This is a genomic window from Citromicrobium sp. JLT1363, assembly GCF_000186705.1.
GTDB lineage: Bacteria > Pseudomonadota > Alphaproteobacteria > Sphingomonadales > Sphingomonadaceae > Alteriqipengyuania.
In genome coordinates this window covers 168,527-224,457 of the sequence record NZ_AEUE01000004.1, presented here as the reverse complement: position 1 = coordinate 224,457, position 55,931 = coordinate 168,527, and the positions used below count along the sequence as shown (strand labels likewise).

Below are 55,931 nucleotides of genomic sequence, written 5' to 3'. Positions count from 1 at the left end.
GGTCAGGCTGCGATAGTCGATGTCCTGATAGGCATCCTGCCCCAGCCGCAGGTAGGCGGCGTGGCCCTGGAAGACGCGCCAGAGATCGCCATCCTCACCCGCACCATATTCGCCGCACAGGCTGGCGGGCGGTTCGTCCTGAGGCTGGCGGGCACGCTCCGCCTTGCTGACATCGACAATATAGCCATCCGCCACCCTGTCCGACTTGCGGGCCGCGCAGCTCTTGGCGACCTGCCCCTGCAGGCCGTAAAGCGCGCGTGCCGTCACATCGGCGGCCGGGCTGTTTTTGAAGCGGGTGAACACGTCCGCGTAGGGCGCCGGTTCCTCCAGCTTGCCGAAGGCGCTGCCATCTTCGGCATAGGCGGTCTCGATCAGTTCGAGCTGGGCCATATGCGCCCCCGCCCCGCCATAGAGCCGCGAGACCCGGTCGCTGCACTCGGCGGCGCGATAGAGCACCATCATTCCGGAAAGCCACGCTTCGCCGAGCGCCCATTCGCAGGAATCCGCAGCAAGCTGAGGTTCGGGCCCATCGGCCACTTCGATCAGCGCATTGGCCGCGCTTTCGCACAGGCCGCTGAGCGGCAGGCGCAGGCCGTCGTCCCGGCACGGTGCAATCGGCCCCTCGGTATTCTCGGCGTAGCGCAGTCCCATCTCGTAGCATTGATCGAGCGCGCGCAGCAGGATCTCGCCGGTGCCGACCGGGAAGGTCATCCGCACCGCGTCCTCGCCCGTGCGATTGCCGGGATTCTCGATCTCGAAGGTGATCTCGTCCGCGCTGTAGATATCGCTGAACGGGCTATCGCCGTTCAGATCCTCCATACTGGCATAGGCGCTCAGCCAGTCGTCGTCCGGAAAGGCCGGGTCCTTGATGAATCGCCCCATGCCCTCGGCTGCAATCGGGGTTTCGGTGTGGAACCAGTAGGTCAGCGGATATTCGCCGTTCTCACCGAAGCTGGCGCGGTCGAAACCGTTCACGCCGAAAGCGTATCCATCCGCCCCGCGTTCGATGCGGATTGCATCGTAGGACCCGGGCAGATTGGCGACCGCCGCACAGGTGAGCGCGCCGTCGAACGCCTCGGTACTGGTCTGGTACAAGGTCCAGGCGCCGTATCTTGCATAAGGGACCGAACCGTCGGTCAGCACGGGCTGCACGGCGTCGGCTGCCTGGGCACTGCAGGCGGTCGCCGCCAGTGCTGCGCCCATGGCCATCGCTGCCGGGATTGATCTGATTTGCATGGGAATTCTCCTTAGAAAGGGAGGTACTGCGGCGATCAGAATTTCTTGCCGTAGGCGCACACCTTGGTCAGATCGCCGGTCCAGCACGCATCCCTGGTGTTCGCACGGGTGAGGATGCCCATGTCCTGCCAGTTGCCATCGCCATCGCGGAATCGCCCGAAACCGTCGGTGCGCGTATCGGCCTCGACGTAGATTTCCTCGAACTGCGAGCTCATCGGATAGCCGTCCGCCCGCGCGACGCCGAAGCTTGCCCCGCCCGGCGAGTCGAACTTGCAGGGCCCGCTATAGGTGTAGCCTTCGATCATGACCTCGCAATTGGCGTTCACCCCGTTGGCGAGCTCGTCTGCGGTCGGCATGCGATACTTGCCGTTACCCTTGGCCTGCACCTTCGGCGTGCTGGTGGCCGCTGCCTTCTGCACCTCTGGTGCCGGGGTGGAACCGGCGGCCTTCTCGGGCGCGCCCGATGCAGCCATCTCGGCCTTCATGGCCGCGGTTTCCGCCTTCGCGGCGGCGGCTTCGGCCTTCGCGGTCGCCAGTTCTCCGCTGTCGTCGGAGGAGGAATCGCCGCAGGCGGCAAGCGCCAGGGCAAAGGACATCGCACACACTCGTTTCTTCATCGGTCGCTCCAGTTCATGGTGATCGTGGTTTCCGCGCCAGCGGCTGCGCAGGTTCTTCTCCGCCGTCATTCGACCGGGACCCAGGTGCCGCTGCGGTCCTTGGCGAGCAGGGTGAAAGAGCCGGGATCGATCTGCCACACGTCCTGCCCCAGCTGGAAAAACCAGCTATGGCCCTGGAACACGCGCCAGAATGCAGATTCGTCTTCGCTGAGTCCGAAGGGGCCGCAGGCAGCCCGCGGCTCGTCGGGCGGCGCCTGTGCCGCCTGGGCCGCGCCTACATCCACCACCAGCGCATCGGTCGGCCAGTAATCGATCCTGGCGTTGCGCACGGTGCATGCCTTGCTCTCGCGCGGATCGTCGATCGCATCGCGGGCAATCCGCAGGATAGTGGCGGTCCTGTCGCTTGCGTCGAGACCGGCGACGCGAACCAGCACCTCTCCCTTCAGCGCATTTTCCGGATCGCCGTAGGCTGCCGTATCATAGGAAAGCTCTGCCATTGGCGGGCCATCGGAAAAGGCCAGCCTGGTGGTCTTGTCGCCGCATTGCGTCGCCCGGTAGAGCAGCACGGCCTCATCGAAGCGGGTTTCCTGCACGCTCCATTCGCATCCCTGCGGCGCCTTTGGCGCTTCCCCGCCCGTAACATCGAGGTAGCTGGCCGCGCGTTCGGCACACAGGCCGGTGATCGCCAGCCGATCGCCCTGTGCCGGGCATTGGACCGATGCCTGTGCGGTGGCCGCCGGTGACGGATCGTCGCCAGCACGCTCCCCGCAAGCAGGAAGGAGGAACGCGGGAGGCAGGATGATCGCAATCCAGTACCGCACCCCGTGTCCCCTCCCGTCCAAGCAGTCTGGAGAGTAAGGCGACCGGCGGCGAACGGAACTGGTAGGTCTACTAGTCGGCCTGCCGGGCTGTTGCGGGCAAGCCGTTGCTAGAGGTCGAACTCGTCGATCAGCTGCTCCCGCACCGCGATGGCTGCGGCCTCTGCGCGGTTCGATACGCCCAGCTTGGCCAGAATTGCGCCGACGTGATAATTCGCCGTCGAGACCGAGAAGCCGAGGTACCTGGCTATCTCCGGATTGGTGAAGCCCTTGGCCAGCAGCGCGAGAACCCGCCGCTGCTGCCCCGTGATCGCGCCCGAGAGATTTGAGGGAGCCTGCGCGGGGGCCGTGCCGAGGGGCCGTTCGATCACCCCTCCCTGCACCACCTTGCGGATGGCGTCGGTCAGCTCTTCGAAGGTCACGGACTTGGGCAGATGCGCCGATGCACCGCTGGCGACCATGCTGGCGACCATGTGATCCTCGGCAAAGGTGCTGAGGCCGATAATTCGGATGTCGGGGTGGGCGCGGTGGATGCTCTGGGTTGCCGCCATTCCGCCCATGCCGGGCATGCGCAGATCCATCAGCACTATGTCCGGCGACAGGCTGGCGCACAGTTCCAGCGCGGCCTCGCCGCTGTCCGCCTCGCCGACCAGCTCGATCTCGGGAGCACTCGCCAGCAGCTGCGCAATACCCTTGCGCACCATCAGGTGGTCGTCGACGACCAGCACCCGGATTGTCTCGCTCATGCCGCTATCGCACCCAGATCATGGTGACCCGGCAACCCTTGCCCGGCGCAGTTTCTATTTCAAGCGTCGCGCCGATCGTCTCCGCGCGGTCGCGCATGATCGAAAGGCCCAGCCGTTCGCGCCGGTCGCCCCTGGCCGGATCGAAACCGCGTCCATCGTCGCTCACGCTCAGCAGGGCGCGATCCTCCAGCGCATCGAAGACCAGCGCGACCTCGTCCACCCCGCTGTGCTTAAGCACGTTGTTCAGCGCTTCCTGCGCCACGCGGTAGAACATGGCGAACACCTCTGGCGGCAACGCAGCAGCCTCGTTCAGCTCGCAATCGATCTTCAGCGCATGCAGCCGCTCGAAGCTGTGCACCAGTTCGCCAAGCCGGTGGGTGAGCGACCATTGCGCGTCATCCTCGCGCAGCTCGGTCAGCAGCTGGCGCATCTCGCGCAGGGCATGGCGGTTGAGCCTTGCGACCTGTTCCGCCGCTTCGCGGTCGGGCCCGGCGAGGTTCTGGAGCCGTGTCGGCAGGGCGCTGGCGTGGAGCGTTGCCGAAGCCAGCGTCTGCGCCACCGCATCGTGCAGGTCCGCCGAAAGGCGGGCGCGCTCTTCCAGCTTGGTGGTCTGGATCGTCATGTCGGCGATCTCCGCCACGCGGTCGGCCACGCGGTCTTCGAGCCGGCGCGTCAGGGCGGTCTGCTCGCGCACCAGCGCGTTGAACGCTTCGATCAGGTAGCCGATCTCGTCCCGGTAGGAGGCCGGCACCTGGACATCGCTCTCCCCTTCGCGGAAGCGCCGCATGCCCCGCAGCAGGCGGTCGAGCGGCGCGAGCAGAAAGCTGCGGAACACGATCGGCAGGCCGATCAGCGTGGCAAGCGCCGCGAGCGCGATGAACGGAACGAAGGGCGCGTATAGCCGGTCGAGATGGGCGAGGAAGGTGCGGTAATGGTCCTGCAGCAGCGCCTGCCCCGCGCGCATATCGGTGCCCGGGGTAATCCCCGTCAGCCATGGCGCATCGAGCGGGCGAAACATCGCAAATTGGGGCGCAGTCGGCACGTCGAGGAACTGCACCTCGATGCGCCCGTCGGCATGCAGGACGGTCTGCACCTGATAGCAGCGGCGCACATCCTCCGGCCCGCAGCGGTCGCGCCGGGTCACCACCAGCCTTTCGTCGCTGGCGAAGGCCGTGATCTGCGTGCCCCCGGATGGCGTATCCACCAGCAGCGGGTAGATCGCAGGCTGGACGCCGCTTTCGAACGCCGCATCGACCGGCCTTGGCATCCTGTCGAAGGCAATCGTGCCCAACCGGTCGATGAAAACGCGCCGGTACTCGCGTCCATAGAAGGGAAAATCGAAGGGCAGCGTCACCGCCCCGCCCTGCGGGTTCAGGGCAGGTCCGCGCACTCTTTCAGGCAGAAAGGCGGACGGCTGGCCAGCATAGCCACCCTCCGGCCCGCGCGGAACGAACAGCACCGCTTCGCCCGACGCGGCCAGATCGGGCGCGCGGAACTGCCTTTCGTAGGCTGGCGCGATCACCCAGCTTGCCCCGGTCAACGCCGCCAGAAGCACCGCCAGCCCGATCGCGGTCAGCCTGAACAGGAAGGTGGTGCGTTCGGGAAGATACCCCACCAGCACCAGCGTCAGGCCGACCAGCTGGACCAGCGCCATCCAGCAGATCAGGATATCTATCGAATAGAGCGCAGTTCTGCTGCCTTCGGGTACGAGCAGGGTCGCTGTATGGATGATCGGCAGGATGGTGAGGATCAGGAACGCGCGCGAGACCTGCCCCTCTCGCGAAGGGCCGGGCCGCCACGGCAGGGCCAACAGGGCGCGCACCCTTCGCCAGCCGGACGCCGACAGCCCATCGGCCTGTGCAGCGGCCAGCTGGCGCCAGAAGACGATTGCGGACCAAAGGATGCACAGGTGCATCCACCCGGCGATCCATTGCGGCCGCCACCACGCCTCGCGCATGACGATGGCAATGTCGGCACGCACCGCAATCGCGGTCTCGGCCACGATCAGGGCGAAAAGCACCGCCATGATCAGCATCATTTCGCGCCGGGTGCCGGGGAGAGGCCTGGGGAAGAGGTATCCCAGAAGCACCAGCGCAACCGGCGCGATGCTGCCGAAAGGGCGCGCCCAGGGCATGGCCAGCGTGGTCCACGCGTCGAGCCGGGACCAAGGCATCGCGTAGCTCAGCCAGCCGCCGGCAGTCAGTACGCGCAGCAAGGTGGTGCAGAATACCGGCACCAGCGAGAGCATGAGGATGGCGAGTATCCAGGTCGGCGCGTGGAACCGGCCCTGCCGGGAATCGCGCGTGGCCCTGCGCACCAGATAGGCCGCCAGCACCAGCGCAAGCAGCAGCTGGCTCAGGTAGCTGAGAGCCGCCGGGTTCCAGAACAGCGAAGCGTCTGGCGCGCTGGCAGTGCTCCATTCCATGTTCCGGTTCGCCGCCCCGCGATTGCCCCCGGGCAAGGTCTACCGCGAAACCGCGTTTGCACAAGAAGGCGCCGGGCGATCTGTCCCGCAAGCGGGAAAGCGCTACCGCTCGTACTGCCGGATGACCTCCAGGAAGGCGTCGCCATAGGCCTCCAGCTTCTTCGCCCCGATACCGGGCAGCTCGCCCAGCAGGGCGAGTGTCTGCGGCCGCAGCCCGGCCATGTCCCGCAACACGGAATCATGGAAGATGACGTAGGGCGGGACCTGATTTTCCTTCGCCAGATCGCGCCGCAATGCGCGCAGCGCATCGAACAGCGGATCGCCCACGGGGTTGAGTGCCTGGCCCGATCCGGCCCGGCTGCCCCGCTTTCCGCCTGTCCGCTTGGGCGGGATCACCAGATCGAGCGGCTCCTCGCCCTTGAGGAACCCGCGCGCCTCCGGTCCCAGCATCATCCCGCCATGCTCGGTCGGCAGCAGCGCGCCGCGCACCAGCAGCGCGCGGTGGACCGGCTTGAGCAGCGCGGCTTCCTCCCCCTCGACGATCCCGAACACCGACAGCTTGTCGTGCCCCTGTGCTCGGCTGCGTTCGCTCGACTGGCCGGTGAGGATGCTCTCGACATAGCCCGCGCCGTACATCTGCCGCGTGCGCGCCACGGCGGAAAGGTATTTCTGCGCCACGACCGTAGCGTCGACCGACTTGGGCGGATTGAGGCAGTTGTCGCAATTGCCGCAGGTCTCGGGCGGGTCCTCGCCGAAATGGCGCAGCAGGATCGCGCGGCGGCAGCCGGCGGTCTCGACCAGCGCGCCGAGCGCCGCGAGCCGCGTGCGTTCGCCCTGCTGGCGCGCCTCGCCGACCTCTGCGATCCGCATTCGCGCCCTTGCGAAATCATCCGCGCCCCAGAACAGATGCGCCGCCGACGGGTCGCCGTCGCGCCCCGCCCTGCCCGTTTCCTGGTAGTAGGACTCGATCGACTTCGGCAGCCCCGCATGGGCAACGAAGCGAACGTCCGGCTTGTCGATCCCCATGCCGAAGGCGACCGTGGCGCAGATTACCATGTTCTCGCTCGCCACGAATGCCGCCTGGTTGGCGGCGCGCACTTCGGGCGGCAGGCCCGCATGATAGCAGCGCACTTCGCGCGTCCCGTCGGACAGGGACTCCGCCAGCCTCTCGGTCGCGGCGCGGGTCTGCGCGTAGACGATCCCGGGACCGGGGTTTTCGGCGAGCAGGCGGCGCAGCTGCTGAGTCAGCGAATCGCGCGGGCGGATCGTGTAACGAATGTTCGGACGGTCGAACCCGGCGACGATCAGACCCTCCGGCGCGATGCCAAGCTGGGTCAGGATGTCGGACCGGGTGTGTGCATCCGCCGTCGCAGTCAGCGCGAGGCGCGGCACATCGGCGAACTGGTCCATCAGCGGGCGCAGAAGGCGGTAGTCGGGCCTGAAGTCGTGCCCCCATTCGGACACGCAATGCGCCTCGTCGATCGCGAACAGCGATATGCGGCATTGCGAGAGCAGATCGCGGAAATGGCTCTGGCTCGCGCGTTCGGGCGCGACATACAGCAGATCGAGCTCGCCCGCGCGAAGGCGCTGGACCGTCTCGGCGCGGTTCTCGTCCGCGCTGGTCAGCGTGGCGGCGCGGATGCCGTTGGCGCTCGCGCTGCGCAGCTGGTCGTGCATCAGCGCAATCAGCGGGCTGATGACGACGCATGTGCCCTCCAGCAGCGTCGCGGGCAGCTGGTAGGTCAGCGATTTGCCCGCCCCCGTGGGCATCACCGCCAGCGTAGACTGTCCCGCCATCACCCGGTCGACGACCTGGGCTTGAACGCCCCGGAACGAGCGGAAGCCGAAGACTTCATGCAGCTTGTCCAGCAATTGCGGGGACTCGGCGGCAGGCAGGCCTGAGGTACGCGTTTGGGCGGTCATGCCGGCGGCCATGCCAGATCGAACGGGGCCAGAGAAGCGCCCGCCCCGCGACAATGCCGACTTGATTTCGCGCAATGCCAGCGCGCCGCACCCTCGCTAGCGCCGCCCGAAACAGGCGATGCAAGGACACAGCAATGCGCGATTTCGATATCATCGTGGTGGGGGCCGGCCCCGCAGGGCTTGCCTTTGCCCGTGCGCTGGAAGGCAGCGGGCTGAATATCGCACTGGTCGAGCGTCAGCCTTCAGACGTGCTGGCTTTGCCGCCGGTCGACGGGCGGGAAATCGCGCTCACCCATCGATCGGTTGCCACGCTGGAGCGGCTCGGCGCGTGGGGCAGGATCGCGCCCGACCAGATCTTCGCGCTGCGCGCCGCGCGGGTCTATAATGGCCAATCCCCCCTCGCGCTCGGCTTCGATACCGACGGCGGCCCGGAAGACCGGCTGGGATGCCTCGTCTCCAACCATCTGATCCGCCAGAGCCTGTTCGCGGCGATGGAAGGGCAGGATGGCGTCACCCTGCTGGCGAGCACCGGGGTCGAGCATGTCCATGCCGACAGGGCGGGCGCGCGTGTGACGCTGGCCGACGGACGCACCCTGACCGCGCGGTTGCTCGTCGCCGCCGATTCGCGCTTTTCCGCAGTCCGCGAACAGCTGGGCATTTCTGCGGAGATCAACCGGCTGGGCAAGTCGATGCTGGTCGCGCGGCTTTCGCATGAGCGGCCCAATCACGGCCTGGCGACCGAGTGGTTCGGCCACGGGCAGACCATCGCCATGCTGCCGCTGGGCGAGCACCAGTCGTCCGCCGTGCTCACCCTTGAGAGCGCAACGATCGATCGGATCGCGGCCTACCCGCCCGAAGTGCTCGCGGCGGAGATCGAAGACCGCTTCGAGCGCCGCCTTGGCACCATGCGCTTCGTGTCCGGCCCGCACGTCTATCCGCTGGCGACCACCTATGCCCGGCACTTCGCCAGTGACGGCGCGGCGCTGATCGGGGATGCGGCGGTGGGGATGCATCCGGTCACCGCGCATGGTTTCAACCTGGGCCTGCAATCGGCGGCAACGCTCGCCGGGCTGGTGCGCGATGCCGCGCAGAAGCACCGTTCGATCGCCTCGCCGCTCTTGCTGCGACGCTACGAGGCACGCCATCGGCTCGCCACGCGTCCGCTTTACAGTGGCACCAACCTTCTGGTGCACCTATATACGGCGGAGAGCCCGCGCGCCCATGTCGCGCGGCGGGCCGCGCTGGGGGCAGCTGCGCGCATTGGCCCCCTCAACACCGCCATAACCCGATTGCTGCTGCGCCACTGATCATGGCAAGTATCCACCTCACCACGCAAAAGAGCGAAGACACAATGCTGCTAGCGCCCGCCCCCGGACAAGAGGACAAGGAGATGCTGCGTCAGGCTGCCATGCTGACGCGCGACCTGCATACGCCCAACCCGGCGATGTACTGGGGCGATTGCTTCGGTTCGGCGGCGATCGGCTATGCCGCGCTGCTCGGCGCGATTGCGAGCGGCAATGCATGGCTCACCGCCGCGCTCGTGCTGGTCTCGATCCTGACGCTCTATCGCGCAGCGCTGTTCATCCACGAGATCACCCATCTTGACCACCGCAGGCTGCCCGGCTTCCGCCTGGCGTGGAACATCGGGGTGGGCGCGCCGCTGATGCTGCCCTCGTTCCTCTACGAGGGCATTCACGCGGTTCACCACTCACGCGCGCATTACGGTACGGAGCGCGATCCCGAATATCTGCCGCTCGCGCACATGCGCCCGTGGACGCTGCCGCTGTTCACGATCGCCGCGGTGGCGATGCCCGCGCTGATGTTCCTGCGCTTCGGAATTCTCGGGCCGCTTTCTTGGGTGATCCCGCCGCTGCGGCGCGTGCTCGTGGAGCGGTTCTCCGCGCTCGAGGTGAACCCCGCCTATCACCGCCCCGCGCCAGAGGGCGACTTCGCGCGCCGCTGGAAGGTGCAGGAGGCCGCGGCCAGCGTGGTCGCCGTCACTATCCTGGCGACCACCGCACTGGGCATTCTGCCACTGCGCGCCTTTGCGCTGTATTGCGCGGTTGTCGCCGGTGTTGCGCTGCTCAACCAGACGCGCACGCTGGTCGCCCACCTGTGGGAGAATGATGGCGGGCAATTGTCGCTGACCGACCAGTATCGTGACAGCACCAACGTGCCCGCCGCCTTCCCTGGCGTATTGTGGGCCCCGGTGGGTCTGCGTTTCCACGCGCTGCACCACCTGCTGCCCCGCCTGCCCTACCACTCACTGGCCGAGGCGCACCGCCGGCTGAGCGCCGCTCTGCCGGAGCCTTCGGCCTATCCGCAGGCGAACTACGGTTCCCTGTCGACACTGCTCCAGCGGCTCGGACAGGCCACGCTCCGCCGCCACTAGGGTCGCGGCCCTCTCCTTTCGCGCAATTTCGGCGCAATTCCCGATCCCTTCGATTCAGGTCTTTGGGACCGTGAGAAAGTGCTGCTAGGAGCGCGCGCATGCTTACCATCGACGGTGTCACAGTGCGGCTGGGCGGGCGGCCCATTCTCGAACGCGCGAGCGCGACCGTGCCGGTGGGCGCGCGCGTCGGCCTGATCGGGCGCAATGGCGCAGGCAAGTCCACGCTGATGAAGGCGCTGATCGGGGAAATCGAGCCCGACGACGGCGAAGTGACAAAACCCTCGCGCTCGCGCATCGGATACATCGCACAGGAAGCGCCCAGCGGCGATCTGACGCCCGAAGAGGTCGTGCTGGCCTCCGCGACCGAGCGCGCGGCGCTGCTCGAGGAACTGGAGACCTGCACCGACATGGACCGGATGGGCGACGTGCACGATCGCCTGCTGGCCATCGATGCCTACAGTGCCCCGGCCCGCGCGGCGAAAATCCTGAACGGGCTGGGTTTCGACGAGGAGATGCAGCAGCGCCCAGTGGACAGCTTCTCCGGCGGGTGGAAGATGCGGATCGCGCTTGGCGCGCTGCTGTTCTCTGAACCCGACATCCTGCTGCTGGACGAGCCGTCCAACCACCTCGATCTGGAAGCCACCCTGTGGCTCGAGAACTTCCTCAAATCCTATCCCGCCACGCTGGTCGTGATCAGCCACGAACGCGACCTGCTGAACAAGGTGGTCGATCACATCCTGCACCTGCAGGGCGGCCAGCTGACCCTCTACCCCGGCGGGTACGACGCGTTCGAGAAGCAGCGCGCCGAACGCGCGGCGCAGCTGGCAGCGGCAAAGGCTTCGCAGGATGCGCAGCGGGCGCGCTTGCAGGACTACGTCGCACGCAACAGCGCCCGTGCGTCGACCGCCAAGCAGGCGCAATCGCGCGCCAAGATGCTCGCCAAGATGCAGCCCATCGCGGCGCTGATGGAGGACCCCAGCCTCAGCTTCGATTTCCCCGACCCGGAGGAAATGAAGTCGCCGATGATCACGCTCGAACAGGCGGCGGTCGGCTATGGCGAAGCGCCGCCGATCCTCAAGCGGCTGAACTTCCGTATCGAAGCCGACGATCGCATCGCGCTGCTGGGCCGCAACGGGAACGGCAAGACCACGCTGGCGCGGCTGCTGGCATCGCAGCTCGACGCCGCCGAAGGCGATGTGAACGCGCCGGGACGGCTGAAAGTGGGCTATTTCACGCAGTACCAGGTGGAAGAACTGGCGGGCGAGGATACGCCGCTGGACCTGATGAACCGCGCGATGGAAGGCGCGGCGCAGAGCGCGGTGCGCGCCCAGCTGGGGCGGTTCGGGTTCTCCGGCCCGCGCGCGCAGCAGCGGGTGGACAAGCTTTCCGGCGGGGAACGCGCGCGGCTGGCGCTGGCGCTGATCACGCGCGACGCGCCGCATCTGCTGATCCTCGACGAACCCACCAACCATCTCGACGTCGATGCGCGTGAGGCGCTGATCCAGGCGATCAACGACTATTCGGGCGCGGTCATTCTCATCAGCCACGACCGACACATGGTCGAACTGACGGCAGACCGGCTGATCCTGGTCGATGGCGGGACCGCGCGCGAATATGCCGGGAGCATGCAGGATTACATCGACCTGGTTCTCGGCCGCAATCAGCCCAGGAAGGAGCGTGGCGACAGCGCCCCGAAGGTTCGCGGATCACGTGCAGCGAACAGCGAGGGTAAGGCGCGTTTCGCAAAGTCGGAACTGAGCAAGGCGGAAAAGGCGGTCGAGCGACTGACAGCCGATGTGGCCAGGCTCGACGGATTGATCGTCGAGCGCAGCGGGCAGCAGACAGGGCAGGACAGCGCATCGGCCATGCAGGACCTGCTCAGGAAACGTGCCGATGCCGCCGACAGCCTGGCCGAAGCCGAAGAGGCATGGCTCGCCGCCGGCGCAGCCCTCGAAGAGATCGAACAGGGTTAGCGCGCGCCTGCGGACTGGCTTCGCGTCCCGCTCCATGGGCGCGGTAATCGTGCGTCGCCGAGCGGTCCCCTCAAGCGTGCTCGGGCCAATAGAGGCGCATGGGATTGGCAACGAGCAGCTTTTGTCGAAGCTCTGCGGTTGGTGCGATCCGGGGGATCATGTCGACGATGTGGCCATCGTCCGGAATCTCGTCGGCCATGTTCGGGTGCGGCCAGTCCGTCCCCCACAGGCACCGGTCGGGGTAGTCTGCCACCAGCGGCGCAACCGCCCGCGCAAAGGCATCCCACGGGTCGCCTCCACCGCCCGCCTTGATCGCGTCCAGCCGATCCGGGCAGGTCGGCTTGATGTGGATGTCCTCGCGGCTGTCCAGCAGATTTCGCAGCGCGCGAAGGTCCGCCCCGTCCGGCCCTTGCGAGACATTCGGCCTGCCCAGATGATCGATCACCACCGGCACGGGGATCGCATCGATGAAGGGGCGCAGTTCTGCGAGTATGTCCGCCTCGAAATAGATCACCACGTGCCAGTGCGCAGGAAGGCGGCGCGACAGGGCGAGGAAGCGATCCCGCGGGGCGTTGTCCACCAGACGCTTCAGGAAGTTGAAGCGGACCGCGCGCATCCCGCCGGCGTGCAGCGCCGCCAGCTCATCCCCGGAGATATCCGGATCCACCACCGCCACACCGCGAGCCTTCCCGTCGGATCGGGCGATGGCATCCAGCGTCGCCGAATTGTCCGTGCCGTGGCAGCTGGCCTGGACGATCACATTGCGCGAGAAGCCGAGATGATCGCGCAAGGCGAACAGCGCCTCCGGCCCTGCATCTGCGGGGTGATACTTGGCCTGCGGGCTGAAGGGGAACCGCTCCGCCGGTCCGAAAACGTGGCAGTGCGCGTCCACCGCGCCGGGCGGCGGAACGAAGTGCGGCTTCGATGGCGACGCGTGCCAGCTTGCTGTCCGATCAGGCGAAGACATGACCGTCCATCAGCTTGCGCGCGGTGCGGAGCAGCGCGCTCGATACGACCTCGCCGGCTTCGTCCACTTCCATCACGCAGCTCGTCTCTCCGCTTGCATGTTCGATGGCGAGGGTCTTTCGTGTGCCGGTCGGCACGTCTGCAACATCGGCGGCGACCGATCCTTCGACCAGGCACGCGGTAGCCGTGGTGACGGCACCCAGCACGCCGATACTCGCATGCGCACGGTGCGGGATGAACACCCGCGCGGCGCAACAGCCGCCACCGCGCGGCGGGGCCACCAGCGTCATCTTGGGTACGGTTTTGGACGACACATCGCCCAAGTTCATCATCGGTCCGGCGGCAAGACGGATCGTCTCTATTTTCTCGCGCATTCCCGCCAGCGCATCGCTCTCCAGCTCCTCGCGGCTCTCGTACCCGGTTGCGCCGACATCCTGCGCCCTGATGACCACGCACGGCATGCCGTTGTCGATCAGCGTGCACTCGACGCCGTCGATCGTGTCGCGGGCATTGCCGGTGGGGAGCAGCGCACCGCAGGTCGACCCGGCGGTGTCGCGAAACTCTATCGGCACCGGCGCATGCGTGCCGGGCACCCCGTCGATCGCCGCATCGCCGTCATAGCTGACCTGCCCGCCCGGCGTGGAGACCGTGGCCACCGCGATCTGTTCCGTATTGCGCATGAAGATGGTGACGCGGGTCTCTTCCCCCATCGGCTGCACCAGGCCGCGCTCGATTGCGAAGGGGCCGACCCCGGCCAGGATGTTGCCGCAGTTCTGCTGATCGGAGACGAGCGCCTCCTCGACCGCGACCTGAAGAAACAGGTATTCGACATCCACGCCATCCCGTTGCGACGGGCTGACGATGGCGACCTTGCTGGTCAGCGGATCGGCGCCCCCCATCCCGTCGATCTGGCGCGCGTCGGGGCTTCCCATGATGCGCAGCAGCGCGTGGTCGCGGTCATGGGCGTCCGTCGGCAGGTCGCTTTCCAAGAAGTACCCGCCCTTCGAGGTTCCGCCGCGCATCCACATGCAGCGCACGCCGTCAGACATAGCGCAGGCCCTGCTGCTCCAGCCGCTCGCGCATCTCGTACATGTCGAGCCCGAGCTCGCCTCCCGCCAGCCGTTGCCGCTTCTCTTCCTCGTTGGCTTCGCGAGCGCGCGCCTTTTGCAGCACCTCTTCCGCCTCGCCCCGTTTCACGACGCACACTCCGTCATCATCGGCCACGATGATATCGCCCGCCTCGATATGCGCGGCCCCGCACACGACCGGCACGTTCACATCACCCAGCGTGTTCTTGACCGTCCCTTGCGCGAAGACCGCCTTGGACCAGACCGGAAATTTCATCTCCTTGAGGTCGCGCACGTCGCGCACGCCCGCGTCGATGACGAGGCCACGGCATCCCCTCGCCTGCGCGCTGGTGGCCAGAAGATCGCCGAAATAGCCGTCGATGCACGGGCTCGTGGGCGCGAGCACCAGGATGTCGCCCGCCTGCAACTGCTCGATGGCGACATGGACCATCCAGTTGTCGCCCGGCGGCGCGCTGATCGTGACCGCGCTGCCGGCAATGCGCGCGCCCGCATAGATCGGGCGGATATCGTGGGCGAGCAGCCCCTTGCGGCCCTGCGCCTCGTGCACCGTGGCAACGCCGCACTCGGCAAGCCCGTCAATCACGTCTGCACCGGCACGCTCGATATTCTGGACGACGATGGGCATTTGCAACTTCTCCTTCGCCAGCAGGACCTGGGAAGAATCCGTCCGGTGCGCCAATGCGAACGCTTGGCCGGCCATAAGAAAATGCAAACCACGCTCTTCGACCTTCGGCGTCTCTCCACCCTGCAACGGCGTTTGCTGTTGCATAAGTTTTTGATAGCAGGAACGGGATGGAGAAGCATGCCCCCAACATCCGGCGCCTCGCTGCATTCGCGGCAACCGTGCGCTGCGGGAGCGTGACTGCGGCCGCGAATGCCATCGCGCTGACCCAGCCAGCCCTGACGCAGGCCATCGCCCGGCTGGAAGAACAGGTCGGATGCAAGCTTTTCGAGCGAGAACCTGCCGGGATGCGGCCCACGCAGCCGGCGCTGCTGCTCGCTGAGCGGGCCGAGCGCGCGCTGGATCTGATCGGATCGCCGCGTGTCACCGCAACGCAGATCAATGCCTTCCTCGCCCTCGCCCGCACAGGCAGCTACGCAGGGGCTGCAGAGGTCTCGGGCCTGTCGCCTGCCTCGCTCCACCGCGCTGCGAGAGACCTGTCGATAGCGCTTGGCGAGACCCTGGTGGAGCGCAGGGGCCGACACCTCTCGCTCACCCGCAAAGGCAGGCGGCGCGCCCGCAATTTCGGGCTGGCCATGGCGGAACTGCGCAACGGCTTCGAAGAAGTCGCGGACTGGCTCGGGCGATCGGGCAGCCGCATCGTGGTCGGCGCCATGCCGCTGTCCCGCGCACAGTGGCTCCCCTGGGCGATCGTCGCGTTCGCACGCCAGCGTCCCGGCACGCAGATTGCGGTGATCGAAGGCAGTTTCGCCGAGCTTTCGGGGCGCCTGCGCGATGGCGATATCGACCTTCTGCTCGGCGCGATGCGCGACCCGCCGGCGGACGATCTGGATCAGCATAGTGTCTTCGTCGATCGCCCCATGATCGCGATGCGAAGCGGGCATCCGCTGGCCGGGGAGAAGGTGCTGCGGCCCGACACCCTGCGCCAGTACGGCTGGGTCCTTCCGGCGAAGGGCACACCGCTGCGCGCCCACTGGGAGGACATGCTGGGCAGCACCAGACAATCGCCACCGTCGGTAGCCATCGAGTGCGGATCGGTATTGGCGGCGCGCGAATTGCTGCTCGACACGGACATGTTGTCGATCCTGTCTCCCGCACAGATCCGGATCGAGCTGCGCAGTGGCGCGCTCGCCTGCAAGCCGCCGCCCCAGCCGATTGCGCGCAGTATCGGGATAACGACGCGCAAGGGCTGGCACCCCACACCGGCCCAGCGCGACATGGTCGAGATTCTTCAGGGATTCGATCCGCACAATTCGTAGAAGTTTATGGGCTGCCCGCCCTATCCATTTGCCGCAGGTTCGATCGCGCCGCAGGCGGGTCCGGTCATGCCCACGCAATTCACCCTTATCGGTTTCGGGGAAGCTGGCTCCACCTTCGCTCGCGCGGGGGCGTGGGGCGGCGACGCCCGCGCCCACGATGTCGATCCGCACCGGATGCCCGCCATGGAGCAGAGCGGGGTGACGCCCTGCCGCGAACCGCAAGACGCACTTGCCGGAAGCGACCTCGTGCTTTCCCTCGTCACTGCAGGCCAGGCGCTGGCGGCAGCGAAGGAGGCGTGCGCTTCGATCGAAACCGACGCCATCTTCTGCGACATGAACTCGGTGGCACCGCAGACCAAGCGCGAGGCAGGAAAGGCAATTCAGCAGGCGGGCGGGCGATATGTCGATGTGGCGGTTCTGGCCCCCGTCGATCCCGCGGGCTTGAACGTGCCGCTGCTCCTTTCGGGGGAGGATGGCGCGCAGGCCTCGGACCGGCTCGCACGGATTGGCTTCACCAATATCCGCGTCGTGGGAGACCGGATCGGACAAGCCTCCGCCATCAAGATGATCCGTTCGGTCATGGTGAAGGGTCTGGAAGCGTTGTCGGATGAGATGATCGCTGCTGCGCAGGCAGCGGGCGTCGCGGAAGAGGTGCTCGCCTCGCTCGACGCTAGCTGGCGCGAGGAGAGCTGGCGCGATCGGGTCGCCTACAATCTGGAACGGATGGAAACGCACGGCATCCGCCGCGCAGAAGAGATGGAGCAAGCGGTGCTGACCCTGCGCGATCTGGGGGTCTATCCGCTGATGACGCAGGCCACGATCGTTCGTCAGCGCGCGGCCGCCCACAGGAGCGATGAAGAAGGAAACGCCCGATGACGATGGTGATCGACTGCCACGGCCACTACACCACCGCCCCGCCGCAGCACGACGAATGGCGCACCGCGCAGCTGGCCGCCTATGAATCGGGCACGACGCCCCCACCCTACCCCGATATCTCGGACGACGAGATCCGCGCGACGATCGAGGAAAACCAGCTCAAACTGATCGAGGAGCGCGGCGCCGACCTCACCATCTTCTCGCCCAGGGCCAGCCGGATGGCGCATCACCAGGGGGACCAGGACGTATCGGAAGCATGGTCCCAGAAATGCAACGATCTGATCTACCGCGTCACGCAGCTGTTCCCCGGCACCTTCGCGGGCGTGTGCATGCTGCCGCAGAGCCCCCGGAGCGGGCTCGAGGCGAGCGTCAGGGAATTGCGGCGCTGTATCGAGGAACTCGGCATGGTCGGCTGCAACCTCAACCCCGATCCGGGCGGCGGGCATTTCGAGCATCCGCCACTGACGGACGAATACTGGTTCCCGATCTACGAAGCGATGAGCGAGCTGGACGTGCCCGCGATGATTCACGTCTCGGGCAGCTGCAACCCCGCGATGCACGCCACCGGTGGGTTCTACCTTGCGGCCGATACGGTGGCCTTCATGCAGCTGATGGAAGGCGATCTGTTTGCGCGCTTCCCCAAGCTGCGCTTCATCATCCCGCATGGCGGCGGCGCCGTGCCGTTCCACTGGGGGCGCTATCGCGGGCTGGCGGACATGCTGAAGAAGCCGAGCCTCGACGATTACATCATGAACAACGTGTTCTTCGACACCTGCGTCTACCACCAGCCGGGCATCGACCTGCTGGCCAAGGTGATCGACAGCAAGAACATCCTGTTCGGCAGCGAGATGGTGGGCGCGGTGCGCGGCATCGACCCGCGGACCGGGCACTATTTCGACGATACCAAACGCTATGTCGACGCACTCGACATCGACGAGGATGAACGCCACGCGATCTTCGAAGGCAATGCACGGCGGGTCTTCCCCCGCCTCGACGCCATGCTTTCGGCACGCGGGCTCTGATCGGAATTACGGAGACGAAGATGACAGGAATTGCACTGGTCGGCGCCGGCGCGTTCGGCGAAAAGCACCTCGACGGGCTCACGCGGATCGATGGCGCTCAGATCGTCTCGGTCATCTCGCGCGAGGCCGAAAAGGCGGCGGAGATTGCAGCGAAATACGGCGCGCGGCATTCCGGCACCGAACTGGAGGACGCGCTGGCGCTGGACGATGTCGACGCGGTCATCCTGTGCACTCCCACGCAGCTGCACGCGCGGCAGGCCATCGCCTGCATGGACGCGGGCAAGCATGTCGAGGTGGAAATCCCGGTCGCCGACAGCTGGGCGGACGCGCAGGCGGTGATGGCGAAGCAGAAGGAAACCGGCCTCGTGTGCATGGTCGGCCACACCCGCCGCTTCAACCCGAGCCACCAGTGGGTAAAAAACCGCATCGATGCCGGCGAATTCACGATTCAGGCAATGGACGTCCAGACCTTCTTCTTCCGGCGCGAGAACACCAATGCGAAGGGCGAACCGCGCAGCTGGACGGACCACCTGCTGTGGCATCACTCCGCGCATACGATCGACATTTTCCAGTACATGACCGGGGCGAAGGTGGTTCAGGCGAACATCCTGCAGGGTCCGAAACACCCGAAGCTGGGGATCGCCATGGACCAGTCGATCCAGATGAAGACCGACCAGGGCCAGATCCTCACGCTCGCGCTGTCATTCAACAATGACGGTCCGCTGGGCACATTCTTCCGCTATATCGGCGATACCGGTACCTATATTGCCCGCTACGACGATCTGGTAGACGGGCGGGAAGAACCGATCGATGTCAGCGAGGTCGATATCAGCATGAACGGTATCGAATTGCAGGACCGCGAGTTCCTTGCCGCGATCCACGAGGGGCGCGAGCCCAATTCCTCCATCGCTTCCGTGCTCGATTGCTACCGCGTGATCGGGGAGCTGGCGCAGAGCCTCGAAGCGCAGGATGGATGGTCCTGATGCGGCGGGAGCTTGACGGGCGAGAGGTGCACCCCATCGGGCTGGGCTGCATGAATCTTTCATGGGCCTATGGCGACCCGCCCCCGCACGAGGACAAGGTCCGCCTGCTGAACGCGGCCCTGGACGCGGGCTACGATCATCTCGATACGGCCAATATCTACGGCGCGGGCAGGAACGAGGAACTGCTGGGCGAAGCGGTGATGCACCGGCGCAGCGAGTTCCTGCTGGCGAGCAAGACGGGCATCGTCGTGGATGGGCAGCGCCGGGGGATCGACTGTTCTCCCGACGCCATCGCGGCCTCCATCGACGCCAGCCTCGGCCGGTTGCAAACCGACCATATCGACCTGCTCTACATGCACCGCTTCGATCCCAAGGTGCCCATCGCAGACAGTGTCGGCGCGCTGCAGCGTGCGATCGAGGCGGGCAAGATCGGCGCCTATGGCGTATCCGAATGGTCGTCTGCCCATATCCGCGAGGCGCATGGCGTGTATCCCATGGCTGCGGTGCAGACCGAATTTTCGCTCTGGACGCGCAATGTCGAACTGGGCGTGCTGGAGACCACCAAGGAGCTGGGCATTGCCCTCGTGGCATTCTCCCCGGTCGCGCGTGGCGCGCTGGGCGGTGAGTTGAAGGATACCGCCACGCTTGGCGAAAAGGACCTGCGCCGCAACATGCCGCGCTTCGATGCCGAGAACTGGCCTGACAATCTGGAACTGCTGAACCGGTTCGACGCGCTTGCGAAGGATGCGGGGGTAACGCCCGCGCAGCTCGCGCTCGCCTGGGTCCTGTCACATGGCGAGCATATCCACGCGATCCCCGGCACCACCAGCATGGATCACATGCAGCAGAATTTTGCGGCGCCATCGCAGGATATTGGTGCAGACGTGCTGCGGCAGGCCGGTGAACTCATCAACCAGCACAGCGTCAGCGGCCACCGCTATCCAGAGATCATGCGCAACACGATCGATACCGAGGATTTCGCCTAGGCCGGATCAGACGGGCAGGCCCACGTAGTTTTCGGCGATGGCCGTCTGCGCAGCACGGCTCGATGCGATGTAGTCCAGCTCCGCCAGCTGCATCCTGCGTTCGAACGGGCCGCCGGACGGATCGCGGTGCATGAGCCGCGTCAGCGACCAGCTGAAACGCTCCGCCTTCCAGACCCTGGACAGCGCTTTTTGCGAATAGGCGGCGACCGCATCGTCACAGTTGCGCAAGAAGAACGCGGTCAATGCCTCGGCAGCGTAGTGCACGTCGCTGGCCGCCAGATTGAGGCCCTTGGCCCCGGTTGGCGGCACGATATGGGCCGCATCTCCGCAAAGCAGCAGACTGCCATACCGCATCGGTTCGAAGACGAAGCTGCGCAAGGGGGCGATGCTCTTTTCGATGCTCGGTCCGCGCGCAATTCCGGCAGCCGCTTCCGGCCCAAGACGCAGGGCCAGTTCGTCCCACACGCGATCGTCCGGCCAGTTGGCAACGTCCTCGCCCGCTGGCACGTCGATGTAATAGCGGCTGCGCGTCTCGCTCCGCATGGACGCCAGTGCGAAGCCCCTTTCGTGACTGGCATAGATCAGTTCGTGATGGCAGGGCGGCACATCGGCAAGGATGCCAAGCCAGCCGAAGGGGTAGACCCTTTCGAAGCCCTTTCCGGCATTTGCCGGTATCGCCTTTCGGCTCGGCCCGTGAAACCCATCGCATCCCACGATAAAGCGGCAATCCACCCGCTGCTGCGCGCCATTCGCATCGGTCCACGTCACATGCGGCGCGTCGCCTTCCATCCCGTGCAGCGCAACCTCGCGCGCGCCGTATTCGATCTCCAGCCCGCGCTCTTCCGCGGCCTGCATGAGGTCGCGGGTCAGCTCGGTCTGGCCATAGACCATCACCCGGCTGCCGGTCAGGTCGGCAAGGTCGATGCGTATCAGCCGCTCTCCGTCGGCCAGCTGAAAACCATCATGCCACAGCCCCTCGGCTTTCAGCCTTGCGTCGAGGCCAAGTCGCTCCATCAGCGACACCGTGATCGTTTCGAGCACGCCTGCGCGAATGCGACCGAGGATGTAATCCGGGCTCTGCCGATCGAGCACCAGGCAATCGACCCCCTCAGCCCTCAGCAGATGGCCGAGAAGCAGCCCGGCCGGCCCCGCGCCGATAATGCAGACCTGCACGCGCCTCATGGCCGAACCGGTGCTTTCGGAGGGCTCCGCAGCACGAAGATCGCCCCGGCCGCCACCAGCGACCCGACGCCCATCATCAGCGCGACCAGCGGCAGGCCGAAGCCACCGACGAACAGGAAACCCGCCACAGCCGGGCCGGCCGCCGCGCCGCCCCTGCCCAGCCCGATGACCAGCCCGGTGCCGCCCGCGCGAAGGTGTGCCGGGTAGGACGCCGCAACCAGCGCGTAGAGGCCCACCACCCCGGCATTGGCGAAGAAACCGACCAGGGCGGCAGCGGTCTTCAGCTCGCCCAGCCCGGTCGCGTTCATGCCGAACCAGACAAGCGCGAGGAAGCTGAACGCGAACACGCCGATCAGCAGGCCGCGCAGCGGAAGCCTGGTGGTGAGATAGCTGAACAGAAGCGACCCCGTCACCCCGCCGATATTCGCCCACACCAGCACGCTACCCGCGCTCGCAGGCTCGTACCCCAGATCCACCACGATCTTCGGGATCCACTTCAGAACGAAGTAGAACATCAGCATGTGGAAGAAGTACGCGATCACGAGCAGCGTGGTGATGCGCCGCATGGCACCCCGAAAGAGGCCCGAGCTGTCACCCGTCTCATCCCGAGCGATCGGCACCACGGTGTCCAGCGCGGCGTGGCCGAGCCGCTTCATCGTGCGGTTGATCTTCGCCAGCGCGCGATCGGGAGAATTGCGACGCAGGATGATCTCCGGCGATTCCGGCACCAGCAGCATGATCGCGGGAAGGAAGGCGATGGTCATGCCCGCACCCAGCCAGAAGATGTCGCGCCAGGTTCCCTCGACCAGCAGGCTGCTGGCGATGGACCCGCCGACGATGGCACCGAAAGGATAGCCCGCCGCCATCAGCGCGACCGCTCCGGCCCGGTATTTGAGCGACGAGACTTCGGCGACCACGGCGTTGTTGCAGGCAAGCATGCCGCCGATTCCGATGCCGGTAACAAGGCGGATGCATGCCAGCATGACGACGCCGGTGGATAATGCAGCCGCGCTCATCCCCGCAGCCATCACCAGCAGGCTGCCGATCATGATCGGCACGCGACCCACCCGGTCCGCCGCCCAGCCCAGCGCGATGGAGCCCAGCGCCATGCCGACCAGTTCTATCGACAGGATGATGCCCAGCGCTGCCCGGTCGACCCCCCATTCGGCGGCGATGCCCGGCGAGGCGAAACTGATGGAGAGGACGTCGAATCCGTCGAGTCCGTTGAGGAGTACACATAGCAGGACGATCAGCATCTGCCGCCATGTCATCGCATCCTGCTCGATCACCGAGCGGGCGTCGCGCGGGTCTGCGTGCATTCCGGTCTCCTCATCCACACACGGCGAAGTGCGCGTTTTCGCGCCACTTTTTCCGAGACGGGGCATTGCCGCCGCGATCCGCCCAGTCTGCGCGATCAAAGCAATAATTGCCGCCCCGCCAATCCATTGATGGGATTTGTATGTCAGGACAAAAACATACGATTAGACCAATCCGTAAAAACCCGGCAGCCTGATCTCACGAAGGTCAAAAATGACCCCTGGGGAGGATACTAAGATGAAGAACCGTGTTCTGACGAGCACTGCCATGGCGCTTGCGATGTTGGCTATGCCCGCCCACGCGCAAACAGCGGACGAAACGCAAACCGACGCAACGGGCGAGGATGCGACCACCGCCCAGCAGCAGCCCCGCGGCGGCCTCAACGAAATTATCGTCACTGCACAGCGTCGCGAGGAAACGCTGCAGGACGCAGCTATTCCGATCAATGCGGCGAGCGGCGAAGAGCTGACGCGCTCCGGGGTGGCCGACGTGACGCAGCTCAACAAGGTTGCCCCCGCGCTATACGTGCCCGAAGCAGGTGGCGCGAACGTCGGCTATTTCGTGCGCGGCGTCGGCAATTTCGCCAATAACGGCTACACGAACCCGGCCGTGGCCTTCAATCTGGACGGCGTCTATATCGGCCGCCCCTCGTCCACCGTCGCATCCTTCCTTGACGTGAATCGAGTGGAAGTGCTCAAGGGGCCCCAGGGCACTCTTTACGGTCGCAATGCGACCGGCGGTGCCGTCAACGTCATTCCCAACATTCCGCGCCTCGGTGTGACCGAGGGCAGCGTTTCCGCGCAATACGGCAATTACGACGCGCTGGAGTTCAACGGTGTCGTGAACGTCCCTCTGGGCGACAGCGCTGCAGCGAGGTTTGCCGGAGCATGGACAGACCGGGACGGATACTATTCCGACGGGACGGGTGCAGCGGAAAATCTGGCCCTGCGCGGGCAAGTCCTGTTCGATCTGTCGCCGGATATCGATCTGCGCCTGTCCGCCGACTATTCGACTTCGAAAGGTACCGGGCCCGGTCTGGATGTGGACGGCGTCTACACCTTCTCGCCGTTTACGCCCAATGCCACGGTGCCGAACTGGCAGTTCGTGCCTTCTCCTGCGAACGTGAGCGAGCCCTTCACCGGCCTGTTCGCTCCGCAGACGCTCGACTTCATCGAGAACAATGCGACGGCCGCGCCGCTGTATTCGCCGGTAACCGGTTATGCCTATCCGTTCCGGGATGACGAGTACTGGGGCGTGAACGCGGAATTCAACGCCGATCTTGGTTTCGCCGACCTGGTGATCATCCCCGCATACCGCCAATCGAGACTCGACAATCTGTTCAACGGCGCGCCTTTCAAGGCGGGTATCAACCAGGACATGGCGGAACAGTTCAGCGTCGAAGGTCGGCTTTCGGGCTATGCCGGTCCGCTGGAATGGCTCGTGGGTGCCTACTACTTCGACGAGAATGTGGAAGGCGTGAATTCGTACAACCAGTTCTCGACCGTATCGCTGCAGGAGTTCGACACATCGACCGAATCCTCCGCTATCTTCGCACGCGGAAGCTTCAGCGTGACGGACGATTTCCGGATTGTCGGCGGTATCCGCTACACGGACGAGAACAGGTCGATCGATGCCCTGTCGGTTGCGATCGCCGGGGTGTGCCTGATCCAGCCCGTGGCCGGCCCGCCAAGCTGCCCCCAGGTCCCGACGATACCGGTCGGCCTCACGCTTGAGGATACCATTTCCCAGCTCGATCCTGCGCTGTTCCCCGCAGGCTCGCCGCTGACCCGCCCGTCCCCCTACGGAACCTTCCCGTACGGCCCCTTCGGCCCAACGGGACCGCAGGCACTGCTGATCGTCACTCCGACGCAGATCGATCGGACCGCGAGCGACGACCAGGTCACCTGGCGCGCCGCACTGGAATACGACGTCACGCCGGATAACCTGCTCTACGCCAGCTTCGAAACGGGCTTTCGCGCAGGCGGCTTCAACCTGACCTTCGGGCAGGAAGAATATGATCCTGAATATATCGACGCCTACACGATCGGCGCCAAGAACAGCTTCTTCGACAACCGCCTGCAGGTGAACCTCGAAGCGTTCTACTGGGATTATACCGGCCAGCAGCTGGCCGCTCTGGGCGTTGACGATCGGGGCAACAACTCGTTCTACACCCGCAACGTCGGGGAATCCTCGATCAAGGGCTTCGAAGTCGATTTCCAGGCGCTGGTGACACAGAGCACCGTCCTGCGCGGCGGCGTCCAGTATCTCGACGCGACCTTCGATCGCTTCGTGTATGAGCAGGTCGACCTGTCCGACGCGACCGACCCGCCCAACTTCCTGACGCCGGTGACGGGCTGCGACTACACGCAGAACCTCACGCCCCAGCGCACGTTCACCATCGATTGTTCGGGCAAGCAGGCGCTGAATGCGCCGAAGTGGACCGTGAACCTGGGCCTGCAGCAGACCTTCGCAATGCGCGATTACGAAATCATCGCGACTGTCGACGGCCGCTATCGCAGCAACCGCATCATCGGGTTCAACTATCTGCCGACCGGCAATAGCGGTGACGATATCACGCTGGACGCCAGCATCTCCCTCGTCTCCTACGACAAGGGCTTCACCGCCGGTGTCTTCGTGCGCAACCTGACGAACGAGGCCATGCCTTCGCTTTACCAGCTGGGCGCAGCGAATGTCGCTTCGGTGAAGTACGAACCGCCGCGCACCTTCGGCGTGCGGGTCGGCTTCCAGTTCTGACCGTGATGACGTTCAAGGCCCTCCCGATCGCGCTCGCCGCTGCCATTACGCTCGCCGGGCCCGCCGCGGCACAATCTGCGGATACCATGCGGGACCGTGTGGGCACGTGGATCACGCTGGGCACGTCGGGCGGGCCGGTCACCAATCCGGGAAGGTCGCAACCTGCCAACCTGCTGCGCTTCGCCGGCAAGGACTACCTCGTCGATGTCGGCGACGGCACGGCGGGGCAGATCAGCAAGGTCGAAGTGCAGAGCAAGATGATCGACGGCGTCTTTGTCTCGCATCTGCACTTCGACCATACTGGCGGGCTGGCCGCAATCCTTGGCCTCAGGTTCCAGACCAGCGCCAGCGATCCGCTCACGATCTACGGCCCGCCGGGCACGCGTGAGATGGTCGAGGGGCTGCTTGCCTCCATGGTGCCGGGAGCGACAGCCAATTATGGGGTCGCGGGTGCCCCGCCAATCGATCACCGCGCCGGGATCGAAGTCGTGGAGCTGCGCGACGGCGATAGCATCACCGTCGATGGCATGAGGGTGCAAGTGGCATCCAACACGCATTACAGTTTCCCTCCGCAAAGCGAACTGGCGCAGCGGTTCCAATCGCTCTCCTACCGTTTCGATCTACCCGGGCGGTCGATCGTCTATACAGGGGATACCGGGCCGAGCGATGCGGTGGAGACGCTGGCGATGGATGCGGATCTGCTGGTGGCGGAGATGATGGACATTCCCCTGACTATCGAACGGATGCGGATGGCCAATCCCGGCATGCCCGAACCGATCCTGAAGCAGATGCAGACCCATCTGAGCGATCATCACCTGTCCGCATCGGACGTAGGCGCACTGGCGAGCAGATCGCGGGTCGGCGCGGTCGCGGTCACTCATTTTTCGGGCTGGGCCGCTGCGGATGCCAGGCATGCGGAATATCTGCGGCAGATCGCCGAGGCTTATGATGGCCCCTTCGTCATTGCAGACGACATGGACGCTTTTTGACCCCAACGAAGATGCAAGGCGGAATTGCCAGCCCGGAAGGTGCCAGACCGCCGGAAACGACGGATGTCGTGTATCTTCCAGGGGGGCGCTTCCCGATGGGCAGCAATGCCTTCTGCCCGGAAGAACGCCCCGCCCGCACCGCCGAAGTTCCACCCTTCCGGATCATCCCGTGGTCCATGTCGCGCACGCCGATGCGCTTGCCTACGCACGCTGGACCGGCAAATCGCTGTTCGGCGGGGTGCTGGCAGTATTGCAGGCCCCTGCCCAGCTGGCAGAGCTGCTGGGCCCGGCGATGACCAGCATGCTGCTGGTGATCACTATTCCCGGCCTGTCCCTGTGGCTGCCGCAGATGCTGGGCTGACCTGGCTGCGCGATGCCATCGCGCCGATCTTCTGTCGGAGCCACTGCAGGCCAGGGTCGGCTTCGCGCGTGGCGTGGAACTGCACCATTTCACGCATGGGCGGGATGGGAAACGGCGTTTCCAGGATTTTCAGCGGAAGCAGCTGCGCCATGTAATGCGCCAGCCTTTCGTGCATCACGCATAACCGCATCGTTCCCGGCACGAGAAACGGCGCCTGGATGAAGGAAGGTGCCCGCACCTCGATCCGTCGCTCCACCCCGTGGCGACTGAACCACTCTTCCGCGAAGGTATGCTTGCGCGCAACGCTCACCCCGACATGGCCGGAATTGACGAAGGTGGAGCGGGAGAGCCCGTCCTCCACCATCGGATTGTCGAGACTGGCCACGGTCACGTGCCGTTCCTCGAACACCAGTTCGTAGGGATGGTCGGGATGCACGAACACTTCGGGTGTCAGCATCAGGTCCAGGTCCCCGTTGCCGAGCGCAATCTGCGAATCCGGGCCGGGCAATTCGAACGCAAAGCGGATCGAGGGGGCCTCCTGCGCCAGCGAGTTCAGCAGGGGGGCGAACAGCACCGTAGTGATGTAGTCCGACGCGGCGATCCGGAACCGGCGTTCGGCATGGCGCGGATCAAACCGCCCCTGCCGGGCAATGAGGGCGCGCAGTTCGGATATCTTGCCAGAAACCTCAGCCTGCATGGTCAGCGCGAAAGGCGTCGGGATCATGCGCTTGCCATGCTGGGCGAGGATATCGTCCTGGAAGCTCTCGCGCAGCCGCTTGAGCGACGCGCTCATGGCGGATTGCGTCACGTTAAGCCGGTTGGCTGCCTTCGTAACATTCTGTTCCTGCATCAGGACATCGAACGCCACCAGCAGATTGAGATCGAAATTGTCTAGCCGCATGTCGCATCGATACCGCTGATGATAAGTCAGCAAAAGAAAAAATTGGACCGATCAAGCGGCAGGTGGGATTGCTCTTGCCAGAGCCTAAAGGCCGCGCGGGAGGGAGTTGGATAATGAATAACCTGGAAGTCCTCGTCATTGGCGGCGGCATCGGCGGAATGACCGCCGCGATCGCGCTGCGCCGCGACGGGCATACGGTCACCGTGATCGAGAAAGACCCCGAATGGGCGGTCTACGGCGTCGGCATCATCCAGCAGGGCAATGTCCTGCGGGCGATGAACCAGCTCGGCCTGCTCGAAGCCTATATAGACGCCTCGGTCGGTTTCGACTTCGTTGCCGTCCACGCGCCCGACGGCACGCAGGTCGCACGCGTGCCCAGCCCGCGGCTGGTCGAAGGCTATCCCGCCAATGTCGGCATCGGCCGGCCGGCGCTGCACAAGGTGCTGGGTGACCGCACGATCGCCTCGGGCGCAGAAGTCCGGCTGGGCATCACGGCCGAGAATATCGACGATGACGGCGAAGGGGTTACCGTCCGCTTCTCAGACGGCAGCGAAGGTCGCTACGACATCGTGATCGGCGCCGACGGCGTCTATTCGGACACGCGCAGCAAGATCCTGCCCGACGCGGAAAAGCCCGAATATACCGGGCAGGCGGTGTGGCGCTACAACCTGCCCCGCCCTGCCGATCTGGACGCGCTGCATGCCTATAACGGCCCCACCGGCGTGGGGCTGGTGCCGATCAGCGAAGAGCTGATGTACATGTACGTGACCACACCCGAGCCGGGCAATCCGTGGTACGACACCAAGGGCATCGCGCAGGTCATGCGCGAAAAGCTGGCGAACACCGCACCCCAGCTGCAGGAAATGGCCGCCAAGATCACCGACGACGAAGGCGTGGTCTACCGCCCGCTGGAGGGCATGATGCTTTCCGGTCCGTGGAGCAACGGCCGCGTCGTGCTGCTGGGCGATGCCGTCCACGCGACGACCCCGCATCTTGGTCAGGGCGCAGGCATGGCGATCGAGGACAGCATCGTGCTGGCGGAAGAACTCGCCAAGGCGGACACGCCCGAAGAGGCTTTCGCCGCCTACCGCGAACGCCGGTTCGAACGCTGCAAGTACATCGTCGAAAGCTCGCTCGCGATTTGCCACGGCCAGATCGGCAAGGGCCCGCCGGTCGACAACCACACCGCCACCGCAGAGATGTTCGAAGTCTGCGCGCAGCCGATCTGAAGATAGCTATCGTGAGCCCATCCGGACCCTTCCTTGAAAACGCCTGGTACATGGCGGCGTGGAGCGACGAGGTTGGCGCAGACCTGCTGCGTCGCCGGCTTGTGGGCGAGCCCGTATTGCTGATGCGCAAGGAGGACGGGACGGCGGTCGCCATGGTGGATCGCTGTCCGCACCGATATGCCCCCCTGTCGCTGGGAGAGCGCGAAGGAGACTGCGTCACGTGTCCCTATCACGGGCTGACGTTCGACACTTCGGGCAAATGCGTGCGCAATCCCTTCTCCGACAAGATCCCGGCAGGCGCATCGCTGCGAACCTTTCCGGTAGTCGAGCGCGACCACATCGTATGGTTCTGGCCGGGCGATCCGGCACGAGCCGATGAGGATGCCATTCCCGATTTCTCCGCCATCGTGAGAGACGGACATGCACCGATCACCGGCCTGATGCCGATGGACGCGAATTACGAATACGGCACCGACAACCTGATGGATCTCAGCCACATCGAATTCGTCCACAAGGGCTCGTTTGCCGGCCGCGGGGTAATCTTCGCCGGGGAACACGAAGTGAAGGTCGAGGGTGAGCAACTGCACTCGAACTGGTGGATGCCGGGCATCCCCGCCCCTGCGCATACCTTCGGCATCTACGATCCCGAAATGATCACCGATCACTGGCTGGACATGCGCTGGGACGCGCCTGCCAGCATGTATCTGCAGGTTGGCGCCTGCCCGGAAGGCGGGCAGCGCGAGGAAGGCGTGATCGCCCACCAGGCTCACATCCTCACGCCCGAGACCGAAACGACAAGCCATTATTTCTGGGCGACGACCCGGCATGGAGCCCCCTCGGTGGAGGGCGATGCCATGCTGGCGGGGCTCATGGGGCAAGCTTTCGGCGAAGAAGACAAGCCCATCATCGAAGCCGCCTACGCCAATACCGACGGTGCCGGTTTCTGGGACCGCAAGCCCGTGTCCCTCGGGATCGACACGGGCGGCACCCGCGCCCGGCGCATGATCGAAAAACTCAAGAAGAAAGAGAACGAACGATGAGCAGAGTCACCGAAATCCGCTACGTCGGCTACGGCGTCGAGGACTTCGACACCGAACGCAAGTTCTACGCCGACGACTGGGGCCTCGTCGAAGTCGAGGCAAAGGACGACATGGCGTGGTTCAAGACCCACGGCCATGATGAGCACCACGTCGTACGCCTGCACCGCAGCGAGACGAACTGCATCGAAGTCATCGCGCTGGCGGCGGATAGCCGCGAGGATGTGGACGCTCTTCAGGCCAAGGTGACCGACGCCGGCTGCAAGCTGATCCATGAAGCGCGCGATCTGGATGCGCCTGGCGGTGGCTACGGTTTCCGCTTCTTCAGTCCGGACGGTCTGCCGTTGGAGATCAGCGCCGATGTGCAGCGGCTCGACAAGCGGGCGATGGAGCGCTGGGAGGGCGTCCCGGTGAAAATCAGCCACATCGTGCTGCACTCGCCCGATCACCACGCCATGGTCAAATTCTTCACCGATGTGCTGGGCTTCAAAGTCTCGGACTGGCTGGGCGACTTCATGGTCTTCCTGCGCTGCAACAGCGCCCACCACCGGATCGCTCTTCTTCCCGGACCGCCCTGCCTCAACCACGTCGCCTACGACATGATGTCGGTCGATGACATGATGCGCGGTGCCAGCCGCCTGCGCAAGCGCGGCACGGACCTGCGCTGGGGCCCGGGGCGGCACACGGCGGGCAACAACACCTTCTCATATTTCACCACGCCTTCGGGGTTTGCCGTCGAATACACGGCCGAACTCGAAGACGTCGATTTCGAGACCCACGAACCCCAGGTTCACGAGCCCGGCCCGCAGATCATGGACCAGTGGGGCGTCGGCACCGGTGGCCCGCAAACCATGCCCAAGCCCGAAGCCGATCCCTGCCTCTTCCAGCCTGCGGAGGCCTGATCGATGGCGCTCTATTCCCCCTTCAAGAACTACATCTGGAACCTGAGCGTCGCGATCGCGATGGAGAGCGGCGGGCGGATCGGCGAGATCGTCGACATGTGCCAGCCGATCCTCGACGCGGCGGATAACGGCGCCGATGCGGGTACGCCGCAGTTCATGCAGGCCTGGGCCGGGATGGGCCACAAGCTGCTTGAGCTTGCCGCAGAGGACGAGGCCAAGGGCCGCAACTTCTCCGCGTCCGACAAGCTGGAGCGTGCATCGCTCTACCTGCTGGTGGCCGAACGCATGCAGGGTCACGGCACCAAGGGTCGCGAGGAAACCTACGCACTGGCTCGCGAGACCTTCGACAAGTCCACCAGGCTGGGCAAGATCAACCGCGAGCGCGTGGAGATCACGCTCGATAACGGGACGATGTCCGCCATCTTCACCCGCGCGCCGGGCGATGGCCCGAAGCCCAGCGTGGTGTTCTGCAATGGCCTCGATAGCTGCAAGGAGATGCTCTACTGGACCGGCATGCCCGCCGCCCTGGCACGACGCGGCATCAGCACCCTATGCGTCGATCAGCCCGGCACCGGGGAGGCGCTGCGCCTCCAGAACCTGCCCGTCGATCCGCATTCGGAAAGCTGGGCCAGCAAGGCGGTCGACTGGCTGGAACAGCAGCCTGAAGTGGATAGCGCGAAACTCGGCATGACCGGCATCTCGCTCGGCGGCCATTTCGCCCCGCGTGCCGTCGCCTACGAACCGCGCTTCGCCAGCGGAGCAGTGTGGGGTGCGAACCACAACTGGCGCGAAGTGCAGGACAAGCGGATGGAGCGTGAAGGCGAAAACCCGGTCCCGCACTATTGGGCGCACGTCCACTGGGCGTTCGGCGCCGAGGACCAGGAAGACTTTCTGGAGAAATCGGCCGACATGAACCTCAACGGGCACATGGACCGGATCAAGGTGCCCTTCCTCGTCACCCACGGCGCGCACGACCGGCAGATCAGCGTCGGTTACGCCGACGATCTGTACGACCAGCTCGTCAATTCGCCACGCCGCGAGAAGGTGATCTTCACCGAGCGCGAAGGCGGGGTGGAGCACGTCGGGGCCGACAACATGAGCTATGGCCGCGATCTGATTGCCGACTGGTTTGCCGAAACGCTGGGCGGCCACGTAGCGTGATCGGCAGCGGCGCGAGCGCACGATCGGCGGGAAAACCGCAAGGCTTCATCCTGCTGGCAACGGCAGTCCTGCCGATCATGGCGATCGTATCGCTGATCCCGGTCCTGCCCCTGCTGCTCGGCGAATTCGGCGACGTACCCAGCAGCGACTTCCTGGTGCCCATGGCGCTGACCATACCGGCCCTGTGCGTCGCGCTGTTCTCGCCGCTGGCCGGCTGGCTGTCGGACAGGGTCGGACGCAAGCACCTGATGGTGGGTGCGCTGGTGCTCTACGCCGTCTTCGGCATCCTTCCGTGGTTTCTGGACAATCTGTTCCAGATCATCGCCGCGCGCTTCGCCCTTGGCGTGGTCGAAGCCGTCATCATGACACTCGCGACGGTGCTGATCGGGGACTATTTTGCGGGCGAGCGGCGCGAGCGGTGGATTGCCGCGCAGATCGCCGCTGGCAGTGTGGCGGCCATCATCCTGATTGCCATCGGCGGGCTGCTCGGCGAACTCCTGGGATCGCGCGGTCCGTTCCTTCTCTACCTGCTGGCGCTCCCGATCGCGCTCGCCGCAGCAATCGGCCTGTTCGAGCCTGAGGCGACGGCAAGCAACGCAGAGGACAATGCGGGGGCCTTCCCTTTCCGGATCGTCCTGCCGCTCTCGCTGGTGACATTCGGCATCGGCATCGTCTTCTACACGGTGACGGTTCAGCTCGGCCCGATCCTCGAAACGTCGGGGCCGGTCTCTCCCGCACAGATCGGCCTGATCGGTGCGCTCTGCAATCTTGCCGTCGCGGCCGGTTCCTTCGCCTTCCATCGCGGGCGGCAGAATGCCGGCCCGACCCTGCTGGCGATCGGTCTGGCCGTGGCCGGCCTCGGCTACGCGGGCGTGGCGCTTGTCCCCAGCCTCTTCGTTCTGGCCGCTGGCGCGATTCTGGTTTGCTTCGGCAGTGGCCTGATGCTGCCCAATATGCTGGCCTGGACCATGCGCTCTCTCCCGGCGCCCATGCGCGGCCGGGGAATGGGCCTGTGGACAGGATCGTTCTTTCTGGCGCAATTCCTCGCGCCGCTTGTGCTCGCAACCTTCACCGGTCTGGCTGGCAGTCTGTCGCTCGCCTTGATCGTCTACGCGCTTGCCGCTGCTGCCGGCGCGCTTGCCGCTTTCATCAAGACGAGATCGGGCCAAAGGGCTGCAACGTGAGCGCCAGACCCGTCCTGTGGTTCGCACCGCAAACCTGCGCGCGGGTAGCGCTGACCGCGCTGGAGGAAATCGGCGAACCCTTCGAAACGCGCCTTGTCGCATTTATGGCGGGCGAGCATCGCGGCGAGGAATTTCTCGCGGTCAATCCCGCAGGCAAAGTCCCCGCGCTCGAGACTGCGCATGGTGTAATCGTCCAGAACGGCGCGATACTGACATTCCTGGCGCAACGTCACCCCCAGGCTGGACTGCTGCCCCGGCCAGAGGATGCGGCACGGAGCACGCAGGGTCTCGAAGAGCTGTTTCGCTGTTCCAGCGACCTGCACCCACTGGTGACGCGCTTCGTCATGTCGGGGATGATTTCCACCCACGCGGACGACGCGCCGCGTATCCGGGCCAAAGCTGGCGAAGGGCTGGCGATGCAGCTGACCGTGCTCGAGCAGCGGCTGAGTGCGCAGCCCTGGATGCTGGGGCAGGACTGGTCGATCCTCGATGCCTACCTCGCCTGGATCTGGTTCCGCATCACGGGCGCAGGCTTTGAGCAGACCAAGTTCCCCGCATTGCAGCAGCACTACGCCACCGCATCGCAGCGGCCGAGCGCGCAGGCCGCGCTGCGCCACGAAGAGAAGGCGCAGGACGAGCTCAGGGCGCGCGGGCTGCACTTTCAACCGCCGCCAGTCGGCAAGCCAGACTGATAGAGAGGCCAAGACCATGACCACCCAACCCATCCGCCGCGTCGTGACCGGTCACGACGCCGAAGGGCGCGCCATCATCCAGGAAGACGGCCCCATTGCCCGCATGCAGCGCATTGGCGGCGATATCGGGCCGATGTTCCACGAAGTCTGGAACACACGCGCCACCCCTGCCCCGATCGACGCGGACAGCGGAGAGCCTGAGGAAGACGGTATCGTTCTCGCCCCGCCGAAGAACGGCACGCGCATCCGCGTTCTCGACATTCCGCCCGAAGGCGACGGGATCAGGAACATGACCCCCGAGGAAGCGGCAGCCCACTTCGCCGAAGTCGGCGCAGGCTCTGCTTCCAACGCGGCGAAGGCGGGCGCCAAGCATGCCCTGATGCACCGCACCGAAACGATCGACTACGGCATCGTGATCGAGGGCGAACTGGTGCTGATCATGGACGAAGGCGAAACCACCGTGCGCGCGGGCGACATCGTGATCCAGCGCGGCACCAACCACGGCTGGGCCAACCGTAGTGACAGCAACTGCCGCATCGCCTTCATCCTGATCGACGGCACCTTCAGCGAGGAGCTGGCCTGATGCGGCTTGCAACCCGCGCGAACGGTACGCCGGACGGGGAACTGGTGGTCGTATCGCAGGATGGCGCGCGCTGCCTGCCTGCCGGAAGCAATGCACCCAACCTGCTTGCCGCCATGGGTGACTGGTCCTCTGCCTCAGCGAAGCTGCAAGCACTGGCAGACCGGCTGGAGCAAGGCGAAGGCGAGCCGCTGGAGGTCGCATCGCTCGCCGCTCCGCTGCCGCGCAGCTGGCAGTGGCTCGACGGGTCGGCCTTCGACACCCATGGCGAGCTGATGCAAATCGCCTTCGAGCAGGATCCGCTGCACCACGAACGCCCGCTGATGTATCAGGGCATGTCGGACCGCTTCCTGGCGCCGCGCGAAGACGTTGCCTTCCCGCGTGAAGAAGATGGCGTCGACTTCGAAGGCGAATTCGGCGTGATCGTCGATGCAGTGCCCATGGGCGTTACACCGCAAGAGGCGCTCGACCACATCAAGCTGGTCGTCCAGATCAACGACTGGTCGCTGCGCGCCTTCGCAGTGCCCGAAATGGTCACCGGGTTCGGCTTCATCCTCGCCAAGCCCGCCAGCACCATTGCGCCTTATGCTGTGACGCCGGACGAGCTGGGCAATTCCTGGCAGGACGGGCGCGTCGCCCTGGACCTGTGCATCGACTGGAACGGCGAGAGGTTCGGACACGCCAACGGCCGCGAAATGGCGGTCGGCTTCCACGAACTGGTCGCTCACGCAGCCACCACCCGCAGTCTGGTTGCAGGCACCGTCATCGGATCGGGCACCGTCGCCAACAAGGGCTACGCGCAAGTCGGATCGAGCTGCATTTCAGAGCGTCGCGCGATCCAGATTATCGCAGACGGCAAGCCCACCACCGGCTTCATGCGGTTCGGCGATACGGTGCGCATGGAAGCACAAAGCGAGGATGGCCGAGCACCGTTCGGAGCGATCGAACAGCAGGTCGTCAAGCACACCGGCTGAGCAGCGCTGATGAGACGACCGGCGGGCTTGCAGCCAACCCGCCGGCCGCCCCACCATCCTTGCGGGCGATCAGGAGTTTTCCGGCTCCAGTACCAGATGGCCGATCGCCGTATTCGAGCAGGGAATGTGGTAATGCCGGTGCAGTGCCCGCGTCTTTTTGCCGAGCGCGCCACGCATGATCAGCCACATGATCATCTCGATCCCCTCGGTCCCGGTCTCGCGGATATATTCGATATGCTCGATCTCGCGGGCCTCATCGGTCTCGCCGATCAGCAGGTCCATGAAGCGGTTGTCCCATTCCCGGTTCAGTAGGCCCGCCCGCGGTCCCTGTAGCTGGTGGCTCATCCCGCCGGTGCCCCAGATCTGCACGTTCAGATCCTCCGGGAAACTCGCCACCGCATCGGCGATCGCCTCGCCCAGAGCCCAGCAGCGATTGCCCGTCGGCACGGGATAGGTGACGACATTCACGGCGAGCGGGATGACCTTCACCGGCCATTTTTCGGGCTGGCCGAACATCATGGACAGCGGCACGGTGAGGCCGTGGTCGACGTCCATCTCGTTGATGATCGTCATGTCGAATTCGTCGAGGATCAGCGACTGCGCGATGTGCCACGCGAGATCGGGATGCCCTTCCACATCGGGAACGGGACGCGGCCCGAAGCCTTCATCGGCTGACGCATAGGTTTCGCCGCAGCCGATCGCGAAGGTCGGGATGATCTTCATGTCGAAGGCAGAGGCATGGTCGTTATAGACCAGGATCACCACGTCGGGCTTCTGCTCTTCCTCCCATTTCCGGGTCCAGTCGTAACCAGCAAAGATCGGGGCGAAGTAATCGTCCTGCGTCTTGCCCTGATCGACTGCCACACCCAGCAGGGGAACATGGCTGGATGCGACACCAGCGGTAATACGTGCCATCAGTATTTCCCCTTGATCGAGCGGAGGCCTTCGGGCGAGCGCCCACCGGCGGCCATCATCGCCTTGTAATCCTCGAAATTATGCTCGGTCATCGACGCAACCGCCTCTGCAAAGGAGAGTCCGTCGGTCGAGATGAGCTTGGAGACGAAATAGATGTTCGCCCCGAGATCGAGCAGCGCGTTGTAATCGCGCGCCAGGACCGCGTCCTTCGCCTCGTCCGAGAGTTGCCACTCGTCGAGATAGGCACGCTCGTCCGCCTTGAAGCGTTCACGGTTTTCCGCCTTCATCAGGCTCATTGCGAACTGGTTGATGTGGTAGCCCTTGCGGGCGCGGGCGGCAGTGTAGACGCGCGTTCCGGGCACGTCCTCGAACTGTTCGAGATAGGCGTGGATGTCCCTCACCCGTTTCTTGTCACTCATGATCCTCTCCTTCGCAGGCGGTGCAATTGCACTGTCCCAGCACTTCCCACCCGAAGAGGCGCGCTCTCCGGGTGGTGTGCAGTCTCAGTTGCCCTTGGTGCGCCAGCCTTCGGCGTAGCTGTCGCGCGCGACTTCGGAGTAAGGGGCAGGTGCGACCACTGCCTTGATCTCGGTCTGCACATGCGGCTCGACCGTGGGCTTGGAGGTCCCGCCATCGGGCTCACCCCACAGCAGCGATACCTCGGTGCCCGGTGCGGCGACGGATTCATCCACCATCGCCAGCGCGAGGAAGCGCCCGGCGTTGACCGTATATCCGATCCAGGTCGAAATGCCGACGGTCTCGCCATCCTTCAGCACCGCATCATAGGGGTGCATGGCATAGACCGCGCTCGGGAATTCGAGGAACTTGGCCTTGTCGCCCTTCTGCAGCATCGAGCTCATCACGCGCAGGATGTCTTCATTGTCGAGGGCCAGCGTCACCTTCTTGCGCTTGGGCTGCTTGTCGAGCTTTTCGAGCGCCTCGCGGCCGACGAAGTCATGGTCGAACTTGACCATGATGCCGTAGCCGAGGTCCCACGGCGTGAGGTAATAATCTTCGATATTGTCCGACACGTACGACCCGCCGAGCGAGCACATGCCGGCGTAGGACTTGTCGCCCATCCATTCGCGGAAATCCTCGGTCCCCTCGCCGGTATAGACGGCGGGCAGCGGCGAGGGAATCCAGCCGGACTCGAGCGTGTTGGACGCATAGGTGCGGCCACCGACCAGCTTCAGGCCATCGTCCTTGCCGGCCTCGACCAGCGCGGAGTGGACGGTGTCGTAATCTTTCCACGGTCCGAACAGCTCGTAACCGGGCTGGCCAGCCATACCGTGACGCAGCGCGCGCACTTCCACGCCGTCGATCATGATCGGCGCCATGCGGAAGAACTTGAGATCGGGCGGGGTCTCGCCCATCGCCTTTTCAAGGATCTTCATGGCGTTGGGGCCCTGCAACTGGAAGCGATAGTTGCGGCGCGTGTTCTTCTCCGCCTCGGGACGGGCGGCGGTGCGCTCGTCACGTTCCACCGTCACATCCCACTTGCCGGTGGCGGCGTGGTATTCGACCCATTCGATGGCAGGCGCGCGCCCGACCAGTTCGAATTTCTCGTCTGCGAGGTAGAACAGAATGACGTCGCCGATGACGTAGCCTTCGGGCGTCACCGGCGCGAATTGCTTGGCCATGTTCGGCTTGAAGTTGTTGAAGCTGTTGGGCGCCAGATATGCGAGCATCTCGAAAGCGTCGGGCCCGGTCACCAGCAGGTCCACCATGTGGTACGACTGGTTGAACAGCACCGCCGTTTCCGCCCAAGCACGCTGCTCGTCGCGCCAGTTGGAAAATTCGCCGGGCACGCCGGGATAGACATTGGGGCCGACCTGCTGGTTGCGCAGCAGGTCCACCGTGTTGCCGGCTTCGGCAAGCTTCTGCTTGAGGTTCTTCTCGCTCATTTCGCCTCTCCTGTTCTGGGCTATATCGTTGTTTCTGTTTCGCGCGCGGGCATGGCGAGCCAGTCGCCCAGAACCGCGTTGAAAGCTTCGGGTTGTTCTGCGGGCAGCATGTGCCCCGCCGATGGGACGATCCGAAGGAGACATCCCTGGATGGCCTGCGCGATGCGTGCGTGCTGGTCGGGCGGAGACCATGCGTCCTGTTCGCCCGTCACCGACAAGGCGGGGCAGCCGAGGCTGGCGAGCACATCGTCCACCTGCGGGCGGGCCAGCAGAGCTTCGATCTGCGCCTCGAAAATTTCCAGTCCGGCATCGAGGCACATGGCGCGCAGCCTCTCGCGCAGTTCGGAATTCGCGCCGACGCTCGGGCCCAGCATGGGCGGCAGCCACGTATCGACGAGGCGCTCCATTCCCTGCTCGCGCCCGATGTCGCGCAGCCGATAGCGCTTCTCGCGCTCCCCGGGCTGGACCGGGTGCACGCCGGTGTTCGACAGCGCGATACGTTCGACACGCTCGGGCGCCTTGCGGACAATCTCGAGCGCAACGCGCGCGCCCATCGAATGGCCCAGTATGGCGAAGCGATCGGGCAGTCGGGCGAGCGCGTAATCCGCCATGCCCTCCATGCTGGAGGCGCCGCCGTAGAAGCCGTCCACCACCAGCACGCCAGCCGCATCCTGCGCCGCGAACAGGCGGGAATCGCACAACAGCCCTGGAAGGACCGCAAGCGTCGATTCGATCTGTAACTTCGCATCCATGAATAATTCATCTATACGAAGTTGCAGGAAGGCGCTAGTGCGTTTCGGAAGAGAGCGGGATGCCCGCCTTGCCAAGGGGAGGAAAAGCGATGTCGATACCGGTCATCCATCCGAATTGGTCGCAGGCACCGAAGGTACTGACCGACGGATTCTCGCTCGAAATCACGGCGAAGGATGTCGACGCGCTGCGCGAAGCCTCGCCCAAAATCCCCGGCCAGCATCCGGTTGCGATCACCTTCTTGCCCGGCGAGGATTTCGAAGCGCGCATCGCGGCGACGAAAGCCGTACGCGATCTGGGCTTCGAACCGATGCCGCATTTCTCCGCTCGGCGAATCCGTTCGGAGGACGAATTCCAGGACTATCTCGGCGCGGTCGTCGATCAGGCCGGCGTGCGGCGCTGCTTCGTGGTAGCGGGCGATCCGGCAAGCCCGGAAGGCCCCTACGCCACTTCCGGCGAGCTTATCGAAAGCGGAGCGTTCGAACGGCTCGGCATTCGTGCCATCGGGATCGGTGGCCATCCTGAAGGGCACCCGAACATGGATGCCGATGAATGCTTCACCGTGCTTCAGGCCAAGCGCGATGCTATCGAGGCGCGCGGAATGGCTCCGCTGATCGTCACCCAGTTCGCCTTCGACGCCGACCGGGTGCTCGAATGGCTGGCCGAACTGCGGCACCGGGGCATCGATGCCCCGGTGCGCCTCGGCGTGCCGGGCCCGGCAGGTATCAAGACGCTGTTGCGCTTCGCAAAGCGCTGCGGCGTGAGCGCGTCGGCGTCGGTCATGACGAAGTACGGGGTTTCGCTCTCACGCCTGATGGGCAGCGCCGGGCCGGACAGGCTGGTAGAAAGCCTCTCCGAAAATCTCGGCCCGCAGCACGGCCCGGTCCGCCTGCATTTCTATCCGTTCGGCGGCGTCGCTCGCACGGTCGAATGGATCAACCAATACGCGGCGACACATACGCGCGCACGCTGAAGCCTGGAGAATACCCCATGGAGCAATGCATCCTGACCCTGCAATGCGACGACCGTTCGGGCCTGGTGGCGGAGGTTTCCAGCTTCCTTGCCACGAATGGCTGCAACATCGTGGACGCACAGCAGTTCAACGATCGCGGCAACGACCGCTTCTTCATGCGGGTGGCATTCGATGCGGACGATTGTGGTACGATCTCGCAAGCCTTCGCCGATCTGCCCCTGGCGCGACACGCGCAATGGGAAATCCGCCCCGCTGATCGGCCGCGCAAGGTCCTGATGATGGTCAGCAAGTTCGATCACTGCCTCGGCGACCTGCTCTACCGCAATCGGATCGGGGAACTGGACATGGATGTGGTCGGCGTCGTCTCCAACCACCCGCAAAGCGCGCTCCGCATCTCGATGATCGGCGACATACCCTATCACCACCTGCCGATCACCAAGGACACGAAACCGCAGCAGGAAGCGCAGATCAAGCAGATCGTCGAGGAAACCGGCGCCGAACTGGTGGTGCTGGCGCGCTACATGCAGATCCTCTCGGACGATCTTGCCGCCTTCCTTTCGGGCCGGTGCATCAATATCCACCACTCTTTCCTGCCCGGCTTCAAGGGCGCCAAGCCCTATCACCAGGCGTACGAGCGCGGCGTGAAGATGATCGGCGCGACCGCACACTATGTCACGGCAGACCTCGATGAAGGACCGATCATTCACCAGGACGTCGAAGCCATCAGCCATTCGGACACTGCGGAGGAACTGGTCGCCAAGGGCCGCGACATCGAACGGCGCGTCCTTGCCAACGCCGTGAAGCACCATCTCGCAGGGCGCGTGTTCCTGAACGGATCGCGCACCGTCGTATTCAAGGCTTGAGGAGAACCCCATGCCCCATATCCCCGTCACCCACGTCGGCTCCATGCCTCGCGGCGAGGCGCTGACCCCGCTCCTGCTGGCCCGGGACAAGGGCGAGCCTTACGATGCCGAGGAGTTCGACCGGGTCGTAACGCAGGCCGTCACGGATTGCGTGGCGATGCAGCGCGAATGCGGCGTCGATTTCGTCAGCGACGGCGAACTGGGCAAGGTCGGCTATTCGACCTACATGGCGGAGCGGCTTTCCGGCTTCGGCGGGCATGTCGATCGCAAGCCTGCCGCCGACATGGCTGAGGTGCCCGAACTGGCAAAGAAGCTTTCCGGCATCATGGGCTCGCAGGAGTTCACCCGCGCTTCGTGCATCGGCCCGGTCAGGCTTGAAACGCTGGAGCCCTTGCATGACGATATTCGCCGCTTCACCCACGCGATGGAGGTGGCTGGCGACGGCGCGCAGGGCTTCCTCAATTCCGCCTCGCCCGGCCTGATTACCGCTTTTCAGGTCAACCAGCATTATCCCAGCCACGAAGCCTATCTGGCCGACCTGGTCGACGCGATGCGCCCGGAATACGAGGCGATCGTCGACGCGGGCTTCCTGCTGCAGCTCGACTGCCCCGATTTGGCGATGAGCCGGCATACAGGCTATCAGGATATGGAAGAGGCGGACTTCCTGCGCGTTGCCGCCGCCAATGTCGAAGCGCTCAATGCGGCCACTGCGAACATCGCGCCCGAGAAGATGCGCATGCATGTGTGCTGGGGCAATTACGAAGGCCCGCACGATCACGATATCGCCCTGTCGCGGATCATCGACATCGTGCTCGCCGCCCGCCCCGCGACGGTGCTGTTCGAAGCCGCCAATCCGCGCCACGAGCATGAATGGCAGGTGTGGAGCGATGCGGACATCCCGGCCCACAAGGTGCTCGCCCCCGGCCTGATCGACACCTGTTCCAACTATGTCGAACATCCCGAACTGATCGCCCAGCGCATCGGCAGGTTCGTGGATATCGTGGGCCCGGACCACGTGGTTGCCAGCACCGATTGCGGGTTCGGCACATTCGCCGGCTACGGCAAGCTGGACCCGCTGGTGACGCGCAAGAAGCTGCAGGCCCTGCGCGCCGGTGCCGATCTGGCTGGAGAGCGCGTATGACGGACGCAGAACGCCTCGCCATCGAGCATGCCTGCGCGCGCCTGATCGCGCTCTACGCGAACTATAACGACGAGGGGCGCTGGGAGGATGTTGCGGCGCTCTATAGCGACGATGGCATCATGGCACGGCCCAGCGCGCCGGACGATCACATCGTGGGACGCGAAACGATCCTCGCTTCGTTCACGGCCCGCCCTGCCCGCTCAAGCCGCCATCTGTGCACCAATATTGTCATCGATGTCGTTTCGCCTGTAGAAGCGACGGGGCAGAGCGCGGTGGCACTTTTCATGCCGGACAAGGCGCCCAAGCTCGGATGGTATCATGACCGGTTCGTCGAACGCGATGGTCGATGGCTGTTCGCGCAGCGGCTGGGCAGCCTCAGCTTCTGATTCCCTGCCGTCTGATCACTTCGGAGCAAACACAGGTTGAGCGCAAGTCAGTCCAGCCCCGTCAAATCGGCGTTGCGCACGCTGGAGGTGATCGAGTTCGTCGTCGCCCATCCGGGCGGCGTCGTCGCGCGGGACATCGCGAACGGGCTCGACATACCCCTCAGCAGCCTATCCTATCTCCTCGCCACCCTGACCGAACGGGAATACCTGTCGCGCGAGGGACGGCGGTATTCCGGCGGACCGGCCCTCGACCGCCTGCGCACGGATCGCGCAAACCTCTCGCTGGAAGATCGCGTCGCGCCGCTTGTGCGCGCGCTGGCTGCGGAACTGGACGAGACTGCATCCTTCATGGTGCGCGAGGACTGGCAGGCGCGGATCGTGGCCAGCCGATCGAGCGCACAGGCCCTGCGCTATGCCATTGCGCCCGGTGAAACCAAGCCACTTCATGTCCTGGCAGGCGGCAAGGCGATCCTGTCGCAGCTGTCCGACGCGCAGCTGGAGGCCTATTTCGACGAAACCCGCGGCCAGCGGGAATGCCTGACCGAGCACACCATCGTCTCGCCCGCCGCATTGCGCAAACAGATCGCCACTTTTCGCGATCAGGGTTACGCGACGGCGATGGAGGAAAGCACCGCTGGCATTTCCAGCATCGCCCGCCCGGTCCGGCTGGGCGACGTCGATGGCGCCTTCAGCATAGCGGTTCCCTCCATTCGTTTCCTGCCTGAACTGCAGAACCGCGCCCAGAGCGCTCTGGCCCGCGCCGTCGCATCGCTGCACGTCGACCGCTGAACGAAGCGAGGCGCGAGCCCGGAAGCTATCCTGAAACCAGGAAAGGCCGGCATGCTGAACCACCGGGCCCGGCATCCCCGGGGCTCTTCAGGGGATCGCGACGCTTCTGTGGCAAGCAGACAGGCGCACTCAGTCTGCGCCGAAACCCAGTCTGGGCACAGCAGCCCAGGTGCTATCCTTCTTCAGAAAGCGTCGCACCCCCTGAATGCGATACCAGAGGTTGATCTGCCGGTAGCCGAAATTCTCGAGCAGCGCGGCCCACCCGATCCGAATGAGGCTCCGGGCGGAAGGGGTACGCCGCAATTGCTGTTCCTCCAGCGCGAGCGTGCCCACGCTCAGCCCGGTGCCGAAGACGATCGACACGAAGAAGAAGGCCACGGCCATCATCGGATCGAGCAGGCCGAGCAACGCGGCTGCCGGGAGCACGAGATAGCCCAGCAGCTCGGCGGGCGGCCCCAGCACATCCTCCAGCAGGATATGCGGCATGGCCAGCAGCCCGATCCGTCCGTAGCGCGGATTGAACATCATCCTGCGATGGCGGACCAGCGTCTCCAGCGAGCCCTGCTGCCAGCGCGCCCGCTGGTTATCGAGGCCTTTCAGCGCGGCCGGTGCCTCGGTCCAGCAGACGATGTCGGGGATGAAGGCGAACCGGTAGTCGCGCTTCTGCTCGCGCAGGTGCCGGTGCAAATGGACGACCAGTTCGAGATCTTCGCCCACGGTATCGTGTCGATAGCCGCCGATCTCCACCAGGGTGGAGCGGCGAAAGAGCCCGAATGCGCCCGAGATCAGCATCAGCGTGCCGGTCTGCGCATTGGCGACCCGCGCCGTTAGGAAGGCGCGCATGTACTCGACCACCTGGAAGCGCGGGACGAGGGCCTTGGCCACATCGATCTTCTGCAGCGACCCGCCCTTCACGGTGCATCCGTTGGCCACGCGGATCGCGCCGCCGACCGCGACCAGGCGGCCGTTGTCGTGCATGAAAGGCTCTGCCGCGCGCAGCAGCCCGTCGGGCTCGATGATCGAGTCGGCGTCGATCACGCACACCAGCGGGGTGCGGGCGAAGCCCAGCCCGGCGTTGGCGGCGTCTGCCTTGCGGCCGTTTTCCTTGTCGACGACCAGCAGGTTGGGGAACCGGCGCGAAGCATAAGTCTGGCGAATCTGTGTCTGCTGCAGCTGCGCCACCTGCGTGCGCTCGCATGGATACATGTCGAAGGCAGCGATCAGCCGCCCCATGGTGTCGTCCTTCGATCCATCGTTGACGACGATCACCTCATGCTCCGGATATTCCAGCGCCAGCAGCGCCTTCACGCTTTCGACGATCGAGAGCTCTTCGTTGTAGGCCGGCGCGATCATGGTGATGGGCAGCGCAAGGTCGGCATAGCGTTGCCACAGCTCGCGCGCACCCTCGCTCGGTTCGATCCTGGTGGCGAACACCCAGGCCGCGATCAGCAGCTGGGCGAGGCCGATCATGTTCCGCAGGAACACGACGATGAAGCAGAAGAATGCCACCGCGACGATAGCATTCGCTGCGATGTCCTGAACCACGGACCAGGTCATGCGCAGTTGCTCAGGTCGGGCGCCGGATTGGGAGCGAGCGGGGGACGCGCTGTCGTATCATACCCGGGGTCGAGCGCTTCCAGCGCCTGTTCCGCACGCAGCCTGACCCATAGTTGCGAATCCTCGCGCAGGTCCCGGATTTGCGGAACGGCATCCCGCAGCCCCAGAGCCTCGCTCGCTTTGACCGCCTGCACCCTGACATTGGCGTCGGGGTCGCGCAGCGCGGCCATGATCCATTCCCGCGCGCCTGGGTGGCCGAGCTTGGCCGCCGCGCGCAGCGCTGCGCCGCGAACCTCCGGGTCTTCGTCCCCCGCCGCTTTCTCCAGCACCGGGATCACCGCCACATCGCCGCTCCAGCCGAGGGCGTCGATCAGTTGCGCCCGCCAGACAGGCGGAAGGTCATCTTCCAGAAGCAGCACGAATTGTTCGCGGTAATCCGGCACGCTCGCCCGCAAGAGCGCGGAGTCGAGCCGACTGGGTGCGCGATCGGTCATCCGCAATATCCGCATGGTTTCGCGTGGGGGTGGAAGCGCGTGCGCCGCCGCGAGCGCGAAGGCCGCCTCCACACGTACAAGCGGGCTGCGATCGCGGGCCATCAGTTCGCGCAGCCGCGCGATGCACAGTTCGCTGCCGAAACGCTGCAGCAGGCGGATCGCGTTCACCCGTTCGGACCGGCGCCAGCGGCGGGAGCGCCGCACGGTTGCGGCGAGCAAGCCGTCGAGCTCCGCAATCTGCATCAGCCGATCGCGCTCGCCGCCGCGAAGCAGCGCCTGTATCTGGCTCACCGCCGCCAGCCGTCGCTCGTCGGTCCAGCCCGTGTCATCCGTTTCGGGCCGATGGCCCGCCACCCGGCGCAGGTAACTGCGCGTGATCGCAGCGTCGATCCGCTTGTTCGCATCGACCTGCCGCTCCGCCAGATGGCGGCGCAGTACCAGCAGCAGGAAAATGACAACCACCACCCCCGCCATGGCTGCGGAGCCCAACACGACCGTTTCGTAAAGGCCTGAGGAGAATATCTTCATGCGCCGAACCGGAAGCCGAGCACCAGCGTACCGGACAGGCGCCGATAGCTGTTTTCCCGGTCCTCATAGGCACCAACAGTGGTTAGCGTAATGCGGTCGCTCAGGGGTAACAGCAAGCCTGTGGCAATGCTGCGAAGCTGACGTACGCCGTCTGCCTCCACATCGGGATAGCTGGCGAGCACCACGAAGCCCCCGGTCCGTCCTTCTGGTCGGTAATCGAGCTGGAGCGACCCGCCGAGCCGGTAATTCTCGCCCCCGCCGAGAAGGTTGATAGCCCGGACGGTTGCGGACGTGGCGTCGTCGAACGCGTAGCGCAAGGCTGGCTGCACGGCCAGCACATCGCGGTCGCGATAGTCGGCATAGCGGACATCGACCAGCGCGGTCACACGCCCCCCCAGCGGCGCTTCGCCGCCGGCACCGACGCTCCATCTCTCCCGGAAATCCGCGTCCGGGACCAAGCTGCCGGATATGTAGGCGGAGCCTTGTCCCAACCGGCGACCAACCCGGGCCGCCAAGCGGACGTCGGTAGCGGCCCGCTCTTCGCGCGTCACCGTGAGACTAGCGCCCGTTCCGCGTGAGAGCGCAAGACCAAGGCTGGCATCTTGCGACGACCACGTCTCGCCATCGCGGTTGTCGAAGGCAATGTCCGAAATCCCGCCACCCACGCTGAGCGCGGTGATGCGGATACCTCCGGCCTGCTCTCGTGCAGCCAGTTTCATGCGGAGCGCACCGAGTTCGGGATAGTCCGGCGCAACCGCTGCGATAGCGTCGGCCTGCCGCTGCGCGGCGTCTCTCTCGCCGCGCCAGAAAAGGATATTACCGCGGGCCAGCTGGATATCGAGATCGTCGGGCGCGAGCGCGAGCGCACGATCGATCTGCGCCTGCGCCCGTTCCAGATCGCCTTGCGCGGCACTTACCGCAGCAAGACGACGCAGCAGATCGGGGTCGTCGGGGTTCTGGGCCAGCAGGCTTTCAAGTGTCTCGCGCGCCTGCGCAAAATCGCCCGCCGCGCGTGCGCGCTCGGCCGTCTCCAGCTGTGTCTCGCGCGTGACGGAGGGCGCTTGCGCGATGGCCGGAACCTGGATCGCCAAGCTGGCAATGCATCCCAGGGTGATGAGCGTTTTCACGCTCCGCCGCCGAGAAGCTTCTCGATACGAACCAGCAGTTCCTGAGGAATGAAAGGCTTGGTGAGGTAGTCCGCCGCCCCCGACTTGATGGCGGACACGACATCCGCCTCGCCCTTGCGCGCGGTCAGCATGACGACGGGGATGCTGCTGGTTTCGGGATCGGCCTTGACCATCCTGAGCACTTCGGGGCCAGGCACGATGGGCATCATGGAATCGAGCACTACCAGATCGGGCTTGTCGGACCTGATCCGCTCGATCGCCTCTTCGCCATCATTTGCCACGCTTGTCTCATGCCCAGCACCTTCCAGGCGGAACTTCACCAGTTCCACCAGGATGGGATCGTCGTCCGCGATCAGAATATGGGCCATCAATCTCTCTGTTACGTTTCTGCCAAATTATGGAAGAAGCTTCCTTTATATCTGATAAATCTGGCTTTTGCACATCCTTGAATGTGTGGCCGTCTCCATCACGGTCAGCCGGTCTCGATTCCGGCGCGAGCGTCGATCTCGTCGCGGATTTCCGCCAGAAGCGCGAATTGCGGTCCCGAGGCAGAGCTGCCCAGCAGCCGATGCTCGATCTCGCGGCATTTCTCTCCGAGCTCGGCCTGGCCGAAATATCCAGCGACACCCGCAATCTGATGGAGAAGGCTCGCTATCTCGGTCTTCTCGGCCTCGCTCATCTCTTCGCGCGCCATGACCCTGTCGATCGCCTTGAGCGCTTCATCCACCCGCTCGCCAAACATCCGGTTCAGGCGAGGGTCGGTCTCCTGCTCGAGTTCGGGCACCGGACACGTAGCGGGGCCGGGTATCCGGCTCGACCAGCGGGCCAGCACGTCGCAAAGCTCGCCCAGCCGCAGCGGCTTGGCGATGTGCGCCTGCATGCCCGCCTCGTGGCACCTGCGAATGTCGTCGGTATAGGCATTTGCGGTCACGGCGATGATCGGCAGATCGTCGGAAGAAATACCCGCCTCGCGGATGGCTGTCGTCGCCCCCAGGCCATCCAGCACCGGCATCTGCATATCCATCAGGATCAGGTCGTAGGGCGATCCGTTGCGCCGAGCCTGGATGACCATGTCGGTCGCCTCGCGACCGTTGCGAGCCAGATCGCAGACGTGGCCCGCCTTCTCGACCATCGCCATCGTCAGTTCCTGGTTCACGGGGTTGTCCTCCGCAACCAGGATTCGCAGCACGAGCGGGTGGCCGCAGTCGCGATCCGCTTCGCCGGCCGTGCCGGAAGCGCCCGCCTCAGGGGTCATGTCGGATGGATCGGCCTCGCGGAGCGGCAGATTGACCACGAAGCGCGAGCCTTCACCCACCTCGCTTTCGACACTGATCGTGCCTCCCATCAGCTCGACCAGCTGTGCGCTGATCGGCAGGCCGAGCCCGGTGCCGCCGTATCGTCTGGCGGTGGTTTCATCCGCCTGCGTGAACTTGTCGAAAACCGAAGCAAGCTGCTTGGCGGGAATCCCGATACCGGTGTCGCGCACGGCCAGCGTCATGCGCGCAGGAGCGCCGTCTTCGCTCTCATCGAGCGAGAGGACCACCTTCACGGTCCCCACCTCTGTAAATTTGATGGCATTGCCGACCAGATTGAGCACCACCTGCCGCAAGCGCATCCGATCAATCAGGATATACGTCGGCAGCCGCGGGTCTATCTGCAGCGCGAGGGTGATGTTCTTGCCCGTGGCAACCGGCTCCATCAGGCGGACGACCCCGCGCAACGACTGGCGCAGATCCGTAGGCTCGTCCGACACGACCATCTGGTTGGCCTCGATCTTTGCAAAATCGAGCAGGTCGTTGAGCAGGCGGAGCATCGCGTTGCTCGAATCGGCGATCATGTGCAGGCGCCTGCGCTGCGCGGGGTCTTTCTCCTCGCTCAGCGCCAGTTCGGTGAAGCCGATCACCCCGTTCATCGGCGTGCGGATTTCGTGACTCATGTTGGCGAGGAAGTTGGTCTTCGCCTTGTCCGCCGCCTGTGCCTCGTCGCGAGCCTTGGTCAGGCTTTCGCGCATCAGCATTTCTTCCGTGCGGTCGATGATGACCCCGATGACCCCCGTCACGGTATCCTCGGGGTCGGCCCGGACCTGTCCGATGACTTCCACGTGCCGCATTTCGCCATCGTCTCTGATGATGCGGGCGAGGAACCGGAAGGCCGAATTGTCCTCCCTCGCTCCCTCCAGAGCAGCGGAAACAGTCTCCCGGTCGTCGGGATGGTAATAGGCAATACCTTCCTCGAGCGTAGGGGGCTTGCCCGATTTGCGGCGATGGATCTGGTAGACCTCGTCCGACCAGTAGATCGCCTCGGTCAGCAAATCGAACTGCCAGTGGCCGACATGGGCGGTGGCTTCCGCCAGTTCGAGCATCCGGTTATGCTCTTCGAGTTCGGCGGTCGCTTCTTCCACCTTGCGCAACACGGTGCCTTCGCGGCGGGTGAAGGCGGTCAGCAACAGGCCGAGCAGAACCGTGATGACCAGGCCGCAGGCGAGGACGAGGACCGGCGCCTGGCTGGACACGCGCTTTTCGAAAGGCGGCAGGCTGCGCCAGCGGAGGGTCACCGGCTGGTTCGCCATCACTACCTGCCGGACTTCTTCGAATCTTGCGCCCTCCCCCGGGTTCGTCGCCGTGGCGAACATGAGGTTTTCCTCCACCGGCTCTGCGCCGAAGAACACTTCGAGCGAGTAGTCCTCTCCTTCCCGGGGGGTGAGGCTGCCGAGGAATTCGTCCGCCACCAGCGGGGAATAAGCCCAGCGTGTGATCCGCGAATTCTCCGCTGGGCCCACGGGCGTCATGAAAAGAAATCCGGCACCCTGACTGGCATCCTGAACCAGGACGATCGGCCGCGTCATGGTGGTCTGGCCGTTCGCGCGCGAAAGTGCGATCGCCGCCCGCCTTCCTTCCTCGAACGCGAGGTTGAGGCCGAGCGAGGCCATATTTTCGGCCAGCGGCTCGATCCGGTTGACGACGAAGTGCTCCGACCGGTCGACGTCGGGGTGAATGTCGAATCGGCCGCCGAATTCGCGGCTGAAATTCTCGCGGAACTGGGGCATGTCCTGCGCGCTCACGGCCTCGAAGAAACCGATCCCGCGCATCCCGGGATAATTGTTCGGCAGATCGAGCTGGGTGACGTAATCGCTCCATTCCGCAGGCGTAATCTCTTGGGAATTCGCGGCAAAGGCAGCGCTCGCATCGAGCGCCCGTTCGTAGATCGCGATCCGGTCCGCGAGCGACTGCTCGGTATCGGTGGCCAGTGCCGCAAAGGCGGCGTTGGATGCCTCGAATTCGCGTTCCGTCACGTACTGCCAGGCGTAGAAGGTCAGCAGCAGGGAGATCGCCAGACACATGGCGACGGCCGAACTCACGCCGGGCAATGCGCGCCTGAACCAGCGCACCGCAACGGGAGAATGGCTCGAGAACAGCAGTATGGGCAAGAGAAAGACGACGCCCAGCATGTCTCCGACGGCCCAGGTGAGCCAGTTCGTCGCGAGCGCCCCGGGCGGGACCACCCCCGCCACCAGCAACGTGCCGACGCCGACCATGGGCGCGACGAGGCATGGCAGGACAACGGCGGTGGCCAGGAACCGAAGCACTTGGGAAGGCTCGGAAAGTTCCAGTTCCGGCCAGAAACGACAGATTACATGGCGCCCCACCAGAGCCTGGATCGTCGCGCCAAGCCCGATCGCCGCAGCGATACCGACTGCGGGGAGTGCACTCTCCGGCGAGGGGACGCCGTCGAGCGTGTTGAACAGGTTGATGGCGAAGGAACCGAGCCATACCCCCGGCCATATCGTCCTGCCGCGCAGCAGCAGCCCGCACAGCGCCACGCCCGAGGCGGGCCAGATGATCGTCGCATAGCCCGGCGGCACCGCCAGCTTGAGCCCGATATAGCCCGCGGTGAAATATCCCAAGGCGAGGATCAGCACATCGCGCAGCCATGCCCCGTAGGTGGCTTTAAAGAACGGAGAATGTGCCACTTTTGCCGACTGTGTCTCTTGGCTTTCGATAGGTCACAAGGGGCGATCATTTTTACCGCCAAGGGTATTTTAGCCGAGTTAACGCGCTGCCTGCGAAAACCCCCGGAATAATCGGAAGGCATCTTGGCAGGGCCGGCTTCGCGATGTCGGCGTCTCGCTGTCTGGCTCGCCCGGCCGCGCGGCAAGCACTCCTTCGCCCCGGGGCGAGACCCGCGAAGCGCGGTCGATCAAGATCGGGGGAATGGCGGAGAGGGTGGGATTCGAACCCACGATACGGTTACCCGCATACCGCATTTCGAGTGCGGCGCATTCGACCTCTCTGCCACCTCTCCGCAATCAAGGGGCGCAAAACGTCGGGGAAACCCCCGCAGGCCGATTCAGAAGCGGCGCAGCTAGCCTAATGCGAAGCGCCTGCCAAGACCCTGCGGCACATGCGATCGCAATGGCGCGTTTTCACTGCCCATTGTACCGGAGCGCCGGGCCATCTATCTTGGTCCCAATGCAGGTCTCGCAGTTTTTCTCCCATCAGGCCGGGCGCCACATCGAAGTGCCCTTGCGTCGCCTTGCGCGGTTCGGCGTCGGCGACGTCGTGCGCCACAAGATGTTCGACTTTCGCGGCGTGGTGTTCGACATCGATCCGACCTTCGCCAACAGCGAGGAATGGTACGAAGCCATCCCGCAGGACATCCGGCCCGAACGCGACCAGCCCTACTACCACCTCTTCGCAGAAAGCGACGATGCCTATTACGTCGCCTATGTCAGCCAGCAGAACCTGACCGGCGACGGCATTGGCGGGCCGGTGGACCATCCGAACATCGCCGAGATGTTCGACGAGTTCGTCGACGGGCGCTACGTGATGCACCCGGGCCTGACTCACTGAGCACACGCGGCGCGAGCGCCAGCCTGCGGCCTAGCTGCGGATTTTCCACCCGGACTTGAGCAGCACGAATACGCCCAGCGCCAGTACGACGTTCAGGCCCAGCAGCCCTGCCCCCGCCCAGACCACCGGCGCCGCACCCGCCTCCATGTGCCCCGCAATGTCGCTCTGCCCGATGAAACCGTAGCGGAAGCCCGAAATCACGTAGAAGAACGGGTTGAAGTGGCTGATCGTGTAGAACGGCTCGTGCAGCCGGTCGATCGTGTAGAACGTGCCCGACAGCAGGCTGAGCGGCGCGACGATGAAATTGGTCACCGCCGCGTTGTGATCGAACTTTTCCGCCCAGATCGATGTCGCCAGCCCGAAGAAGCCGAGCATCAGCGATCCCATCAGCCCGAACCAAAGAATCGCCCAGGGATGCGCGATCACCAGCCTGGCACCGGGATAGAGGAAAATCGCCAGTGCCACAGCGCAGCCGACCAGCACGGCGCGCGTCACCGCCGCACCCACGATGCCCGCCAGCAGTTCCCCATGCGAAAGCGGGGGCATCAGCAGGTCGATGATCGTCCCCTGGATCTTGCCCGAGAGGAAGCTGAAGCTGGAATTGGCGAAGCTGTTCTGCATCATCGCCATCACGATCAGCCCCGGCGCGAGGAAGCTTTCGAAGGGAACGCCCAGGATTTCACGCCCGCCCCGCCCCAGCGCGACCGAGAAGATCACGAGGAACAGCAGCGTGGTGAAGGCAGGTGCCCACACGGTCTGCGTCTGCACCTTGAAGAAGCGGCGGACCTCCTTGCGATAGAGGCTCCACAGGCCGATCCGGTTGATCCCGTTGATGCGCGGCTCTCCCCAGGCGGGAAGCTGGCGCGCCACGGCATTGTCTGCATCGAAGGTTTCACGCTGGGCCGGTGCTTGATCGCTCATGCCACGCCGCCTAAGCGCGTCGGCGAAGGGTGGCAAGTCGGCGGGTGAATGCCTAGGTTGTCATCGCAATCAGTTTAGATGGAATTGAAATGAGCTGGACCGAAGAGCGTACCGCAACCCTCAAGCGCATGTGGGAAGGCGGCGCCACCGCGACGGAGATCGCCAAGGAACTGGGCGAAGTGTCGCGCAATGCCGTGATCGGTAAGGCCCACCGGCTGGGCCTCAAGTCGCGCCCCTCGCCCGTGAAGGCGGCAGAAAAGAGCAAGAAGAAGGCCGAGCCCAAGGCAAAGCCCGCGCCCAAGAAGGCAGCGCCCGCGCCCAGCGAAGCCGCCAAGCCTGCACCGGCGCCCGCTCCTGCCCCCGCCCCCGCTCCGGCGGCCGCCAAGCCCGCACCCGAGGCGAAGCCTGCTCCGGCGCCGCAAGGCCCCGCCGCACCCGCTGCCGATACGGACGAGGCAGCGGCTCCCGCGCCCAGCAGCCCGCGAATCGTTTCCGTCGGCCCCGGCGGCTTCCTGCGCCAGGGCCCCGGCGATCAGCAGCCCCCGATCCCGCCCGCACCGCCGCGCAGGCTGGTGCCGGCCAAGCCCGATCCCTCGATTGCGGACAAGACCAGCCTGCTCGACCTGAGCGACAAGGTCTGCCGCTGGCCGATGGGCCACCCGGGCGAGCCCGATTTCCATTTCTGTGGCGAAGCGGTGAATCCCGGCTTCCCCTATTGCGTCGAACATTGCGGCCGCGCCTATCAGGCACAGCTGCCGCGCGGTTCGCGCCGCCCCCCGCCCCCGCTGCCCTATGGCGGCCCCCGGGTTCGGTAAGGACCGCAAGGTATCGACAAGACACAAGGCAATGGCCCGGCTTTCGCATCATGGCGAGCCGGGCCGTTTCATATCGGGAGAGACGAGACATGGCCCTTTCACTGCATCAGGCGATCATTCCCAACTGGCTTCAGGTGCTCGGCGCGGTCGACGGCCTGATCGACAAGGCGGAGAATTTCGTGGCCGACGGCCATGCGGAAGAGAAGGCGCTGCTAGAAAGCCGCCTGATCGACGACATGCTGCCGCTCGCCTACCAGTTCAAAAGCTGCTGGACGCACACGCATCTGGCGCTCACCGCAATACGCGAAGGCCGCTTCTCGCCCGACATGAACCCCTACCCCGAAGACTTCGCGTCCCTGCGCGAGATGATCGCGACCGCTCGCAAAACCTGCGAGCAGACGAGCGAGGAAGAGCTTGAGGAGATCGCCGGCAACGACATGGTCTTCGCCATCGGCGACAAGTTCCGGCTGGACTTCACCGTGCAGGACTTCCTGCTCAGCTTCTCCAACCCTAACGTCTATTTCCACTCGGCCACAGCCTACGACACCCTGCGCATGCAGGGCGTCGGGATCGGGAAGCGCGACTATCTGGGCGCGCTGCGGGTGAAGCAGGCCGGCTAGCGCTTGCGCGCGAACCAGATCGTGTGGCGCGGGCCCTTGTTGTTGGGCCGCGCGCGCACCTCGCGCACCTCCACATCGAACCCTGCGTCCTTCAGCCGCGTGGTAAACTTGTGGTCCGGCGCGGCGGACCACACCGCCATGATCCCGCCTGGGTTGAGTGCATCCTTCGTCTTGGCAATGCCGGTGCGCGTGTAGAGCCGGAAATTGCTGTCGACCACGATGCCGTCCGGCCCGTTGTCGACATCCAGCAGGATCGCGTCATACTTGGCACTGGTGCCATCATTGGCATCGTCGATCAGCGCCTCGACATTGCACAGGATCACTTCGCCGCGCGGATCGTCGAGGCTGGCTGCGCTGAGGTGCGAGAGCGGTTCACGCGCCCATTCCAGGATTTCCGGCACCAGCTCGGCCACCACGACCTGCCCGCCTTCGGGAAGATGCGAGAGCGCGGCACGGTAGGTGAAGCCCATCCCGAAACCACCGATCAGGATGCGCGGCTTCGCGGCGGACAGCTCCGCCAGCGTCAGCACGGCGAGCTGTTCCTCCGAATACTGCATGCGCGTACCCATCAGCTCGTCCCGGCCGAGCATGATGATGAAATCGCGCCCGTGGCTGACGAGGGTCAGCGTCTCCCCGCCGGGGATCTGGGCGGTGGCTATTGTTTCGCGTGGCAGCATGGGCGTTGCGATAAACGCTACCGCGCGCGGGCGATAGGCCGGAACACCGACCCTCCGGGAAAAGTTATCAAGGTAACCCCCGAAGGAGAAACCACATGCCCACCACCACCCGTATCGCCGTCGTCCCTGAAGCCGGAGGCGACTTCGCCATTGAGGAACGCGAGATCGCCGATCCCGGCCCGCACGAAGTGCTGATCGAACTGGTTGCCACCGGCGTATGCCACACCGATCTCGCAGTGCAGGCAGGCGACCTGCCGACGAATTTCCCCGTCGTGCTCGGCCACGAAGGTGCAGGGAAGGTCGTCGCCACCGGATCGCACGTGACCGACCTTGCCCAGGGGGACCATGTGGTGCTGTCATACGGGTCCTGCGGCCATTGTCGCCCGTGCCAGGAAGGCGACCCGGCCTATTGCGCCGATTTCAATCCGCTCAACTTCCTGAACAAGCGGCAGGGCGACGATGCCCCGGTCTTCGAAGACGGCCCCAACGTGGCCTTCTTCCAGCAATCGAGCTTCGCCACCTACTCGATCGCGCACGAACGCAACGTCGTGAAGCTCGAGGCTGATGTGGACATCTCGCTGCTCGGCCCGCTGGGCTGCGGGATCCAGACCGGCGCGGGTGCAGTAATGCGCACCGCGCAGCCGCCTGCGGGATCGAGCGTGCTGGTATCGGGCGTCGGCAGCGTCGGCATGGCCGCCGTGATGGGCGCGAAGGTCGCCGGATGCTCTCCCATTGTCGCGGTCGACACCAACGAGGACCGGCTGACGCTGGCGAAGGAACTGGGCGCGACCGACACCGTGCATGTCACCAGGGACACCGATGTGCCCGAAGCCGTGCGCAAGATCGCGGCGGGCGGCGTGGACTACGCCATCGAATGCAGCGGCAATGCCACCGCAGCGCGCGGTGCGTGGGGTTCGCTCGCCAACAGGGGCACGATGGTGGTGGTCGGCGCGCCCCCGTCGGGCACCGAATATTCCTTCGATGCCAACGAACAGATCCTGTCCGGCCGCAAGATCGTCGGCTGCGTGGAGGGCGATTCCAAGGTGAAGCAGTTCATCCCGACACTGGTCGATCTCTACCTGAAGGGGCAGTTCCCGTTCGACCGGCTGGTGAAGCGCTACCCGTTCGACAAGATCAACGAGGCGGTGGCCGATCTGCACGATGGCAAGGTGTTCAAGCCGATCCTCGAAATGGGCTGACCTCGCGGGCGTTCGATACGCCGAAAAAGCAAAGGGCCGCGGAAGCAGTGCTCCCGCGGCCCTTCGTTTGTGCTCTGGCGAGCGACTTAGTCGTCGTCGCGCAGGAAGGCGGGCATGTGCGCGGGGCCGTCGCCGTCCCCGTTATCGCCACCCTTGCCGCCGCGATC

General features: G+C 65.1%; 52 protein-coding genes and 1 tRNA gene (2 of these 53 running past the window's edge). 28 read left to right on the top strand and 25 right to left on the bottom strand.

Annotation, left to right across the window (positions count from 1 at the left end; all coding sequences use genetic code 11):
* From ADAD_RS0107935 to recQ, 6 genes are all read right to left on the bottom strand, one after another.
* Nucleotides 1-1,236 carry the 5' portion of a hypothetical protein gene (locus tag ADAD_RS0107935; RefSeq protein WP_139020390.1) on the bottom strand. It extends 45 nt beyond the left edge of the window, so only the first 1,236 of its 1,281 coding nucleotides appear in the window; its start codon is at nucleotides 1,234-1,236; its stop codon lies beyond the left edge, outside the window.
* 35 nt (nucleotides 1,237-1,271) lie between these two features.
* Nucleotides 1,272-1,922 (bottom strand): hypothetical protein, encoded by a 651-nt coding sequence (locus ADAD_RS15750; protein WP_010412193.1) that lies wholly within the window; start codon nucleotides 1,920-1,922, stop codon nucleotides 1,272-1,274.
* A complete protein-coding gene (locus tag ADAD_RS0107925) occupies nucleotides 1,919-2,674 on the bottom strand; it encodes a hypothetical protein (protein ID WP_010412191.1) in 756 nt (251 codons plus the stop codon). The genes ADAD_RS15750 and ADAD_RS0107925 overlap by 4 nt, the downstream gene beginning before the upstream one ends.
* Nucleotides 2,675-2,781: 107 nt before the next feature.
* A complete protein-coding gene (locus ADAD_RS0107920) occupies nucleotides 2,782-3,417 on the bottom strand; it encodes a response regulator (protein WP_010412188.1) in 636 nt (211 codons plus the stop codon).
* Between the two features lie 4 nt (nucleotides 3,418-3,421).
* Entirely contained in the window at nucleotides 3,422-5,842 is a 2,421-nt protein-coding gene (locus ADAD_RS16370) for a sensor histidine kinase (RefSeq protein WP_010412185.1), read from the bottom strand.
* Nucleotides 5,843-5,944: 102 nt separating this feature from the next.
* Nucleotides 5,945-7,765 carry a DNA helicase RecQ gene (gene recQ, locus ADAD_RS0107910; RefSeq protein WP_033193290.1) on the bottom strand — a complete coding sequence of 607 codons (1,821 nt, stop codon included), beginning with the start codon at nucleotides 7,763-7,765 and terminating at the stop codon, nucleotides 5,945-5,947.
* A 134-nt stretch (nucleotides 7,766-7,899) separates the two neighbouring features.
* Here recQ and ubiM point away from each other — a divergent pair, with 134 nt between their 5' ends.
* From ubiM to ADAD_RS0107895, 3 genes are all read left to right on the top strand, one after another.
* Nucleotides 7,900-9,072 carry a 5-demethoxyubiquinol-8 5-hydroxylase UbiM gene (gene ubiM / locus ADAD_RS0107905; protein ID WP_010412178.1) on the top strand — a complete coding sequence of 391 codons (1,173 nt, stop codon included), beginning with the start codon at nucleotides 7,900-7,902 and terminating at the stop codon, nucleotides 9,070-9,072.
* Nucleotides 9,073-9,074: 2 nt separating this feature from the next.
* Nucleotides 9,075-10,157, top strand: a complete 1,083-nt coding sequence (locus ADAD_RS0107900) for a fatty acid desaturase family protein (protein WP_010412176.1) — start codon at nucleotides 9,075-9,077, stop codon at nucleotides 10,155-10,157.
* A 98-nt stretch (nucleotides 10,158-10,255) separates the two neighbouring features.
* Nucleotides 10,256-12,130, top strand: coding sequence for an ABC-F family ATP-binding cassette domain-containing protein (locus tag ADAD_RS0107895; protein ID WP_010412173.1), 1,875 nt, complete (start codon nucleotides 10,256-10,258; stop codon nucleotides 12,128-12,130).
* Between the two features lie 70 nt (nucleotides 12,131-12,200).
* Here the strand turns inward: ADAD_RS0107895 and ADAD_RS0107890 are convergent, their stop codons facing one another.
* Genes ADAD_RS0107890 through ADAD_RS0107880 form a run of 3 tightly spaced genes read right to left on the bottom strand, consistent with a single transcriptional unit; the run spans nucleotide 12,201 to nucleotide 14,809 of the window.
* A complete protein-coding gene (locus ADAD_RS0107890; RefSeq protein WP_029139997.1) occupies nucleotides 12,201-13,097 on the bottom strand; it encodes an amidohydrolase family protein in 897 nt (298 codons plus the stop codon).
* Nucleotides 13,084-14,145: a 4-oxalomesaconate tautomerase gene (locus tag ADAD_RS0107885; protein ID WP_010412169.1), complete on the bottom strand. Its 1,062-nt coding sequence runs from the start codon at nucleotides 14,143-14,145 to the stop codon at nucleotides 13,084-13,086. The genes ADAD_RS0107890 and ADAD_RS0107885 overlap by 14 nt, the downstream gene beginning before the upstream one ends.
* Nucleotides 14,138-14,809, bottom strand: coding sequence for a 4-carboxy-4-hydroxy-2-oxoadipate aldolase/oxaloacetate decarboxylase (locus ADAD_RS0107880; protein ID WP_010412166.1), 672 nt, complete (start codon nucleotides 14,807-14,809; stop codon nucleotides 14,138-14,140). Before ADAD_RS0107880 ends, ADAD_RS0107885 begins: the two co-directional genes overlap by 8 nt.
* 167 nt (nucleotides 14,810-14,976) lie before the next feature.
* On the opposite strand from ADAD_RS0107880, the gene ADAD_RS0107875 reads away from it, so the two are divergent.
* The 5 genes from ADAD_RS0107875 to ADAD_RS0107855 all read left to right on the top strand — a co-directional run bounded on the left by ADAD_RS0107875 (nucleotide 14,977) and on the right by ADAD_RS0107855 (nucleotide 19,992).
* A complete protein-coding gene (locus tag ADAD_RS0107875; protein ID WP_010412162.1) occupies nucleotides 14,977-16,125 on the top strand; it encodes a LysR family transcriptional regulator in 1,149 nt (382 codons plus the stop codon).
* A gap of 66 nt (nucleotides 16,126-16,191) precedes the next feature.
* The gene (locus ADAD_RS15740) at nucleotides 16,192-17,001 is read left to right on the top strand and encodes an NAD(P)-dependent oxidoreductase (protein ID WP_033193289.1); all 810 of its coding nucleotides are present in this window, start codon (nucleotides 16,192-16,194) and stop codon (nucleotides 16,999-17,001) included.
* A complete protein-coding gene (locus ADAD_RS0107865; RefSeq protein ID WP_029139996.1) occupies nucleotides 16,998-18,023 on the top strand; it encodes an amidohydrolase family protein in 1,026 nt (341 codons plus the stop codon). The genes ADAD_RS15740 and ADAD_RS0107865 overlap by 4 nt, the downstream gene beginning before the upstream one ends.
* Before the next feature lie 20 nt (nucleotides 18,024-18,043).
* Nucleotides 18,044-19,006 (top strand): Gfo/Idh/MocA family oxidoreductase, encoded by a 963-nt coding sequence (locus ADAD_RS0107860; RefSeq protein ID WP_010412152.1) that lies wholly within the window; start codon nucleotides 18,044-18,046, stop codon nucleotides 19,004-19,006.
* Nucleotides 18,997-19,992: an aldo/keto reductase gene (locus ADAD_RS0107855; protein ID WP_010412147.1), complete on the top strand. Its 996-nt coding sequence runs from the start codon at nucleotides 18,997-18,999 to the stop codon at nucleotides 19,990-19,992. The genes ADAD_RS0107860 and ADAD_RS0107855 overlap by 10 nt, the downstream gene beginning before the upstream one ends.
* A 6-nt stretch (nucleotides 19,993-19,998) precedes the next feature.
* Here ADAD_RS0107855 and pobA read toward each other — a convergent pair whose 3' ends face one another.
* Nucleotides 19,999-21,174 (bottom strand): 4-hydroxybenzoate 3-monooxygenase, encoded by a 1,176-nt coding sequence (gene pobA, locus ADAD_RS0107850; RefSeq protein WP_010412144.1) that lies wholly within the window; start codon nucleotides 21,172-21,174, stop codon nucleotides 19,999-20,001.
* The gene (locus ADAD_RS0107845) at nucleotides 21,171-22,493 is read right to left on the bottom strand and encodes an MFS transporter (RefSeq protein WP_029139995.1); all 1,323 of its coding nucleotides are present in this window, start codon (nucleotides 22,491-22,493) and stop codon (nucleotides 21,171-21,173) included. The genes pobA and ADAD_RS0107845 overlap by 4 nt, the downstream gene beginning before the upstream one ends.
* A 235-nt stretch (nucleotides 22,494-22,728) precedes the next feature.
* Between ADAD_RS0107845 and ADAD_RS0107840 the strand changes: the two genes are divergently transcribed.
* From ADAD_RS0107840 to ADAD_RS17300, 3 genes are read left to right on the top strand one after another with little or no spacing between them, the layout of a single operon-like run.
* Nucleotides 22,729-25,245 carry a TonB-dependent receptor gene (locus ADAD_RS0107840; RefSeq protein ID WP_010412137.1) on the top strand — a complete coding sequence of 839 codons (2,517 nt, stop codon included), beginning with the start codon at nucleotides 22,729-22,731 and terminating at the stop codon, nucleotides 25,243-25,245.
* A gap of 5 nt (nucleotides 25,246-25,250) precedes the next feature.
* Nucleotides 25,251-26,234 (top strand): MBL fold metallo-hydrolase, encoded by a 984-nt coding sequence (locus ADAD_RS0107835; RefSeq protein ID WP_010412132.1) that lies wholly within the window; start codon nucleotides 25,251-25,253, stop codon nucleotides 26,232-26,234.
* Entirely contained in the window at nucleotides 26,149-26,595 is a 447-nt protein-coding gene (locus tag ADAD_RS17300; RefSeq protein ID WP_337442413.1) for an SUMF1/EgtB/PvdO family nonheme iron enzyme, read from the top strand. The genes ADAD_RS0107835 and ADAD_RS17300 overlap by 86 nt, the downstream gene beginning before the upstream one ends.
* Here ADAD_RS17300 and ADAD_RS15735 read toward each other — a convergent pair.
* Nucleotides 26,552-27,496: a LysR family transcriptional regulator gene (locus ADAD_RS15735; RefSeq protein WP_010412128.1), complete on the bottom strand. Its 945-nt coding sequence runs from the start codon at nucleotides 27,494-27,496 to the stop codon at nucleotides 26,552-26,554. The two genes, ADAD_RS17300 and ADAD_RS15735, sit on opposite strands and share 44 nt — an antisense overlap.
* A gap of 113 nt (nucleotides 27,497-27,609) precedes the next feature.
* On the opposite strand from ADAD_RS15735, the gene ADAD_RS0107820 reads away from it, so the two are divergent.
* The 8 genes from ADAD_RS0107820 to ADAD_RS0107785 are packed head-to-tail and all read left to right on the top strand — an operon-like array spanning nucleotide 27,610 to nucleotide 35,255.
* The gene (locus ADAD_RS0107820; RefSeq protein ID WP_010412122.1) at nucleotides 27,610-28,725 is read left to right on the top strand and encodes an FAD-dependent oxidoreductase; all 1,116 of its coding nucleotides are present in this window, start codon (nucleotides 27,610-27,612) and stop codon (nucleotides 28,723-28,725) included.
* 50 nt (nucleotides 28,726-28,775) lie between these two features.
* Entirely contained in the window at nucleotides 28,776-29,765 is a 990-nt protein-coding gene (locus ADAD_RS0107815) for an aromatic ring-hydroxylating dioxygenase subunit alpha (RefSeq protein WP_010412120.1), read from the top strand.
* The gene (locus tag ADAD_RS0107810; RefSeq protein WP_010412117.1) at nucleotides 29,762-30,664 is read left to right on the top strand and encodes a VOC family protein; all 903 of its coding nucleotides are present in this window, start codon (nucleotides 29,762-29,764) and stop codon (nucleotides 30,662-30,664) included. The genes ADAD_RS0107815 and ADAD_RS0107810 overlap by 4 nt, the downstream gene beginning before the upstream one ends.
* Nucleotides 30,665-30,667: 3 nt before the next feature.
* On the top strand, nucleotides 30,668-31,825 hold the full coding sequence (locus ADAD_RS0107805; protein ID WP_010412113.1) for an alpha/beta hydrolase family protein: 1,158 nt from the start codon (nucleotides 30,668-30,670) through the stop codon (nucleotides 31,823-31,825).
* Nucleotides 31,822-33,009 carry an MFS transporter gene (locus ADAD_RS0107800; RefSeq protein WP_010412110.1) on the top strand — a complete coding sequence of 396 codons (1,188 nt, stop codon included), beginning with the start codon at nucleotides 31,822-31,824 and terminating at the stop codon, nucleotides 33,007-33,009. Before ADAD_RS0107805 ends, ADAD_RS0107800 begins: the two co-directional genes overlap by 4 nt.
* Entirely contained in the window at nucleotides 33,006-33,701 is a 696-nt protein-coding gene (locus ADAD_RS0107795; protein ID WP_010412108.1) for a glutathione S-transferase family protein, read from the top strand. The genes ADAD_RS0107800 and ADAD_RS0107795 overlap by 4 nt, the downstream gene beginning before the upstream one ends.
* Before the next feature lie 16 nt (nucleotides 33,702-33,717).
* Nucleotides 33,718-34,284, top strand: a complete 567-nt coding sequence (locus ADAD_RS0107790) for a cupin domain-containing protein (protein ID WP_010412105.1) — start codon at nucleotides 33,718-33,720, stop codon at nucleotides 34,282-34,284.
* A complete protein-coding gene (locus ADAD_RS0107785) occupies nucleotides 34,284-35,255 on the top strand; it encodes a fumarylacetoacetate hydrolase family protein (RefSeq protein ID WP_010412102.1) in 972 nt (323 codons plus the stop codon). Before ADAD_RS0107790 ends, ADAD_RS0107785 begins: the two co-directional genes overlap by 1 nt.
* A gap of 69 nt (nucleotides 35,256-35,324) precedes the next feature.
* Here the strand turns inward: ADAD_RS0107785 and ADAD_RS0107780 are convergent, their stop codons facing one another.
* From ADAD_RS0107780 to ADAD_RS0107765, 4 genes are all read right to left on the bottom strand, one after another.
* Nucleotides 35,325-36,170 carry a class III extradiol dioxygenase subunit beta gene (locus ADAD_RS0107780; protein WP_010412099.1) on the bottom strand — a complete coding sequence of 282 codons (846 nt, stop codon included), beginning with the start codon at nucleotides 36,168-36,170 and terminating at the stop codon, nucleotides 35,325-35,327.
* Nucleotides 36,170-36,589 carry a protocatechuate 4,5-dioxygenase subunit alpha gene (gene ligA / locus ADAD_RS0107775; RefSeq protein ID WP_010412096.1) on the bottom strand — a complete coding sequence of 140 codons (420 nt, stop codon included), beginning with the start codon at nucleotides 36,587-36,589 and terminating at the stop codon, nucleotides 36,170-36,172. Before ligA ends, ADAD_RS0107780 begins: the two co-directional genes overlap by 1 nt.
* Before the next feature lie 84 nt (nucleotides 36,590-36,673).
* Nucleotides 36,674-38,074, bottom strand: a complete 1,401-nt coding sequence (desA, locus tag ADAD_RS0107770; RefSeq protein WP_010412093.1) for a syringate O-demethylase — start codon at nucleotides 38,072-38,074, stop codon at nucleotides 36,674-36,676.
* 20 nt (nucleotides 38,075-38,094) lie between these two features.
* Nucleotides 38,095-38,775: an alpha/beta fold hydrolase gene (locus tag ADAD_RS0107765; RefSeq protein ID WP_237700795.1), complete on the bottom strand. Its 681-nt coding sequence runs from the start codon at nucleotides 38,773-38,775 to the stop codon at nucleotides 38,095-38,097.
* Between the two features lie 140 nt (nucleotides 38,776-38,915).
* Between ADAD_RS0107765 and ADAD_RS0107760 the strand changes: the two genes are divergently transcribed.
* Genes ADAD_RS0107760 through ADAD_RS0107740 form a run of 5 tightly spaced genes read left to right on the top strand, consistent with a single transcriptional unit; the run spans nucleotide 38,916 to nucleotide 42,976 of the window.
* Nucleotides 38,916-39,797: a methylenetetrahydrofolate reductase gene (locus ADAD_RS0107760; RefSeq protein WP_010412088.1), complete on the top strand. Its 882-nt coding sequence runs from the start codon at nucleotides 38,916-38,918 to the stop codon at nucleotides 39,795-39,797.
* 17 nt (nucleotides 39,798-39,814) lie between these two features.
* A complete protein-coding gene (gene purU, locus ADAD_RS0107755) occupies nucleotides 39,815-40,660 on the top strand; it encodes a formyltetrahydrofolate deformylase (protein WP_010412084.1) in 846 nt (281 codons plus the stop codon).
* A 10-nt stretch (nucleotides 40,661-40,670) separates the two neighbouring features.
* Nucleotides 40,671-41,801, top strand: a complete 1,131-nt coding sequence (locus ADAD_RS0107750; protein WP_029139992.1) for a cobalamin-independent methionine synthase II family protein — start codon at nucleotides 40,671-40,673, stop codon at nucleotides 41,799-41,801.
* Nucleotides 41,798-42,187: a nuclear transport factor 2 family protein gene (locus ADAD_RS0107745; RefSeq protein WP_010412079.1), complete on the top strand. Its 390-nt coding sequence runs from the start codon at nucleotides 41,798-41,800 to the stop codon at nucleotides 42,185-42,187. Before ADAD_RS0107750 ends, ADAD_RS0107745 begins: the two co-directional genes overlap by 4 nt.
* A gap of 36 nt (nucleotides 42,188-42,223) precedes the next feature.
* A complete protein-coding gene (locus ADAD_RS0107740; RefSeq protein ID WP_029139991.1) occupies nucleotides 42,224-42,976 on the top strand; it encodes an IclR family transcriptional regulator in 753 nt (250 codons plus the stop codon).
* 129 nt (nucleotides 42,977-43,105) lie between these two features.
* Here the strand turns inward: ADAD_RS0107740 and ADAD_RS0107735 are convergent, their stop codons facing one another.
* The 6 genes from ADAD_RS0107735 to ADAD_RS0107710 form a co-directional block, all read right to left on the bottom strand.
* A complete protein-coding gene (locus ADAD_RS0107735; protein WP_010412074.1) occupies nucleotides 43,106-44,533 on the bottom strand; it encodes a glycosyltransferase family 2 protein in 1,428 nt (475 codons plus the stop codon).
* Complete coding sequence (locus ADAD_RS16365) at nucleotides 44,530-45,555, bottom strand: HEAT repeat domain-containing protein (RefSeq protein WP_010412070.1); 1,026 nt, start codon at nucleotides 45,553-45,555, stop codon at nucleotides 44,530-44,532. The genes ADAD_RS0107735 and ADAD_RS16365 overlap by 4 nt, the downstream gene beginning before the upstream one ends.
* On the bottom strand, nucleotides 45,552-46,682 hold the full coding sequence (locus ADAD_RS0107725) for a tetratricopeptide repeat protein (RefSeq protein WP_010412068.1): 1,131 nt from the start codon (nucleotides 46,680-46,682) through the stop codon (nucleotides 45,552-45,554). The genes ADAD_RS16365 and ADAD_RS0107725 overlap by 4 nt, the downstream gene beginning before the upstream one ends.
* Nucleotides 46,679-47,050 carry a response regulator transcription factor gene (locus ADAD_RS0107720; protein ID WP_029139990.1) on the bottom strand — a complete coding sequence of 124 codons (372 nt, stop codon included), beginning with the start codon at nucleotides 47,048-47,050 and terminating at the stop codon, nucleotides 46,679-46,681. The genes ADAD_RS0107725 and ADAD_RS0107720 overlap by 4 nt, the downstream gene beginning before the upstream one ends.
* Nucleotides 47,051-47,154: 104 nt before the next feature.
* On the bottom strand, nucleotides 47,155-50,652 hold the full coding sequence (locus ADAD_RS16360; RefSeq protein WP_010412062.1) for a CHASE domain-containing protein: 3,498 nt from the start codon (nucleotides 50,650-50,652) through the stop codon (nucleotides 47,155-47,157).
* Nucleotides 50,653-50,894: 242 nt separating this feature from the next.
* Nucleotides 50,895-50,984: transfer RNA gene (locus ADAD_RS0107710), tRNA-Ser, on the bottom strand.
* A gap of 167 nt (nucleotides 50,985-51,151) precedes the next feature.
* On the opposite strand from ADAD_RS0107710, the gene hspQ reads away from it, so the two are divergent.
* Nucleotides 51,152-51,532 (top strand): heat shock protein HspQ, encoded by a 381-nt coding sequence (gene hspQ, locus ADAD_RS0107705; RefSeq protein WP_010412058.1) that lies wholly within the window; start codon nucleotides 51,152-51,154, stop codon nucleotides 51,530-51,532.
* Between the two features lie 30 nt (nucleotides 51,533-51,562).
* Here the strand turns inward: hspQ and ADAD_RS0107700 are convergent, their stop codons facing one another.
* Entirely contained in the window at nucleotides 51,563-52,453 is an 891-nt protein-coding gene (locus ADAD_RS0107700) for an ABC transporter permease (RefSeq protein ID WP_010412056.1), read from the bottom strand.
* An 89-nt stretch (nucleotides 52,454-52,542) separates the two neighbouring features.
* On the opposite strand from ADAD_RS0107700, the gene ADAD_RS0107695 reads away from it, so the two are divergent.
* The gene (locus ADAD_RS0107695; RefSeq protein WP_010412052.1) at nucleotides 52,543-53,268 is read left to right on the top strand and encodes a GcrA family cell cycle regulator; all 726 of its coding nucleotides are present in this window, start codon (nucleotides 52,543-52,545) and stop codon (nucleotides 53,266-53,268) included.
* Nucleotides 53,269-53,357: 89 nt separating this feature from the next.
* Entirely contained in the window at nucleotides 53,358-53,888 is a 531-nt protein-coding gene (locus ADAD_RS0107690) for a DUF1993 domain-containing protein (RefSeq protein WP_010412051.1), read from the top strand.
* Here ADAD_RS0107690 and ADAD_RS0107685 read toward each other — a convergent pair.
* Entirely contained in the window at nucleotides 53,885-54,565 is a 681-nt protein-coding gene (locus ADAD_RS0107685; RefSeq protein ID WP_010412046.1) for a hypothetical protein, read from the bottom strand. The genes ADAD_RS0107690 and ADAD_RS0107685 overlap by 4 nt on opposite strands.
* 95 nt (nucleotides 54,566-54,660) lie before the next feature.
* Between ADAD_RS0107685 and ADAD_RS0107680 the strand changes: the two genes are divergently transcribed.
* Nucleotides 54,661-55,764: an NAD(P)-dependent alcohol dehydrogenase gene (locus ADAD_RS0107680; RefSeq protein WP_010412043.1), complete on the top strand. Its 1,104-nt coding sequence runs from the start codon at nucleotides 54,661-54,663 to the stop codon at nucleotides 55,762-55,764.
* Between the two features lie 86 nt (nucleotides 55,765-55,850).
* Here ADAD_RS0107680 and pnp read toward each other — a convergent pair whose 3' ends face one another.
* On the bottom strand, nucleotides 55,851-55,931 hold the final stretch of the coding sequence (gene pnp, locus ADAD_RS0107675) for a polyribonucleotide nucleotidyltransferase (RefSeq protein ID WP_010412040.1). It continues 2,244 nt past the right edge of the window; the window shows 81 of its 2,325 coding nt (coding positions 2,245-2,325); its start codon lies off the right edge, out of view; the stop codon is at nucleotides 55,851-55,853.

What these genes read in the sequence shown, in the direction of transcription:
- ADAD_RS15750 (WP_010412193.1), bottom strand. Translation starts at nt 1,922, where the DNA reads ATGACGGCGGAGAAGAACCTGCGCAGCCGCTGGCGCGGAAACCACGAT.
- ADAD_RS0107920 (WP_010412188.1), bottom strand. Translation starts at nt 3,417, where the DNA reads ATGAGCGAGACAATCCGGGTGCTGGTCGTCGACGACCACCTGATGGTG.
- ADAD_RS16370 (WP_010412185.1), bottom strand. Translation starts at nt 5,842, where the DNA reads ATGGAATGGAGCACTGCCAGCGCGCCAGACGCTTCGCTGTTCTGGAAC.
- recQ (WP_033193290.1), bottom strand. Translation starts at nt 7,765, where the DNA reads ATGACCGCCCAAACGCGTACCTCAGGCCTGCCTGCCGCCGAGTCCCCG.
- ubiM (WP_010412178.1), top strand. Translation starts at nt 7,900, where the DNA reads ATGCGCGATTTCGATATCATCGTGGTGGGGGCCGGCCCCGCAGGGCTT.
- ADAD_RS0107900 (WP_010412176.1), top strand. Translation starts at nt 9,075, where the DNA reads ATGGCAAGTATCCACCTCACCACGCAAAAGAGCGAAGACACAATGCTG.
- ADAD_RS0107895 (WP_010412173.1), top strand. Translation starts at nt 10,256, where the DNA reads ATGCTTACCATCGACGGTGTCACAGTGCGGCTGGGCGGGCGGCCCATT.
- ADAD_RS0107890 (WP_029139997.1), bottom strand. Translation starts at nt 13,097, where the DNA reads ATGTCTTCGCCTGATCGGACAGCAAGCTGGCACGCGTCGCCATCGAAG.
- ADAD_RS0107885 (WP_010412169.1), bottom strand. Translation starts at nt 14,145, where the DNA reads ATGTCTGACGGCGTGCGCTGCATGTGGATGCGCGGCGGAACCTCGAAG.
- ADAD_RS0107880 (WP_010412166.1), bottom strand. Translation starts at nt 14,809, where the DNA reads ATGCCCATCGTCGTCCAGAATATCGAGCGTGCCGGTGCAGACGTGATT.
- ADAD_RS0107875 (WP_010412162.1), top strand. Translation starts at nt 14,977, where the DNA reads ATGGAGAAGCATGCCCCCAACATCCGGCGCCTCGCTGCATTCGCGGCA.
- ADAD_RS15740 (WP_033193289.1), top strand. Translation starts at nt 16,192, where the DNA reads ATGCCCACGCAATTCACCCTTATCGGTTTCGGGGAAGCTGGCTCCACC.
- ADAD_RS0107865 (WP_029139996.1), top strand. Translation starts at nt 16,998, where the DNA reads ATGACGATGGTGATCGACTGCCACGGCCACTACACCACCGCCCCGCCG.
- ADAD_RS0107860 (WP_010412152.1), top strand. Translation starts at nt 18,044, where the DNA reads ATGACAGGAATTGCACTGGTCGGCGCCGGCGCGTTCGGCGAAAAGCAC.
- ADAD_RS0107855 (WP_010412147.1), top strand. Translation starts at nt 18,997, where the DNA reads ATGGTCCTGATGCGGCGGGAGCTTGACGGGCGAGAGGTGCACCCCATC.
- pobA (WP_010412144.1), bottom strand. Translation starts at nt 21,174, where the DNA reads ATGAGGCGCGTGCAGGTCTGCATTATCGGCGCGGGGCCGGCCGGGCTG.
- ADAD_RS0107845 (WP_029139995.1), bottom strand. Translation starts at nt 22,493, where the DNA reads ATGCACGCAGACCCGCGCGACGCCCGCTCGGTGATCGAGCAGGATGCG.
- ADAD_RS0107840 (WP_010412137.1), top strand. Translation starts at nt 22,729, where the DNA reads ATGAAGAACCGTGTTCTGACGAGCACTGCCATGGCGCTTGCGATGTTG.
- ADAD_RS0107835 (WP_010412132.1), top strand. Translation starts at nt 25,251, where the DNA reads ATGACGTTCAAGGCCCTCCCGATCGCGCTCGCCGCTGCCATTACGCTC.
- ADAD_RS17300 (WP_337442413.1), top strand. Translation starts at nt 26,149, where the DNA reads ATGCCAGGCATGCGGAATATCTGCGGCAGATCGCCGAGGCTTATGATG.
- ADAD_RS15735 (WP_010412128.1), bottom strand. Translation starts at nt 27,496, where the DNA reads ATGCGGCTAGACAATTTCGATCTCAATCTGCTGGTGGCGTTCGATGTC.
- ADAD_RS0107820 (WP_010412122.1), top strand. Translation starts at nt 27,610, where the DNA reads ATGAATAACCTGGAAGTCCTCGTCATTGGCGGCGGCATCGGCGGAATG.
- ADAD_RS0107815 (WP_010412120.1), top strand. Translation starts at nt 28,776, where the DNA reads ATGGCGGCGTGGAGCGACGAGGTTGGCGCAGACCTGCTGCGTCGCCGG.
- ADAD_RS0107810 (WP_010412117.1), top strand. Translation starts at nt 29,762, where the DNA reads ATGAGCAGAGTCACCGAAATCCGCTACGTCGGCTACGGCGTCGAGGAC.
- ADAD_RS0107805 (WP_010412113.1), top strand. Translation starts at nt 30,668, where the DNA reads ATGGCGCTCTATTCCCCCTTCAAGAACTACATCTGGAACCTGAGCGTC.
- ADAD_RS0107790 (WP_010412105.1), top strand. Translation starts at nt 33,718, where the DNA reads ATGACCACCCAACCCATCCGCCGCGTCGTGACCGGTCACGACGCCGAA.
- ADAD_RS0107785 (WP_010412102.1), top strand. Translation starts at nt 34,284, where the DNA reads ATGCGGCTTGCAACCCGCGCGAACGGTACGCCGGACGGGGAACTGGTG.
- ADAD_RS0107780 (WP_010412099.1), bottom strand. Translation starts at nt 36,170, where the DNA reads ATGGCACGTATTACCGCTGGTGTCGCATCCAGCCATGTTCCCCTGCTG.
- ligA (WP_010412096.1), bottom strand. Translation starts at nt 36,589, where the DNA reads ATGAGTGACAAGAAACGGGTGAGGGACATCCACGCCTATCTCGAACAG.
- desA (WP_010412093.1), bottom strand. Translation starts at nt 38,074, where the DNA reads ATGAGCGAGAAGAACCTCAAGCAGAAGCTTGCCGAAGCCGGCAACACG.
- ADAD_RS0107760 (WP_010412088.1), top strand. Translation starts at nt 38,916, where the DNA reads ATGTCGATACCGGTCATCCATCCGAATTGGTCGCAGGCACCGAAGGTA.
- purU (WP_010412084.1), top strand. Translation starts at nt 39,815, where the DNA reads ATGGAGCAATGCATCCTGACCCTGCAATGCGACGACCGTTCGGGCCTG.
- ADAD_RS0107750 (WP_029139992.1), top strand. Translation starts at nt 40,671, where the DNA reads ATGCCCCATATCCCCGTCACCCACGTCGGCTCCATGCCTCGCGGCGAG.
- ADAD_RS0107745 (WP_010412079.1), top strand. Translation starts at nt 41,798, where the DNA reads ATGACGGACGCAGAACGCCTCGCCATCGAGCATGCCTGCGCGCGCCTG.
- ADAD_RS0107735 (WP_010412074.1), bottom strand. Translation starts at nt 44,533, where the DNA reads ATGACCTGGTCCGTGGTTCAGGACATCGCAGCGAATGCTATCGTCGCG.
- ADAD_RS16365 (WP_010412070.1), bottom strand. Translation starts at nt 45,555, where the DNA reads ATGAAGATATTCTCCTCAGGCCTTTACGAAACGGTCGTGTTGGGCTCC.
- ADAD_RS0107720 (WP_029139990.1), bottom strand. Translation starts at nt 47,050, where the DNA reads ATGGCCCATATTCTGATCGCGGACGACGATCCCATCCTGGTGGAACTG.
- hspQ (WP_010412058.1), top strand. Translation starts at nt 51,152, where the DNA reads ATGCAGGTCTCGCAGTTTTTCTCCCATCAGGCCGGGCGCCACATCGAA.
- ADAD_RS0107700 (WP_010412056.1), bottom strand. Translation starts at nt 52,453, where the DNA reads ATGAGCGATCAAGCACCGGCCCAGCGTGAAACCTTCGATGCAGACAAT.
- ADAD_RS0107695 (WP_010412052.1), top strand. Translation starts at nt 52,543, where the DNA reads ATGAGCTGGACCGAAGAGCGTACCGCAACCCTCAAGCGCATGTGGGAA.
- ADAD_RS0107690 (WP_010412051.1), top strand. Translation starts at nt 53,358, where the DNA reads ATGGCCCTTTCACTGCATCAGGCGATCATTCCCAACTGGCTTCAGGTG.
- ADAD_RS0107685 (WP_010412046.1), bottom strand. Translation starts at nt 54,565, where the DNA reads ATGCTGCCACGCGAAACAATAGCCACCGCCCAGATCCCCGGCGGGGAG.
- ADAD_RS0107680 (WP_010412043.1), top strand. Translation starts at nt 54,661, where the DNA reads ATGCCCACCACCACCCGTATCGCCGTCGTCCCTGAAGCCGGAGGCGAC.